We start from the raw sequence: 56041 nt of genomic DNA on the forward strand, positions 1-56041 counted from the left end.
GCGCGGAGGGCGGTCGTCAGGTCGGCGCCGCCGGCCTGGAGCACGGCGAGATGGTTGTCCTTCGCCATGACCGCGTCTGACAGCGAGTGCCGGTGGTTGTGCCCGCCGCCGCAGCGGACGGCATGCCGCTCGAACGCGCGGAGCCCCGGCGTCGTCTTCCGGGTGTCGACGATCCGCGCGCGGGTGCCCGCCACCTCGGCGACGAACCGCGCCGTGAGCGTCGCGACGCCCGACATCCGCTGGGTGAAGTTCAGCCCGACGCGCTCTGCGGTGAGCACCGCGCGGGCCGGCCCGGCGACGGTCGCGAGCACGTCGCCCGCGGCGAAGGGCGCGCCGTCCGCCACGCGGAGGTCGACCTCGGTCGCGCGATCCGTGAGGGCGAACGCTGCCCGGAAGACCTCGCCGCCGCTGAACACGCCGTCCTCGCGCGCGACGAGCGATGCCTGCGCGTGAGCGGATGCGGGAAGGAACGCCTCGCTCGTGAGGTCTCCCCACGGCGCGTCCTCCTCGAGGGCGGCGCGCACGGCGCGCTCGATCGTCGACGCCGTCAGCATGCGGCACCCGCTGAGAGGAGTTCGCGCGCGTGAGCGGACGCGTCGTCGGTGCGGAAATGCGACCCCACCGAGCCCGGCCGGGCGAGGGCGGCGCTCGCCGCGGCGAGGCCCACGCGCACGAGCCCCGCGTCCTCATGCGCGGAGAGCGTCTGCGGACGGGGGAGGGCGTCCTGCCACGCGGCGAGCACGGCCACGGCGTGCGCGAGGCCCGCGCCGTCGCGGAGGAGCCCCACGTGATCCCACATGAGCCGCTGCAGGGCGGCGCGCGAGAAGGGCGGGACGGCGGCGAGCTCCGACGGCGACTCCGGGCCGGGCGCGGAGGGGAGCGCGGGCGCCGCATCGACGTCGCCCGCGAGGATGGCCGCGGCCGCGCGCGCGGCGAAGACCGCGCCCTCGAGAAGGGAGTTGGAAGCGAGGCGGTTGGCGCCGTGCACGCCCGTGCGCGCGCACTCGCCGACGGCGAGGAGGCCGGCCAGGCTCGTGCGCCCGTCGAGGTCGGTCGCGATCCCGCCCATGAGGTAGTGGGCGGCCGGCGCGACGGGGATCGGGTGCGCGGCCCAGTCGAGCCCGCGCCCTGCGAGCGCCCTCGCGATCGTCGGGAAGCGCGCCTCGAGTCGCCGACGGCCGATGCGCGTCGCGTCCAGGAGCACGGGGCGCCCGCCCTGCTCCGCCATCCGCCGGGCGATCGATCGCGCGACGACATCGCGCGGCGCGAGCTCGCCGTCGGGGTGGTCGTCGAGCACGAAGCGCCGCCCGTCGAGATCGATGAGGTCGGCGCCCTCACCGCGCACCGCCTCGGAGACGAGGAACGGCGTGCCCTCGGCGAGCACGGTGGGGTGGAACTGCGCGAACTCGAGATCGACGACCGCGGCCCCCGCCCGCAGGGCGGCCGCGATGCCGTCGCCGGTCACGACGTCGGGGTTGGTGGTGCGCGCCCACAGCCGCCCCGCTCCGCCGGTCGCGAGCACGACGGCATCCGCCCGGAGCGCCTCCCGGCGCCCGTCGGCGAGCAGCTCGACTCCCGCGACGCGTCCGCCCTCCACGAGGAGGTCGGCGAGGAGCGTCCGCTCGCGAAGGCGGACGCCCGCCTCGAGCGCGGCCGCGATGAGCGCGATCTCGATCGCGAGGCCCGTCGCGTCTCCGCCCGCGTGGAGGATGCGCGGATGCGCGTGCGCGGCCTCGAGTCCTCGCGCCAGGGCGCCCGAGGCGTCGCGGTCGAACGCGACGCCGAGGTCCATGAGCTCGCGCACGCGTGCCGGCCCCTCCGTCACGAGCACGTCGACCGCGGCGGGGTCGCACAGGCCGGCGCCCGCGGCGAGCGTGTCGGCCGCGTGGCTCTCGACGCTGTCATCGGGGAAGAGCGCGGCCGCGATGCCGCCCTGCGCGTGCCGCGTGCTGCCGTCGGCCATCCCCGCCTTCGTGACCAGCTGCACATCCGCGCCGCCGCGCGCGAGGTGCAGCGCCGTCGCGAGGCCGGCGACGCCGCTTCCGACGACGATGACCCCGGTCATGCGCGCGCGCCTCCCGTCGACAGGGGCTTGGCCGCGAGCATCCGCTCGAGCGCGACGCGCGCCGGGTCCGCCACCGCGTCGTCGACGCCGATCCGGTTGACCACGCGCCGCGCGACGAGCTCCTCGAGCACCCACGCGAGGTAGCCGGGGTGGATGCGGTACATCGTCGAGCAGGGGCACACGACGGGGTCGAGGCAGAAGATCGTGTGCTGCGGGTGCTCGGCGGCGAGCCGGCGCACGAGGTTGATCTCGGTGCCGATCGCGAACGTGGTCGGCTCGGTCGCCGCCTCAATCGCCTTGCGGATGTAGTCGGTCGATCCTGCCTCGTCGGCGGCGTCGACGACGGGCATGGGGCACTCCGGATGCACGATGACGCGCACGCCCGGATGCTCGGCGCGCGCGGTCTCGATCTGGTCGACCGTGAAGCGGCGGTGCACGGAGCAGAAGCCGTGCCAGAGGATGACCTCGGCGTCGCGCAGCGTCTCCTCGGACGACCCGCCGTACGGCGCGCGAGGGTTCCACAGCGGCATGCGCTCGAGCGGCACGCCCATCGCCTTGGCCGTGTTGCGCCCGAGGTGCTGGTCGGGGAAGAAGAGCACGCGGCGCCCGCGGGCGAACGCCCACTCGAGCACGGTGCGCGCGTTGGACGACGTGCACACGATGCCGCCGTTGCGGCCCACGAAGCCCTTGATCGCCGCGGAGGAGTTCATGTAGGTCACCGGGACGACCGGCACGCGGCCGTCCGCGTCCGGCACGTCGAGCGGGCCGTACACGTCCGCGAGCTGCTCCCAGCACTCCTCGACCTGGTCGATGTCGGCCATGTCGGCCATCGAGCAGCCCGCGGCGAGGTTCGGCAGGATGACGGACTGCTCCGGGCGGGAGAGCATGTCGGCGGTCTCGGCCATGAAGTGCACGCCGCAGAAGACGATCGCCTCGGCCTCGGGGTGCGCCTTCGCCGCGCCCGCGAGCTGGAACGAGTCGCCCACGTAGTCGGCGTGCTGCACAACCTCGTCGCGCTGGTAGAAGTGGCCGAGGACCACGACGCGGTCGCCGAGCGCCGCCTTCGCCGCCCGGATGCGATCGTGCAGCTCGGCTTCCGGGGCCTCGCGGTAGGCGCGGGGGAGCTCGCCCTGCCGTGGGGCGTCGGTCGGGATCACGTCGCCCATCGAGGCGCCGGGGCCGTACCCGGCGACGGCGTCGAAGCTCCAGGGCCCCGCGGCGAGGTCGGTCGAGCACGTCGAGCCCGCGGCGCCGCCCGAGACGATCGCCTGGATCTCGTGGTCGACGCTCGCGTCGCGGGCGGTGAGGGTGATGCTGGTCGCGGCCATGGGGACCCCTGTTCGTGTCGATTCGACTCTAAGTCGTCGACACCACTTTAAGTCAGGTTGACCACAAAGGCGAGCGGGGCTCCTCAGGCCGGTCCGAGCGGTCCGCGATCGGCGAGCTCGACCTCAGAGTTGTAGCGGTACAGGCGCGCCGGGCGATGCTTGCCGGTGCGGAACGACTCGGTCGGGAGGAGCGCCTCGGAGCCCTCGAGGAGGCGGCGGAAGTTCGACGGGTCGAGGCGCCGCCCGAGCACGGCCTCGTAGACCTCCCGCAGCTCGGTCAGCGTGAACTCGTCGGGCAGGAGGCCGTGCGCGATCCGGCTGTAGCCGACCTTGTTGCGCAGCCGCCACACGGCGTAGTCGACGATCCGGTTGTGATCGAAGGCGAGCGCCGGCAGGTCGTCCACGTCGAACCACTCGACGTTCTCCGGCGCGTCCTCCGCGGCGCGCTGCGCATCCACGAGGTCGGAGCGGAGGAGCGCCCAGTAGACGACCGACACGACGCGCGTGGGGGAGCGGTCGACGTCGCCGAAGGCGTAGAGCTGCTCGAGGTAGCTCGGGCTGAGCGCGGTCGTCTCGGCGAGCGTGCGGGCGGCGGCGTCGTCGAGCCCCTCCCGCTCGTCGAGCCATCCGCCCGGGAGCGCCCACGCGCCCTCGAACGGCTCCCGCGTGCGGCGCACGAGCGGGATCATGAGCGCGTCGGCCCCGGGTCGCGAGCGCAGCGAGAAGATCACGGTCGAGACGGCGACGCGGATGCCGGCGCTCTCGGTCGCGGAAGGGGAGGTCACCCTTCGAGCGTAGGCGACCCGGCGCGCGGGCCATCGCGGACCCGCTATGCTCGCTCGCAGTGACACGGGGTGTCCCCATCCGGGACTGAGATCACACCCGTATGCACCTGATCTCGTTAGGACGAGCGGAGGGATGTCGCTGATGAGTGACGCGCACCTGTCGGTATCCGATGGCCCCGGGGCCGTGCTGTCGAGACTGCGCGAGACCGCGCCGCTCGTTCAGTGCATCACCAACGCCGTGGTCGTGAACGTCACGGCCAACGCGCTGCTCGCGGTGGGCGCGGCGCCCGTGATGGCCGACATCCCCGAGGAGGCCGGGGAGTGCGCGGCGTTCGCGTCGGCGCTCCTGGTCAACCTCGGGACGCCGACCGCCGAGCAGCGCGCGGCGATGACCGCCGCGGTCGCCGCGGCACGCGCGTCCGGCACGCCGTGGGTCCTCGACCCCGTGGGCGTGGGCGCCCTCGGCCTGCGCACCGGCGTCGCGCGCGACCTGCTCGCGCACCGGCCGACCGTGATCCRCGGCAACGCCTCGGAGGTGCTCGCGCTCGCGGGCGCCGGCTCGGGCGGGCGCGGGGTCGATGCGGCCGACGAGGTCGATGCGGCGCTCGACGCCGCCCGCGCGCTCGCCGAGCGCACGGGCGCGGTCGTCGCGGTGTCGGGCGCGGTCGACGCGGTCACCGACGGCGCGCGCACGGAGCGCATCGCGGGCGGGAGCGCGCTCCTCACCCGCATGACGGGAGGCGGCTGCTCGCTCGGAGCGGTCGTGGCCGCCTGCGTCGCGGCGGCGGATGGCCCGGATGCCGCGTTCGCGGGCACGATCGCGGCGCATGCCGTCTACGCGGCCGCCTCCGAGCGCGCGGCGGCCGTCGCGACGGGCCCCGGCTCGTTCGCGGTGGCGTTCCTCGACGCGCTCGCGGGGGTCGATGCGGTCGACGTGTCCGCGCCCGAGCGCTTCGCGAAGGAGGTGCCGGCATGACCGCGCGACCTCTCGACCTCTCCCTCTACCTCGTCGCGGACGCCGCGACGATCACCGGCCGCTCGCTCGTCGACGTCGTCGCCCAGGCGGTCGACGGAGGGGCATCGACCGTGCAGATCCGCGGCAAGGACCTGTCCGCCGCAGATCTCCTCGCCCTCGTCGAGTCCGCTGCCGCGCACACGCGCGGCCGTGCGACGCTGCTCGTGAACGACCGCGTCGACGTGTACCTGGCCGCGAAGGCCGCGGGAGCGTCCGTCGACGGCGTCCACATCGGGCAGACCGACCTGCCGGCCGATCGCGTGCGCGGCCTCGTGGGCGACGACGCGATCATCGGCCTGAGCGCGAGCCTGCCGCGCCAGCTCGAGGCGCTGCGGCGCCTCCCCACCGGCACGGTCGACTACCTGGGCGTGGGCGCGGTGCGCGCCACCCCGACGAAGAAGGACCATCCGACCCCGATCGGATGGACCGGATTCGCGGCCTTCGCCGAGCTCGCGCACGAGTTCCCGTGCGTCGCGATCGGCGGCGTCGGCCCGGGCGACGCACGCGACGCGCGGCGCGCGGGCGCCGCCGGGATCGCGGTCGTCCGCGCCATCTGCTCGGCGGAGTTCCCCGCCGCGGCGGCGGCCGCGCTGCGGTTCGAGTGGGCGGACGCCGAGGTCGTCGCATGACCGCCGTGCCGAACATCCTCGCGATCGCCGGCTCCGACCCGTCGGGAGGGGCGGGCATCCAGGCCGACCTCAAGTCGATCGCCGCGTGCGGCGGTTACGGCATGGCCGCGATCACAGCGCTCACCGCCCAGAGCACGCACGGCGTGTCGGGCGTGCACGCGCCGCCCGCGTCGTTCCTGCGCGAGCAGCTCGACGCGCTCGTGGCCGACATCCGCATCGACGCCGTCAAGATCGGCATGCTCGGCACGGCGGAGATCGTCGCTGCGGTGGCGGACTGGCTGCGCGGCCTCGACACGCGCCCGCCGGTGGTCCTGGATCCCGTCATGATCGCCACGAGCGGGGATCGCCTCATCGACGCCGAGGCCGAGCGCGCGCTGCACGATCTCCTGTCGCTCGCCGACGTCGTGACGCCGAACCTCCCGGAGCTGGCCGTGCTCACCGATGTCGCCGCAATTGGATCGTGGACGGACGCGCTCGCGCAGGCGGCCGCGCTCGCGCGTCGCCACGGCGTGCTCGTGCTCGCGAAGGGCGGGCACCTCGACGGCCCGGCGTGCCCGGACGCGCTGGTGGGGCCGGATGGCCTCATCGCCGAGTTCTCGGACGCGCGGATCGAGACGACCGCCACGCACGGCACGGGGTGCTCCCTGTCCGCGGCGCTCGCCACGCTCCGCGCGCGCGAGGGCGGCTGGACCTGGGCGGCGCGCCTCGCCCGCGGATGGCTGCGCGACGCGATCGCGTCGGGCTCCGAGCTCGAGGTGGGCCGCCCGGGCGGGCACGGCCCGCTCCACCATCTCGCGGGCCTGTGGCGGACGGGAGGCCTCCCGCGCCGCGACGCCGAGCTCGACGCCTGGTGGGAGGACATCGCGCCGCTGCGCGTCGGCATCGACGACGTGTGGTTCGTGCGCGCACTCGCGGACGGCTCGCTCGATCGGGACGACTTCGCGCACTACCTCGCGCAGGACTCGCTGTACCTGCGCACGTACGCGCGCGTGCTGAGCCGGGCCGCGGAGCTCGCGCCGACGCTCGAGGAGCAGGCCTTCTGGGCGGCATCCGCGCACAGCTGCCTGGAGACCGAGCTCTCCCTGCACCGCGCCCGGCTGGACGATGCGCCGGCCGACGCCCCGGCGACGCCGTCCGCCGAGACCATGGCGTACCTGGATCATCTGCAGGCGACGGCAGCGGCCGGCGACCACGCGGTGCTCGTCGCCGCGGTGCTCCCGTGCTTCTGGCTCTACCAGGACATCGGCGCGCGCCTCGCGGCCGCGAATCGCCCGGGCCATCCGTATGCCGACTGGCTCGAGATGTACGCATCCGACGCGTTCGACCTCGCCACGCGCGACGCCATCCGCTGGACGCAGGAGCACGCCAGGGCCGCGGACGACGCGCGCCTCGCGCGCATGCGCACGGCCTTCGACGTGTCGGCCCGGCACGAGCTCGCGTTCTTCGCTCAGCGGCGCGATGCCGTCGCGCGGGAGCAGTCGCGGGCGGGTGCGGTCGCCGGGTAGGATCGGCACACACAACTGAACGACCGTCCACCCGTCACGGGAGAATGCCGCGCTCGCGCGGCTGCCGTAGGAGCAACCCCTCCCGGAATCTCTCAGGCCCACGTACCGTGGCGGCAGGTCACTCTGGAAAGCGGCGCACACGCGCCCGCCGACGGGGCAAGCGGAGCTGCGGCGCCGCGGAAACTCTCAGGCCTATGACAGAGCGGGAGGAACTCGGCGCACCCTCACGGCGAGGGTGCCGAAGACGGGAGTTCCTCGATGGTGCACACGACAGACGACGACGTCGGCCGTGCCGGAACCGCCCTCGGCGACCGGGCGCCGTTCGTCGGGGTCTTCGACCTCTTCACGATCGGCATCGGGCCGTCGAGCTCGCACACCGTGGGGCCGATGCGCGCGGCCGCGGCGTTCGCCGACGAGCTCGCCGAGCGGATCCCGCTCGTCGCGGCCCTCGAGGTCGAGCTGTTCGGCTCGCTCGCCGCCACGGGCGCCGGCCACGGGACGCTCACGGCCGTGCTCGTCGGCCTCGAGGGGTGTCGCCCTGACGTCGTGCGGGCCGACGAGGTGTCCGCTCGCGCGGCGCGCATCGAGCGCGACGGCGTCGTCCGCCTGGGCGGCACGGGGTCCGTCCCGCTGCGTGCGCGCGACATCTGCCTCGCGCCGCTCACCGTGCTCGCCCGCCATACGAACGCGCTGCGCTTCACGGCGAGGGATGCCGCGGGTCGCACGCTCGCGCACGGCACGTGGTACTCGGTCGGCGGCGGATTCATCGTCCGCGAGGGCGAGGAGGCCGCGGCGTCCGAGACGCCCGTTCCGCATCCATTCTCGACCGCGTCGGAGCTGCTCGCGATCTGCGCGGCCGAGCAGGCGGGCATCGCCGAGATCGCGCTGCGCAACGAGTGCGCACTGCGGTCCGCGCACGACGTCCGCGAGGGGGTCCTGCGGATCCGCGACGCGATGGACGAGTGCGTGGCGGCCGGCACGCGCGCCGACGGAGAGCTGCCAGGGGGCCTGCGCGTCCGTCGTCGCGCTCCGCAGTGGCACGCACGGCTTCTCCAGGAGGACCCCGACCGCAGCCCCGCGTACGCCCAGGAGTGGGTGAACCTCGTCGCGCTCGCCGTGAACGAGGAGAACGCGGCGGGCGGGCGGGTCGTCACCGCGCCGACGAACGGCGCCGCGGGCATCATCCCCGCCGTGCTGCACTACGCGACGCACTACACGCCCGCGGTCGCCGCGGGGAGGCACCGCGACGATGTGGCCGTCGAGTTCCTGCTGACGGCCGCGGCGATCGGCTCGATCTACAAGGCGCGCGCCTCGATCTCGGGCGCCGAGGTCGGCTGCCAGGGCGAGGTCGGCTCGGCGTCGTCGATGGCGGCGGGCGCTCTCGCCGCCGTGCTCGGCGGCACGCCGGAGCAGGTCGAGAACGCGGCCGAGATCGCGATGGAGCACAACCTCGGTCTCACGTGCGACCCGGTGGGCGGCCTCGTGCAGATCCCGTGCATCGAGCGCAACGCGATCGCCTCCGGAAAGGCGGTCAATGCCGCCAAGATGGCCATGTGGGGCGACGGGACGCACCGCGTCTCGCTCGACGCCGTCATCGAGACCATGCGGCAGACCGGCCGCGACATGAGCGACAAGTACAAGGAGACCGCGAGGGGCGGCCTGGCCGTCAACGTGGTCGAATGCTGAGGAGAACCGCGTGAGCACAGACGAATCGACCGCCTCCGCCTCGGAGGGCCTGCGGCGGTCGCCGCTGCAGGCGGAGCACGAGGCGCAGGGAGCGTCGTTCACCGACTTCGGCGGGTGGTGGATGCCCGTGCGCTACACGTCGGATCTCGCCGAGCATCGCGCCGTGCGCGAGGCGGCAGGGCTGTTCGACATCTCGCACATGGGCGAGATCCTCGTGCGCGGCGCGGGCGCCGGCGCGTTCCTCGACTACGCTCTCGCCGGGCGGCTGTCGGCCGTCGCGGTCGGCCGCGCGAAGTACACGATGATGCTCGCGGAGGACGGCGGCATCATCGACGACCTCGTCGTGTACCGGCTCTCCGACGACGAGTTCCTCATCATCGCCAACGCGGGCAACCGCCGCACCGTCGCCGCCGAGGTGTCGGCGCGCATCGCGGGCTTCGACGCCGACCTCGAGGACGCCTCCGATCGCCTCGCGCTCATCGCCCTGCAGGGGCCGCGCGCCCAGGCCATCCTCGAGAGCGCGCCCGAGGTGGGCGGCTTCGGCCTGCCGCTCGACGAGCTGCGCAACTACGCCTGGACCGACGCGGAGTTCGCGGGCACGCCGCTGCTCGTCGCGCGCACCGGCTACACGGGTGAGGACGGCTTCGAGCTCTGCATCGACGCCGACCGCGCCGTCGACCTGTGGCGCGCGCTGCTCGCGGCCGGAGCGCCCCACGGCCTCGTGCCGGCCGGACTCGCCGCGCGAGACACGCTGCGGCTCGAGGCGGGCATGCCCCTGTACGGGCACGAGCTCGCGCGCGACATCTTCCCGTCGCAGGCCGGGCTCGGCCGCGTCGTCGCCGCCGACAAGGGCGACTTCGTGGGCGCGCGGGCGCTCGACGCGCGGCCGGGCGAGCGCGTGCTCGTCGGCCTCACGATGGAGGGCCGCCGCGCCGGGCGCGCGGGCTACGGCGTGTTCCGCGGCGACCACCAGGTCGGCGAGATCACGAGCGGCGCGCTCAGCCCGACCCTCGGCCATCCGATCGCCCTCGCGTACGTCGACCAGGAGGCCAGGGACGCCGACGACCTGACCGTCGACGTCCGCGGCACCCGCATCCCCGCCACCCCGACCACCCCGCCCTTCTACCGGAGGAAGAAATGACCGACCTCAACGCGCTGCTCTACACCGCCGAGCACGAGTGGATCCGCATCGACGGCGACATCGCCACGATCGGCGTCACCGACTACGCCGCCGAGCAGCTCGGCGACGTCGTCTTCGTTGACCTGCCCGCCGCCGACGCGTCCGTCGCCTCGGGCCAGGTCATGGGCGAGATCGAGTCCACCAAGTCCGTGTCCGAGCTGTACGCGCCCGTCGACGGGACGGTCGTCGAGGTCAACAGCGCGGTCGACGAGAACCCCGGGCTCGTGAACGAGTCGCCGTTCGAGGACGCGTGGCTCGTCCGCGTCCGCGTGACCGGCGACGTCGACGGCCTCCTCGATCGCGCCGCCTACGCCGCGCTCACGGGTGCCGAGGCGTGAGCGCCGCGGGCTTCGGAGCGTACGCCGCGCGCCACATCGGCACGACCGGCGCCGACCAGGAGCGGATGGCGGAGGTCATCGGCTTCGACGGCAGGGTCGACGCCGTCCTGTCGGCCGCCGTGCCCGCGGTCATCCGCGATCTCGGCTCCGCGGGCTCGGCCATCCCGCGCGAGGGCGTGTCGGAGGCGGCGGCGCTCGCCGAGCTCCGCTCGCTCGCCGAGCGCAACCGGGTGCTGGCACCCATGATCGGGCTCGGCTACAGCGACACCCTCACGCCGTCGGTCATCCAGCGGAACGTGCTCGAGAACCCGTCCTGGTACACGGCGTACACGCCCTACCAGCCCGAGATCTCGCAGGGGCGCCTCGAGGCGCTGCTCAACTTCCAGACGATGGTCGCCGACCTCGCGGGGCTCCCGGTCGCGAACGCGTCGATGCTCGATGAGGCGACCGCCGCCGTCGAGGGCATGCTCGTGGCGCGCCGCGCGGTGCGCGGCGGCTCCGACGTGTTCGTCGTCGACGCCGACGCGCTCCCGCAGACGAAGGACGTGCTCCGCGTGCGCGCCGAGGCCGTGGGCATCGAGGTCGTGGAGCTCGACCTCGCGGGCGGCGCGGCGCTGCCCGAGTCGCTCTTCGGCGCGCTCATCCAGTACCCGGGCGCGTCGGGTCGCATCTGGAACCCGCAGGGCGTCATCGACGCCGTGCACGTCGCGGGCGGCCAGGCGGTCGTCGCGGCCGACCTGCTCGCGCTCACCCTCATCGCGTCGCCGGGCTCGCTCGGCGCCGACATCGTCGTGGGGTCGTCGCAGCGCTTCGGCGTGCCGCTCGGGTTCGGCGGCCCGCACGCGGGATTCATGGTCGTGCGCCAGGGCCTCGAGCGCCAGCTCCCGGGCCGGCTCGTGGGCGTCTCGAAGGACGCGGACGGGCAGCTCGCGTACCGTCTCGCCCTCCAGACGCGCGAGCAGCACATCCGCCGTGAGAAGGCGACGAGCAACATCTGCACCGCGCAGGTGCTCCTCGCGGTCATGGCGGCGATGTACGCCGTCTACCACGGGCCCGACGGTCTCCGGGAGATCGCGACCCGCGTGCACGAGAAGGCCGCCCAGCTGCGGGGATGGCTCGAGGACGCGGGCGCCGACGTGGTCGACGGCGCGTTCTTCGACACGCTCCGCGTGCGCGTGCCGGGCCGCGCAGACGCCGTCGTGGCGGCGGCGCACGACGCCGGCGTGCTCCTGCACCGCGTCGACGCCGACACCGTCGGCATCTCTGTGGGCGAGGCGACGACGTCGACGGAGCTCGCCGCGGTCGCTGGCGCCTTCGGAGGCGCGCGCGGCGAGGGGGCGGGCGCCGTCGCGATCCCGCAGGAGCTCGTCCGGACGGAACCCTTCCTCACGCACCCCGTGTTCTCGAGTCACCGCTCCGAGACGGCGATGATGCGCTACCTCAAGCGCCTCGCCGACGAGGACTACGCGCTCGACCGCGGCATGATCCCGCTCGGCTCGTGCACGATGAAGCTCAATGCCGCAACCGCCATGGCCGCGATCACGTGGCCGGAGTTCGGGCGCATCCACCCGTTCGCGCCGCGGGAGGACGTGACCGGCTACCTCGAGCTCATCGATCAGCTCGAGGGCTGGCTCGCCGATCTCACCGGGTACGACGCCGTCTCGCTCCAGCCGAACGCCGGGTCGCAGGGCGAGCTCGCCGGCCTCCTCGCCATCCGCGGGTACCACCGCTCGCGCGGCGATGTGCACCGCGACGTGTGCCTCATCCCGTCCTCCGCGCACGGCACGAACGCGGCGTCCGCCGTGCTCGCGGGCATGCGCGTGGTCGTCGTCGCGTGCGACGAGGCCGGCAACGTCGACCTCGACGACCTGCGCGCGAAGATCGCGCAGCACGCCGATGCGCTCGCCGCGCTCATGATCACCTACCCGTCGACGCACGGGGTGTACGAGCACGACGTGCTCGACATCACCGCGGCCGTCCACGATGCGGGCGGCCAGGTCTACATCGACGGCGCGAACCTGAACGCGCTGCTCGGGCACGCGCGGTTCGGCGACCTTGGCGGCGACGTCTCGCACCTCAACCTGCACAAGACGTTCGCGATCCCGCACGGCGGCGGCGGGCCGGGCGTCGGCCCGGTCGCGGCGAAGGCGCATCTCGCGCCGTTCCTGCCCTCGCACGCCCTCGCGCAGGGCGACGGCGACACCGAGGGGATCGGCCCCGTGTCGGCCGCGCCGTACGGGTCGGCCGGCATCCTGCCGATCTCATGGGCGTACGTGCGCATGATGGGCCTCGAGGGACTCACGCAGGCCACCGACGCGGCGGTCGTGGCGGCGAACTACGTCGCCGCGCGCCTCGCCGACCACTATCCCGTGCTCTACACCGGTGAGCAGGGCCGCGTCGCGCACGAGTGCATCCTCGACCTCCGGCCGCTCAAGGCCGAGACCGGGGTGAGCGTGGACGACGTCGCCAAGCGCCTCATCGACTACGGCTTCCATGCGCCCACCATGTCGTTCCCGGTGGCGGGCACGCTCATGGTCGAGCCGACCGAGTCGGAGGACCTCGCTGAGCTCGACCGCTTCGTCGACGCGATGATCGCGATCCGCGCCGAGGCGCAGCGCGTGGGCGCGGGGGAGTGGCCCGTGGAGGACAACCCGCTCGTGAACGCCCCGCACACCGCCGCGGCCGCGATCGCCGGCGAGTGGGACCATCCGTACACGCGCGAGACCGCGGTCTACCCCGCGGGAGTCGGCCCGGCGAAGTACTGGCCGCCCGTGCGCCGCATCGACCAGGCCTACGGCGACCGCAACCTCGTGTGCGCCTGCCCGCCGATCGAGGCGTTCGCCTAGGAGCGCCGGTCGTCGAGACTAGTGCCCGTCGTCGAGGCTAGCGCTCCCCGCGCCGGTCTCGACGACGGGCGCTAGTTCGACGGATGGACGGGGCGTGACGGGACAGGGCGGGCCAGGGCGGGGCGGGACGGGACGAGATCAGGTCTCGAAGCGCGCGTGGGGATGGCCGGCGGCGGCCATCCGGATCCGCTCGCGCATCTCGGCGTCGACGTCGCCCAGATCGTCGAGTCGGCGCCACATCGCCTCGGTGTTCTCGCCGTCTTCCGGGTGCGGCTCGCCGGCGACGTAGCGGCAGCGGAAGACGAGGTCGAGGTACTGCGCCTGGTCGCCGTTCGCGTACGTCATCGGCCGCGTCGCGTGGACCCACACGAGCGACTCGGCCTCGGCGACGACGGCGGCCTCCTCGAGCACCTCGCGCACGGCCGACACCGCGGGCTCCTCGCCGGGATCGACGATGCCCGTGACCGGCGTGAGGCGCGCGTTGTCCGCGCGCCGGACGAGCAGCACCTCGCGCTCTGCGCCGTCGCCGCGCAGCACGACTGCGGTCACGCCCGTGAGCCACAGGGGGTCGGTCCCGATCCTCTCGCGCAGTCGCAGGATGAAGTCGGGGGTCGCCATGAGGCGATCCTATGCGGGCGGACGTCGCGGCGACCGATAGCGTGGATCGGTGGACTTCGCTGCGAACCCCGTGCTCGAGAACGACATCGTCCGTCTGGAGCCGCTGAGCTCCGCGCATCACGACGACCTGGCGGCGGCCGTCGCGGAGGGCGACCTCTGGCGGACCTGGTACACGCGCATCCCCTCGCCCGACGGGGTCGCCGCGGAGATCGACCGGCGGCTCGGGGAGCAGGCGGCCGGGCGGATGGCGCCCTGGGCCGTCGTGGATGCCCGGACGGGGCGTGCGCTCGGCATGACGACCTACTGCAACATCGACGCGCCGAACCGCCGCGTCGAGATCGGGTACACGTGGCTCGCGCGCTCGGCGCAGGGGACCGGCGTGAATCCGGCCGCGAAGCTGCTGCTGCTCGAGCGCGCGTTCGACGAGCTCGACTGCGTGTGCGTGCAGTTCTGCACCCACTGGCACAACCAGCAGTCGCGCGCCGCCATCGCCCGTCTCGGCGCCCGGCAGGACGGCGTGCTGCGGGCCCACGCGATCTTCCCCGACGGGCACGTGCGCGACACGGTGGTCTTCTCGATCCTGCCGCACGAGTGGGCGGCCGTGCGGCTCGGCCTCGAGGCGCGACTCGAGCGGCACCGGGAGGCGGCTCGCGCATGACCGCTCTCGTCCCGATGGCGGCCGCCGACTCCGGCGACGTCGAGGCGTTCCTGCGCCTGGTCGACCTCACGACGAGCGGCCTCGACGCTCCGTCTGTGCGCATCTGGCTCCGCCGCGACGCTGCCGGCCGCATCGTCGAGACGACCGGCTACGAGGCGAGCGCCGACGGCGGCCACGCGCTCATCCGCAGTGTCGCCGTGCATCCGGATGGCCGCGCGGCCGGCACGGGGACGTCTCTCGCGCGCTTCGCGCTCGCGCGGGCGGCAGAGGCGGGTGCCACGACGGCGTGGCTGTTCTCCCGCCGGTCCGGGCCGTTCTGGCAGAAGCTCGGGTTCGTCCCGGCCGACCGGGCGGAGCTGGCAGCGGCCCTCGCCGACACGCACCAGGTGCGCCTCTTCCGCGAGACGGGGCAGCTCGATCGCGAGGTGGCCTGGTCGCGGTCGCTCGCGGAGCTCGCATCGTGAGCATCGCCATCCGCCCGCTTGTGGATGCGGACGTCGAGCCGGTCGTGGCGCTGTGGACGGCGGCCGGGCTCACTCGGCCCTGGAACGACCCCCACAAGGACATCCGCCGCGCGCGGGAGGTCTGGCCGGAGCTGCTTCTCGTGGCAGACGACGACGGCGCGGTCGTCGGCACGGTGATGGCGGGCTACGACGGGCACCGCGGCTGGCTCTCGTACCTCGCGAGCGCCCGTCGCGGCGAGGGGATCGGCCGCGCGCTCGTGGCGGAGGCCGAGCGACGGCTCCTCGCGCTCGGATGCCCCAAGGTCATGCTGATGGTCCGTGCGGAGAACCGCGGCGTCATGGACTACTACGCGGAGCTCGAGTACGCCCGCGACGACGTCGCCGTCCTCGGCAAGCGCCTGATCCCGGACGTGTAGCGGCGCCCAGCGCGTCCCCTCACTCGTGAGACTAGCTCTCGTCGCCCAGACTGCTGCCCGGAGCACCGGTCTCGACGACCAGCGCTAGTCCCAAGGCGGCAGGGGCGCGGATCGCGGCGACGGCGCGTGCACAGGTCGACCTGTTCCGCGTGTCTGTCCAGAAGACGATCGACGTCGCACGCTCGTGGAACCGCTTCGCGAGGCTGGAGCCATGGCCGACCGCGACGAACTGCACAGGACAGGGCGCGACGCCAGCGTGCGGGCGCTGCGCCGGCAGGTGGGACAGACCGTGCCGATGCGACGCGGGCTGCACGTCGCGGCCGACGACTGGACGCGGCTCGCCCCGTATGAGCGGTATGCGCGGAGGGTCAGCGCGGCCGTCTCGGCGTTGCGCGATCCCGTGCTGTGCTTCGAGTCGGCTGCCGTGCGACATGCCCTCCCTGTGTTCGGCGAGCCGCGCGACATCCATCTGCTGCACATGGGCCGAGGGCATTCGTATCGACGGGGAGACGTTCTCGCCCACACGAGCATGGCGGAGCGGGAGATCGTCCGGGTCGACGGCGTGCGGATGACGTCGAAGCTCGAGACCGCGATCGACCTCGCGCGCGTGCTGCCGCTCGCGTTCGGCGTTGCGGTCGTCGACGCCGCGCTGCGGTCCGGACTGACGTCGGACGACCTCGAGCGGCGCATCCGCGAGCTGCCGAACCGGCGCGGCGCTCGCATCGGCCGCGCTGCCCTGAAGGCGGCCGACGCGAGATCGGAGTCGGTTCTCGAGAGCGTCAGCCGCGTGGTCCTGGAGCTCCTCGGGTTCGAGTCGCCCGAACCGCAGGTCGAGTTCGTCGTCAACGGGAGAGTTCGCCGGGTCGACGCGTGGTGGAGGTCCGTCCGGGTCATCGGCGAAGCCGACGGGCGCGCGAAGTACGCGCAGCCGACGGATTCGTCGACCGCGCTCGTGCTGCGTGAGGAACGGCGCCGGGAGAACGAGCTCCAGATCGCGGCAGGGCGGGTGATCCGATGGGAATGGTCAGACGTCGTGCGCGTCGAGCCGTTCGAGCGGATCCTCGTCGCCGCGGGCGTCCCGCGCGTCAGGCCGCGGTCGCCGGAGGTCTTCGCCGCGGTGCGCAACCCGCGTTCGCGGTGATGAACGGCCCGCAAGACCAGTGCGTCGTTGAGACTAGCTCCCGTCGTCGAAACCGGTGCTCGAAGCGCCAGTCTCGACGACGGGCACTAGTCTCACCGAGGGCGGATGGGCACCTACGGCAGGTACGGTGCGACGAGCGGGTAGCCGACGAACGCGATGACGTCGATGAGCGCGTGCGCGATGACGAGGGGCATGACCCGCCCCCAGCGGCGGTAGCACCAGATGAACACGACGCCCATCGCGAAGTTCCCGACGATCGCGCCGAACCCCTGGTAGGCGTGGTAAGCAGCGCGCAGGCCGGCCACCGCGAGGATGACCGACCAGGGGCGCCAGCCCAGGCGCGCGAGCCGGTCGACGAGATATCCGTTCAGGATGACCTCCTCGAGGAGCCCCGCGCGCACCGCGGACAGCACGAGGATCGGGACGAGCCATCCCTCGACGCCCGACGACGCCTGCACGTCGACGTTGAGGCCGAGCGCGCGGGCGCCGAGATAGAGCGCGAGGCCCGGCACGCCGATGACCACGAGCAGGATGGCCGCACGGCCGAGATCCCGGGGGATGGCGCGCAGATCGAGCCCGATGCGCCGCAGGGCGCTCCGCCCCGGCTCCCAGAGCAGGTACACCACCAGGGTGACGAGGGCGAGGTCGAAGAAGACGTCGAGGATCCGGTAGACCGCGTCCCACAGCGGCTCCTCCGCGCGAGCGGGATTCAGAGCCGCCGACTGGTCGGCGAGCGCGACCGGCCGCAGGAGAGCGCGCACGAGCGAGAGCACCGAGTAGAGGGCCGACTGCCCGAGGGTCAGGGCGAGGACGATCGCGACCTCCCAGGCGAGGCGACGTCGCGAAGGCCGCGCGGCGGGGAGGGGAGCGCTCATACCACGAGACTCGCACAGCGCGGGGATGCGACCGTGCGAAACGCCGTCGATGCATGTGCATGAAGTCGACGGCGTGTTGGCGCAGATTGCCAAATCGAGAGCCGCTCCAGTAAAGGGTCTGTAACGGTTCCGCTGAAGGTTTGTCACAGACCGCATCGGAGCCTAGATTTCACTCATCGCATTCACGGAGACTCCCGAGGCTTCGTGAAGGCACCTACAACCCCTTCCATCGGAGGAAACACTGTGAAGCGCAACAAGATCGCCCTCGCGGGGCTCGCGCTGCTCTCGGTCGGCGGCATCACGCTCGCCGGCTGCAGCTCGAGCGCGCCCACGGGCGAGGAGACGTCGGCGAGCTCGGACCTCGAGTTCGGAATCGCATACAACGCCGACGGCGGCCACCAGGCCTGGGCCGACGCCGTTGCCAACTCCCTGTCGAACACGCTCGGCATCAACGCGGTCGGCGTCCCGTATCCCGACTTCGCCACGCTGCGCGAAGAGGTCACCAACCGCACGATCAAGAGCGCGTTCCGGACGGGCTGGCAGGCCGACTACCCCGGGCTCTACAACTTCCTCGGCCCGCTCTACGCGACGGGCGCCGGCTCCAACGACGGCGACTACTCGAGCGAGGAGTTCGACTCGCTGCTCGCCGAGGGCATCAGCGAGACCGACCCCGAGGCAGCGAACGCCCTCTTCCAGCAGGCGCAGGAGGTTCTCCTCCAGGACCTGCCGGCGATCCCGCTCTGGTACTCGAACGTCGTCGGCGGCTGGAGCGAGAACGTCGAGAACGTCCAGTTCGACTGGCACTCGGTGCCGATCTTCCACGAGATCACGAAGGCCGATGACACGGTCGTCACGGTCAACGGATCCGAGCCTCAGAACCCGCTCATCCCGACGAATACGAACGAGACCGGCGGCGGCAAGATCCTCGACGCGATCTTCGCGGGACTCATCCACTACCAGGCGGATGGCTCGGTCGAGAATGACGTCGCGGAGTCGATCACGGTCGACTCGCCCACGCAGCTGACCGTCAAGATCCGCCCGGGTCTCACGTTCACGAACGGCGAAGAGGTCACCGCCGACAACTTCATCAAGGCGTGGAACTACGGCGCGAAGCTCTCCAACGAGCAGCTCTCCAGCTACTTCTTCGAGGACATCGAGGGCTTCAGCTGGGACGAGGACTCGGAGCTCACCGGCCTCAAGCAGATCGACGACCACACGTTCACGATCACGCTCAACAAGCCGGCCGCCGACTTCGCTCAGCGTCTGGGCTACTCGGCCTACTACCCGCTCCCGGACGTGGCGTTCGAGGACATGGAGGCCTTCGGCGAGAACCCGATCGGCAACGGCCCGTACAAGCTCGCGAGCGAGGGCGCGTGGCAGCACGACGTCCAGATCGACCTCGCGGTGAACGAGGACTACGACGGCCCGCGCACGCCGCAGAACTCCGGACTCTCGATCATCTTCTACGCCACGCAGGACGCGGCGTACTCGGACCTGCTCGCGAACGAGCTCGACGTGCTCGACGCGATCCCGGACTCGGCGTTCGAGACCTACCAGGATGAGCTCGGCGACCGCTGGGTCAACGACCCCGCGGCGATCTTCCAGTCCTTCACGATCGGCCAGTACCAGGAGCACTTCGACGGTGAGGAGGGCGCTCTGCGCCGCGCGGCGATCTCGATGGCGATCAACCGCGAGGAGATCACCGACGTGATCTTCCAGGGGACTCGCACGCCGGCGAGCGACTTCACCTCGCCCGTCATCGACGGCTGGAGTGACTCGCTCGAGGGCGCTGACGTGCTCGAGTACAACCCGGAGCGCGCGGTCGAGCTCTGGGAGCAGGCCAACGAGATCAGCCCCTGGGAGTGATCCTTCACGACTGACCTCTGATCGCGAGGCGGTGGCTCACGTCACCGCCTCGCGACGTGTCCTGCCCCGGGGCTGCTGTCAGCTGCATGCGTGAGAATGCACGGCGGCCCTGTGCGGCGGGCCTCTGCGCGCGTCAACCCGAATCGCGCGCGCTCAGTCTTCGACCTCCTGAAGGGAAGTGAACCGTGGGGAGCTACATCCTCAGACGGATCCTGCAGGTCATCCCGGTGTTCTTCGGCGCCACCCTGCTGATCTACTACATGGTCTTCGCCATGCCCGGCGACCCGATCGCCGCGCTCTTCGGCGATCGACCGCCGAACCCCGCTTTGCTCGAGCAGATCCGGGCGCAGTATCACCTCGACGAGCCGTTCGTCGTGCAGTACTTCCACTACATCGTCGGTGTCCTGCAGTTCGACTTCGGCACGAGCTTCTCCGGGCAGCCGGTCGGCGAGGTGCTCGTCCGCACCTTCCCGGTCACGCTGCGACTGGCGATCCTCGCGATCGCGATGTCCTTCGTCCTCGCGATCGGAATCGGCCTCTTCTCGGCGCTGTTCAAGGGCAAGCTGTTCGACCAGCTGTCCCTCATCGTGTCGCTCATCTTCGTCTCCGTTCCCGTCTTCGTCGTGTGCTTCATCGCGCAGTTCTTCCTGGGCGTGCAGCTCGGATGGTTCAGCCCGACCGTCGGATCCGACAACGACTGGGGTGGGCTCCTCCTGCCAGCGATGACGCTGGCTGTGAGCATCTACGCGACGAGCATGCGTCTCACCCGCTCGTCGACCATCGAGACGCTGGGCCAGGACTGGGTCCGCACGGCGTACGGGAAGGGCCTCTCGCGAGGCCGAGTGATCCCGGTACACGTCCTGCGCAACTCGCTCATCCCGATGGTCACCGACTCGGCGACGAACTTCGGCATCCTCATGGTCGGCGCGACCGTGACGGAGGGCATCTTCAACGTGCCCGGCGTCGGGAACACGCTGTACCAGGCGATCATCCGGCACGAGGCCCCCACCGTGGTCTCGTTCGTGACCGTCTTCGTCGTGGTGTACGTGTTCGTGAACCTGTTCATCGACCTGCTCTACGGTCTGCTCGACCCGAGGATCCGCTATGTCAAGTAATGTCCCGTCGCGCAAGCACTACGTCGCGCCCGTCACGAGCGCCCAGGTCACGGTCGACGCCATCCGGATCGACGAGAAGCCGAGCAACCTGTGGCTGGACGCATGGCGCGATCTCCGTCGTCGTCCGATGTTCTGGATCTCGTCGGCATTCGTCGTGCTGCTGGTCGTCGTAGCGGTGGCGCCGACCCTGTTCTCGTCCTTCCCTCCGGCCGGACCGCAGGCCTGCAACCTGTCGCTCAGCAACGCGGGCCCCCAGCCCGGACACCCGCTCGGCTTCACGCGTCAGGGCTGCGACGTCTGGTCGCGCATCGTGTGGGGAACCCGCACGTCGCTCACCGTCGGCCTGCTCGCGACGGCGATCGGAACCGTGATCGGTGTGATCATGGGCGCTCTCGCCGCCTTCTACGGCGGCTGGCTCGACTCGCTGCTGTCGCGGATCGGCGACATCTTCTTCACGATCCCGTACATCATCGCGGCGGTCGTGGTCATGACGGTGCTCAGCGACTTCCGAAACGAGCTGACACTCGCTTTCGCGATCGGCGGGTTCTCGTGGGCGTCGACCGCGCGCATCATGCGCGCGGAGGTGCTCCGCGTGAAGCAGGCGGACTACGTGATGGGCTCCATCGCGCTCGGCCTGTCGCGGTTCAAGACGCTCGTCGTGCACGTCCTGCCGAACGCGATGGCCCCGGTGATCGTCGTCTCGACCATCGCTCTCGGCCTCGCGATCGTCGCGGAGGCGACGCTGTCGTTCCTGGGCGTCGGGCTCGGCTCGAGCGTCATGTCCTGGGGCAATGACATCAGCCAGGCGCAGACGACGATCCGCACAGCACCGCTCACCCTCATCTATCCGTCGATCGCGCTCACCGTCACGGTGCTCGCGTTCATCACGCTCGGCGAGCTGCTGCGCGACGCGCTCGACCCGAAGGCGAGGGCGCAGCGATGACCGATCTCACGAAGGGCACACCCATGACCGAGCCTCTCCTGCGCGTGCGCGGGCTGAAGGTCGCGTTCGGCACCGGAAAGAAGCAGCGCGAGGTCGTCCACGGCGTGGATCTCGACATCCACCGCGGCGAGACCGTCGCGATCGTGGGCGAGTCGGGGTCGGGCAAGTCGACGACCGCGACGGCGATCATCGACCTCCTCCCCGGCACCGGGAAGGTCACCGCCGGCTCGATCGAGCTGGAGGGCGTCGACCTCGCCAAGATCGGGCGCCGCGAGATGGAGGACATCCGCGGACGCCGCATCGGCTACGTCCCGCAGGACCCGATGTCGAACCTCAACCCGGTCTGGTCGATCGGCTTCCAGGTGAAGGAGGCGATCCGCGCGAACGGCATCGCCACCGGCCGCAAGGAGGTCGAGCAGCGCGCGATCGAGGTGCTGAAGCAGGCGGGACTCGCGGACGCCGAGCGGCGCCTGCACCAGTTCCCGCATCAGTTCTCGGGCGGCATGCGCCAGCGAGCGCTCATCGGAATCGGCCTCGCGGCCGACCCCGCGCTCCTCATCGCCGATGAGCCAACGAGCGCGCTCGACGTCACGGTGCAGCGGGTCATCCTCGACCACCTCGCCTCGCTCACGCGCGAGAAGGGGACCTCGGTCCTCTTCATCACGCACGACCTCGGCCTCGCCGCCGATCGCGCCGACACCATCGTCGTGATGAACCAGGGCGAGATCGTCGAGTCGGGGCCGAGCCGCGAGATCCTCGAGGACCCGCAGCACCCGTACACGCAGCGTCTCGTCGCCGCGGCTCCGAGCCTCGCGTCGCAGCGCATCCAGGCGAGCGTCGAGGACCGGGGCATCGAGACGACGACCCAGGTGCTGCACGCCGCGGCGCCCGTCGTCGAGGTGCGCGATCTCGTGAAGGACTACCGCATCCGGCGCGGCGGCTTCCGCAGCGAGCCGTTCCGGGCCGTCGACAGCGTCTCGTTCCAGATCCCCAAGGGGAAGACGCTCGCCCTCGTCGGCGAGTCGGGATCGGGCAAGTCGACCGTCGCCAAGATGGTGCTCCAGCTCGAGCAGGCGACGAGCGGGCACATCCTCATCGACGGGGTGGACGCGACGACGCTGTCCTCGCGCGAGATCTTCTCGCTGCGCGGCCGGATGCAGCCGGTGTTCCAGGACCCGTACGGGTCGCTCGACCCCCTGCGCTCGATCGGCGCGCTCATCTCCGAGCCGCTGAGCGTGCACAAGGTGGGCGACGCCGCGTCGCGCAGGGACCGCGTGTTCGAGCTGCTCGAGCAGGTCGCCCTGCCGCGCGAGCTCGCATGGCGGTACCCCAACGAGCTGTCCGGCGGCCAGCGTCAGCGTGTCGCGATCGCGCGCGCCCTCGCGCTCAAGCCCGACATCGTCGTGCTCGACGAGGCGGTCTCGGCGCTCGACGTGCTCGTGCAGGATCAGATCCTGAAGCTGCTCGCCGAGTTGCAGTCGGAGCTGGGGCTCACCTACCTGTTCATCACCCACGACCTCGCCGTCGTGCGCGTGGCGGCCGATCTCGTCTGCGTCATGGAGCACGGGCGGGTCGTCGAACAGGGCGCCGTGGACCAGATCTTCGCCGACCCGCAGCAGGAGTACACGCGTCGCCTCCTCGACGCGATCCCCGGCCAGACCGTCGAGCTCGGCGGCCGATGACGCCTCCCGAGCAGAGGAGCCGGACGATCCGCGGCAGCGCCGGGATCGTCTGGCTCCTCGCCACGTCGGCGGTGGTCGTGTTCCTGCTGGGCGACGTCGTCGTCCGCGGGAGCGCGGTCGACGCCGTGCTCATCGCGCCCTGGCTGCTCCTGCCGGTCTGGTTCGTCTGGACGTTCCTCTTCGCGCCGAGCGTCCACGCCGACGAGGACGGCGTCGTCGTGCGCAACCCGCTGCGCACGACGCGCGCGCCCTGGAGCGCCGTGCGCGACATCGTGCTGCGCTGGCAGATCGCGTTCGTCCTCGCGGATGGCCGCGACCTGCAGGCGTGGGCAGCCGCCGCGAAGCGCCCGAGCGGCAGGGCCCACACCCCGCAGCCCGCCGAGCGCGAGCTCGAGATCCTCCGCGAGCTGCGCGAGGCCGCGGCGGATGGCGCGGCGCCGGCCGATGGGGGAGAGGTGCGCACGTCCTGGAACGCGCGCGAGATCGGCCTGCTCGCGGCCATCCTCATCTGGGCGGCCGTGTCGGTCGCGGTGACCCGATGAGCGGCTCGAGCGACTCGGAGTACCGCGTCTCGTTCCGGCGCCCGTCGGGCTGGGTCGCCTTCGCGTGCGCCGCCCTGCTGACGGTGCTCCTCCTCGGCGACGCGGTCCTGCGGGGGCGGCCCTTCGACGCGCTCCTCGTGGCGCCGTGGCTCCTCGCGCTCTGCTGGGGCGTCTTCGTGCTCCTCGCCGCCCCGAGCGTCACCGCGACCGACGATCTCCTTCGCGTGCGCGGCGGCCTGAGGGTGGTCGAGATCCCGTGGTCGCGCGTGCGGGCCATCCGGATGCGCTGGCAGCTCGAGATCGCGCTCGACGACGGAACGGTCGTCGCGGCGACCGGCGCGGCCAGCCGCCACCTGCACATCAACCGCCGCGAGCAGCCCGGCGACGACCAGGCCGCGACGCTCGAGCTCTTCCGGGAGCGGGCGCGGCCGACCGATCTCCCTGTCCGCCGCGGATGGCACATCCCGACGCTGCTGATCCTCGCCGGGATCGCGGCGTGGGCGGCCTGGTCGCTCAGCGTCACGGGCGGGATCGTCACCGGCTGACCGGCCGCCTCCGAGCAGCCTGAGCGCCCGCTCGCGAGCGCGCTATAGGATGGAACGCCCCGCTTTCGGGGCGGAACCCCCACATCAGAAGGATCCCTTCATGGCGCTCGCCCACCGTTCCGATCTCCGCAACGTCGCGATCGTCGCGCACGTCGACCACGGCAAGACGACCCTCGTGGACGCCATGCTGCGCCAGACCGGCTCGTTCGGCGAGCACGCGCACGTGGAAGAGCGCGCGATGGACTCGAACGACCTCGAGCGCGAGAAGGGCATCACGATCCTCGCCAAGAACACGGCGATCACCTACAACGGGGCGCACACCGACGTGCCCGTGACGATCAACGTCATCGACACCCCGGGCCACGCCGACTTCGGCGGCGAGGTCGAGCGCGGCCTGTCGATGGTCGACGGCGTCGTCCTCCTCGTCGACGCGTCGGAGGGTCCCCTTCCGCAGACCCGCTTCGTGCTGCGGAAGGCGCTCGAGGCGAAGCTCCCCGTCATCCTCCTCGTGAACAAGACCGACCGCCCCGACGCGCGCATCGCGGCGGTCGAGGAGGAGGCGCACGACCTCCTGCTCGGGCTCGCGAGCGACCTCCAGGACGACGTCCCCGACCTCGACGTCGACGCGCTCCTCGATGTCCCGGTCGTCTACGCCTCGGGCCGTGCCGGCGCCGCGTCGCGCAACCGCCCGGCCGACGGATCGCTGCCCGACAACGCCGACCTCGAGCCGCTGTTCGAGGCGATCCTCGAGCACGTGCCGGCTCCGTCGTACGACGACGAGGCGCCCCTGCAGGCGTGGGTCACGAACCTCGACTCGTCGGCGTTCCTCGGCCGACTCGCGCTGCTGCGCGTGTTCAACGGCACCCTCAAGAAGGGCCAGACCGTCGCCTGGGTGCGTCAGGACGGCACGACGCAGAACGCGCGCATCACCGAGCTGCTCATGACGAAGGCCCTCGACCGGTACCCAGCCGAGGAGGCCGGCCCCGGCGACATCGCGGTCATCGCGGGCTTCCCCGACATCATGATCGGCGAGACGATCGCCGACCCGGAGGACGTGCGCCCGCTGCCGCAGATCACGGTCGACGAGCCCTCGATCTCGATGACCATCGGCACGAACACCTCGCCGCTCGTCGGCAAGGTCAAGGGCCACAAGCTCACCGCGCGCATGGTCAAGGACCGCCTGGACCGCGAGCTCATCGGCAACGTGTCGATCCGCGTGCTCGACATCGGCAAGCCCGACGCCTGGGAGGTGCAGGGCCGCGGCGAGCTGCAGCTCGCCATCCTCGTCGAGAACATGCGCCGCGAGGGCTTCGAGCTCACGGTCGGCAAGCCCCAGGTCGTCACGCGCAAGGGCGCGGACGGCAAGGTCGAGGAGCCCTACGAGCACCTCACGATCGACGTCCCCGAAGAGCACCTCGGCGCCGTGACGCAGCTCATGGCGAACCGCAAGGGCCGCATGGACAACATGATCAACCACGGCACCGGCTGGATCCGCATGGAGTTCATCGTGCCGTCGCGCGGTCTCATCGGCTTCCGCACCGAGTTCCTCTCGATCACCCGTGGAACCGGCATCGCCAACGCGATCTCGCACGGCTACGGCGAATGGGCCGGGCAGATCGTCGCGCGTCAGAATGGCTCGATCGTGGCCGACCGCGCGGGTGTCGCGACGCCGTTCGCGATGATCGCGCTGCAGGAGCGCATGACGTTCTTCGTCAAGCCGACCGACGAGGTGTACGAGGGCATGGTCGTGGGCGAGAACTCGCGCGCCGACGACATGGACGTGAACATCACCAAGGAGAAGAAGCTCACCAACATGCGCTCCTCCACGGCCGACTCGTTCGAGTCCATGACGCCCCCGCGTCTGCTCTCGCTCGAGGAGTCGCTCGAGTTCGCACGCGAGGACGAGTGCGTCGAGGTGACGCCCGAGGCCGTCCGCATCCGCAAGGTGATCCTCGACGCCACCGAGCGCGCCCGCGCCGCCTCGCGCCTCAAGCGCCAGGGCTGAGTATGAGGGGCGATCGTCTCGCGCACGTCGTCACGTGGCTCGTTGCCCTCTGCGCGGGCGCGGTGTTCGGCGTCGCGAGCACGATCGCCCATTCCTTCACGTGGGGCGCCGTGCCCGTCGGGATGGTGCTGGCCGCGATCGCGTGCGGCGGGCTGCTCACGTCGCTGCGGCTCCTGACGGATGATCGGTGGTCGGCTCTCGCGGCGGGCATCGGCATGCTCGGAGCGCTCACGATCTACTCGGGGCGAGGCCCCGGCGGCTCCGTCGTCGTCCCGATGCCGGCGGAGGGGGAGTTCCCCTTCGGCTATGTGTGGACCTTCCTCCTCGCCGGGATCGTCCTCGTCGCTGTCGCGTGGCCCGACATGGCGAAGCTGCGCCGGATGGCGTCCGGCTCGGCTTAGGCTCGCCTTCCGGGCGACGGGCCTCGCGCGCGCGTAGGATTGAGGGCGTGACTTACGTGATCGCCCTTCCCTGCGTGGACGTCAAGGACCGCGCCTGCATCGATGAGTGCCCGGTCGACTGCATCTACGAGGGCGAGCGGTCGCTGTACATCCATCCGGACGAGTGCGTCGACTGCGGTGCGTGCGAGCCGGTGTGCCCGGTGGAGGCGATCTACTACGAGGACGACCTGCCCGATGAGTGGCAGGACTACTACAAGGCGAACGTGGAGTTCTTCGACGACATCGGGTCGCCCGGTGGCGCGTCGAAGGTCGGCGTGATCGAGAAGGACCACCCCCTCATCGCCGCCCTCCCGCCCCAGGGCGAGTAAGCGGATGGGCGTCCGCGACCTCGACGACTACCCCTGGGACGCCGTGGTCCCGTATCGTGAGCGCGCTGCCGCTCACCCCGACGGGCTCGTCGACCTCTCCATCGGCTCGCCCGTCGACCCGACCCCCGCGATCGTCCGCGACGCGCTCGCGGAGGCCACCGATGCGCACGCGTACCCGCAGACCGTGGGCACCCCCGCGCTGCGCGAGGCGATCGTCGAGTGGTACGCGCGCCGCCGCGGCGTGCCCGACCTCGCACCCCGCAACGTCCTGCCGACGATCGGGTCGAAGGAGCTCGTGGCGCTCCTGCCGACGCTGCTCGGCCTCGGCGAGGGCGACATCGTCGTGCATCCGCGCGCCGCGTACCCGACGTACGAGGTCGGCGCGCGCGTCGCGAACGCGACGCCGGTCGCCGTCGACGACCCCGCCGAATGGCCGGAGGGCGCGAAGCTCATCTGGATCAACACCCCGGGCAACCCCGACGGGCGCACGTGGACCGTGGACGAGCTCGCGGCCGCCGTGCGCCGCGCCCGCGAGATCGGCGCCGTGCTCACGAGCGACGAGTGCTACGCCGAGCTCGGCTGGGACGGCCCGTGGGCGAGCGAGCCCGTGCCGTCGGTCCTCGACCCCCGGGTCACGGGCGGCAGCCGCGCCGGTCTGCTCAGCGTGTACTCGCTGAGCAAGCAGTCGAACCTCGCCGGCTACCGCGCGGCCTTCATCGCCGGGTGCGGGCGCATCGTGGGCGAGCTCCTCACCGCGCGCAAGCACCTCGGGCTGATGCCGCCCGCGCCCGTGCAGCACGCGATGGCCGTCGCGCTCCGCGACGACGCGCACGTCGAGGAGCAGAAGGCGCGCTACCGCTCCCGTCGCGACATCCTCCGCCCCGCCGTCGAGGCGGCCGGCTTCCGGATCGACCGCAGCGAGGCCGGGCTCTACCTCTGGGCGACCGAGGGGCGCGACGCGTGGGAGTCGATCGGCCGGCTCGCGGATCTCGGCATCCTCGCGGGCCCCGGCGTCTTCTACGGCCCGCACTTCCCGCAGCACGTCCGGTTCTCGCTCACGGCGAGCGACGAGCGCATCGCCGCCGCGGCGCGTCGTCTCACCCGCGCGTCTTCGTAGGAATCCTCCACGCATCGCCCGGCCGTTTGGGAGTTTTCACAGGTAGGCGGGACGACCGATAGGCTGTAGAAGCACAGGGCTCGCGCACTCGACCGAGCATGTGCCGTGCCGCCTGACCGGCGGCCGACCGAGATCCAAGGCGACCGAAGAAGTCGCGAAGACGATCCGCCAGGAGGCGCTGTGAGCGACGCGGGAATCCCGGCCGACAAGGCCACCCTCACGATCGGTGACAAGACGGCGGAGTTCCCGGTCCTGCAGGGCAGGTCCGGACTCCCGAGCATCGACATCTCGACGCTCATGCGTCAGACGGGACACACGACCCTCGACTACGGGTTCGTCAACACCGCCTCGACCGCGTCTGCCATCACGTACATCGACGGAGACCAGGGGATCCTGCGCTACCGGGGCTACCCGATCGAGCAGATCGCGAAGAACTCGAGCTTCCTCGAGGTGACCTGGCTGCTCATCTACGGCGAGCTGCCCTCGGCGTCCGAGCTGGCCGACTTCGACGACCGCATCCGCCGTCACACGCTCCTCCACGAGGACCTCAAGCGCTTCTTCTCGGCGCTGCCCGACGGCGCCCACCCGATGGCCGTCCTCTCGTCGGCGGTCTCGGCCCTCTCGACCTACTACGAGCACCAGTCCGACCCGGCGAACCCCGAGCACGTCGAGCTCAACATCATCCGCCTGCTCGCGAAGCTCCCCGTCATCGCGGCCTACGCGCACAAGAAGTCGATCGGGCAGGCGTTCCTGTACCCGGACAACTCGCTGAGCTTCGTCGACAACTTCCTCCGTCTGAACTTCGGCGTCATGAGCGAGCCGTACGAGGTGAACCCGGTCATGTCGCGGGCTCTCGAGCGCCTCCTCATCCTGCACGAGGACCACGAGCAGAACGCGTCGACGTCGACCGTGCGCCTGGTCGGCTCGACGGGCGCCGACCAGTTCGCGTCGGTGTCGGCCGGCATCCACGCCCTCTCGGGGCCGCTCCACGGCGGCGCGAACGAGGCCGTGCTCAAGATGCTCGCGCAGATCCGCGACTCCGGTCAGAGCGTGCAGCGCTTCGTCGAGCGCGTCAAGAACAAGGAAGACGGCGTGAAGCTCATGGGCTTCGGTCACCGCGTCTACAAGAACTACGACCCGCGCGCGAAGCTCGTCAAGGAGTCGGCGGACGAGGTCCTCACGGCGCTGGGCGTGACGGACCCGCTCCTCGACCTCGCGAAGGAGCTCGAGGAGATCGCCCTCAACGACGACTACTTCAAGGAGCGCCGCCTCTACCCGAACGTCGACTTCTACACCGGCGTCATCTACAAGGCGATGGGCTTCCCGACGCGGATGTTCACGGTGCTGTTCGCGATCGGGCGCCTGCCGGGCTGGCTCGCCCACTGGCGCGAGCTCACGCTCGACCCGAAGACGAAGATCGGCCGCCCCCAGCAGCTCTTCACGGGCTCGCCCGAGCGGCAGTACCCGACCGCGTAGCGGAACGCGAAGAGGGCCGGACGTCGTGCGACGTCCGGCCCTCTTCGCGTTCCGGCGAGGCCCCGCTCAGGCGTGCAGGGCCTCGTTGAGCGTCACGCCGACGCCCTTGCGACGTCGGGCCTCGATCGCCCCGGTCGTCGAGTTCCGGAGGAAGAGGATGCCGTCGGCTCCGTGCAGCGTCGCGGCCTTCACGACACGGGGCGTGCCGTCGGCGGCGGGCGGCTCGTCGACGAGCAGCACCTTCGTGCCCGCCGTGACGTAGAGGCCCGCCTCGACGACGCAGTCGTCGCCGAGCGAGATGCCGATGCCGGCGTTCGCGCCGAGCAGGGTGCGCCGGCCGATCGACACGCGGTGCGTGCCTCCGCCCGACAGCGTCCCCATGATCGAGGAGCCGCCGCCGACGTCGCTGCCGTCGCCGACCACGACACCCTGGGAGATGCGGCCCTCCACCATCGAGGCGCCGAGCGTGCCGGCGTTGAAGTTCACGAATCCCTCGTGCATCACCGTCGTCCCCGGCGACAGGTGGGCCCCGAGGCGCACGCGCGAGGTGTCCGCGATGCGCACGCCGGGCGGGAGGACGTAGTCGGTCAGACGCGGGAACTTGTCGAGGGACTGCACCTGGATGGCCGCGCGCTGGAGCGCGGGACGCAGCCGGGTGAGGTCGTCGGGATGCATGGGGCCCGCGGTCGTCCATGCGACGTTCGGGAGGTGCGCGAAGATCCCGTCGAGGTTCAGCTCGTTGGGCTTCACGAGGCGGTGAGAGAGGGCGTGCAGGCGGAGGTACGCGTCCGATGTGGACGCGGGCGCCTCGTCGAGGTCGATCTCGACGCGCACGGCGTCGACGGTCACGTTGCGGCGCTCGTCGGGGCCCGCCGAGGCGGCCACGCGCTCGAGGGCGGTCGCGACCGCGGCCTCGTCGGCCGCGCCCGTGCCCAGCTCGCCGTACCAGGTGTCCAGAACCGTGCCATCGCCGGCGGTGGTCGCGAGGCCGACGCCCCAGACCTTTCGTTCATCGCTCATGCACACCAGGCTATCGGGCGAGCGGGACCGGCCTCCCCGGACCAAGGGCCGCGCGGACGCGCTCGATAGACTCGACGGCATGCCGACGCTCGACCTGTCCCTGTCCGCCGCCGACATCACCCGCGCGATCTGCGACATCCCGAGCGTCTCCGACGACGAGCGCATGCTCGCCGACGCGATCGAGGCGGCCATCCGCCCGCTCCCGCACCTCGAGGTGCATCGCGACGGCGACACGATCGTCGCGCGCACGGCGCTCGGGCGCGCGCAGCGCGTCGTGATCGCGGGGCACATCGACACCGTCCCGCTCAACGGCAACCTCCCCACGCGCGACATCGAGATCGACGGCGAGCCCTTCATCTGGGGGCGGGGGACGGTGGACATGAAGGCGGGCACGGCGGTGCAGCTGAAGCTCGCCGCCGAGCTGTCGGACCCGGTCGTCGACATCACGTGGATCTGGTACGACCACGAGGAGGTGGAGGCGTCGCGCAGCGGGCTCACTCGCCTCGCCGCGACTCGGCCCGATCTCTTCGAGGGCGACTTCGCGATCCTCGGAGAGCCGTCCAACGGGCAGGTGGAGGGCGGCTGCAACGGGACGCTCCGGGCGGTCGTCCGCACGCACGGCCGGCGCTCGCACTCCGCACGCGCGTGGATGGGCGTCAACGCGATCCACGCCGCGGCGCCCGTGCTCGCCCGCCTCGCGGCGTACGAGCCCCAGGAGATCGTCGTCGACGGCCTCGCCTACCGCGAGGGCCTGAACGCGGTGCGCGTCTCGGGCGGAGTCGCGGGCAACGTCATCCCCGATCTGTGCGAGGTCGAGGTCAACTTCCGGTTCGCGCCGAGCCGATCCGGCGCCGAGGCCGCCGATCACGTGCGCGAGGTCTTCGACGGCTTCGAGGTCGAGGTGACCGACCTCGCGCAGGGCGCGCGCCCCGGGCTCGACTCGCCGATCGCCCAGGACTTCGTGCGGGCGGTGGGCGCGGTCCCGCAGCCGAAGTACGGATGGACCGACGTGGCTCGCTTCTCGGCGCTCGGGGTGCCCGCGGTCAACTACGGGCCGGGCGACCCGAGCCTCGCGCACCACGACGAGGAGCGCGTCGCGGTCGCCCAGATCGAGAGCTGCGAGCGGAGCCTGCGCGCATGGCTCACAGCGGGGTGACCGAGACCGCCCCCGCGGCAGGCTGGCGCGCATGGCCCGCACCCGCGCGGGTGGCCGCGGTCTATCTCGCGGCGCGGCTCGTGACGACGGCGCTCATGCTGCTGACGGCGCAGCAGTCTCCGTCCTCCTCGCGGCACGGGCCCGACCCGACGCTCGTCGACTACATCCTCGGATGGGACGCCCAGTGGTACTGGACGGTCGCCGTGAGCGGCTACCCGGCGGAGCTGCCGCTCACCGAGACCGGCGAGGTCGCGCAGAACGCGTGGGCGTTCATGCCGGTCTACGCCCACCTCGCGCGCCTGGCCGGGAACGTCTTCGGGGCGGGAGCCTGGTGGGTGGGTGCACTCCTCGTCTCGCTCGCCGCGGGATACGGCGCGTGCGTCGCGCTCCACGCGCTCCTCAGGGAGCGCCTCGACGAGGACCAGGCGATGTGGGGCGTCGTCCTGCTCGCCTCCGGCCCGCTCGCCGCGCTGTTCCAGGTCGGCTACGCCGAGTCGCTGTTCCTCCTGCTCCTCATCGCCTCGCTGCTGTGCGTCGTCCGGCGGCAGTGGCGCGGCCTGTACCTGCTCGTGCCGCTGATGGGGTTCACGCGCCCCGGCGTCCTCGCCTTCGCGCTGTTCCTCGGCCTCTACGGCCTCTGGCGACTCGCGCCCGAGCGGCGGCGCACGCTCGGGGGACCGACGCGCTGGGAGGTCGTGCACATCATCGCGCTGGGGGCGATCGCGACCGCGGTCGGCTTCTCCTGGCAGCACATCGCGGGCGTCGTGACGGGCGACCCTGGCGCGTACCTCGCGACCGAGCTCGCGTGGCGACGGTCGTGGACGGGGGACTCCGGCGGGTTCATCCCGTTCGAGGGGTGGCCGCAGGCCGCGGCCGTGTGGGCGCGCATCTGGGGGATCCCGGCCTGGGCCGGCTACGCCCTGCTCGTCGTCCTCGTCGTGGGCGCCGTCGCGGCCATCCTGCTCGCGCCGCAGGCGCGCCGCGCGGGCGGCGAGCTGCAGCTGTGGGCGCTCAGCTACCTCGTCTACCTCCTCGCGGTGTTCTTCCCGCAGTCGAGCGTCTTCCGCCTGCTCCTGCCGCTTGCACCGTTCGCCTGCGCGGCGCTGGCGGTTCCGCGCGGCCGCGGGTACCGGTTCGCCTCCCTCGCGCTCTGCCTCGCGGGGCAGTGGGCCTGGATCCACGGCATGTACGGCCTCGGGAACACCTTCTGGCTCATCCCGTGACGCGATCTGCGCGCGACATCGCGCGTCTCGCGTGTCGGTGGGCGTGCAGTCGACCGATAAACTGGACATCTGACCACAACGGAAAGGATGCCGCGATGGCAGCGATGAAGCCGAGAACCGGAGACGGACCCATGGAGGCCGTGAAGGAGGGGCGCCTCATCATCGTGCGCGTGCCGCTCGAGGGGGGCGGGCGCCTGGTCGTCTCCGTCAATGACGAGGAGGCTCGGGAGCTGTACGGCGTCCTGGGCGACGTCGTGAACGCCTAGCGATCACGACCGTCACAGAGCGGATGGTCGGAGTCGGGAACGACTCCGGCCATCCGCTCTTCTCATGTGCGGACGCGTCAGAGGCGCGGCGAGACGTGCAGCTGCAGGAGGCCCTCGTTCACGGTCGAGAGGGCGGCGATCACGGCGTTCGACGCCTGCGTCTCCTGGAGGAGCGTGCGGTACGTGCGCGTGATCTCGTCGCGCTGCACGGGGTCGGCGACCCTGCCGCCGTGGAGCACGCGCGGCACGAGCACGGTCCCGCCCGGTCGGGCGAGGCGCAGGCCGTGCTCGACGTAGTCGATGACGCCCTTCGCGTCGGCGTCGATGAGGACGATGTCGTATGCCGCATCGTTCATACGGGGCAGGACATCGGCCGCCCGCCCCGTGATGAGGCGCGTGCGGGCGATGGGGAGCCGCGCGCTCTGGAAGGCGGTGCGCGCCGCGGAGAGGTGCTCGGGCTCGCTGTCGATCGTGGTCAGGGTCGCGTGCGGGGCGCCGTGCAGGAGCCACAGGGCGGACACGCCGGCCCCCGTGCCGATCTCGATGATCGACCGGGCGCCCGTGGCGGCCGCGATGACGGCGCACTGCGCTCCGATCGAGGGACTGATCGGAGCGGCGCCGAGCTCGAGGGCGTGCTGACGGGCGCGAGCGATGTGATCGGGTTCGACGACGGTCTCTCGGGCGAAGCGCGCGACGGCGTCCAGTTCGCTCATGGGTTCCTCCTGACGATCTCTCCAGCCTAAGCCGCCGCCCCTGCCGGGACCGCACGACGAGGCCCGGTACCCTGAGATCATGTTCTTCGGCCTGACGATCGAGAAGGTGATGCTGATCGGCGTCATCGCGGCGCTCATCATCGGGCCCGAGCGCCTTCCGCGCTACGCCGAGACCCTCGCGCAGTTCACGCGCCGCACCCGCGAGTGGGTGCAGGGGGCGCGCACACGCATGAAGGAGGAGATGGGCGACGAGCTCGACGACGTCGACTGGCGCAAGCTCGACCCGCGGCAGTACGACCCGCGCCGGATCATCCGCGAGGCCCTCCTGGAGGACGCGCCCGTCGCGCCCGCGTCGCCCGCACCATCCGCGTCGTCGGCTGCGCAGGCGCCCGTCCGGCAGCCGCGGACGACGCCGCTCGCGCGCCGCACCTTCACGGCGGAGACGCCGCCCCCGTTCGACTCCGAGGCGACCTGACCCGCGTCAGGCGAGTGAGACCGGGAGCTTGCGCCCTGCGAGGCGGCGCGGTTCGGCCGCGAGGCGGGCAGCGACCTCTGCGATCGCGTGCGCCGCGGGATCCTCGGGGTGCGACACCACGACCGGGTCGCCCGCGTCGCCGCCCGCGCGCAGGGCGGGGCTGAGCGGCACCGACGCGAGCAGCGGCACCTCGTGCCCGTCCGCCGACAGCGCCGCGGCCACCGCGGCGCCGCCGCCTTCGCCGAAGAGCGCGAGCGACGTTCCGTCGGGCAGGGTCAGGGCGGCCATGTTCTCGATCACGCCGATCACCCGCTGCCCGGTCTGCCGTGCGACGAGGCCGCTGCGCACCGCGACGTCGGAGGCCGCAGCCTGCGGAGTGGTCACGACGAGGACGTCGGCGTGGGGGAGCAGCTGGCCCACTGAGATCGCGATGTCGCCCGTGCCGGGCGGCATGTCGATGAGGAGGACGTCGAGGTCGCCGAAGAACACGTCGGTGAGGAACTGCTGCACCGTGCGGTGGAGCATGGGCCCCCGCCACGCGACGACCTCCTCGCCGCTGCGCAGGAACATCCCGATCGAGATCGCCTTCACGCCGTGCGCGACGGGCGGCAGGATGAGGTCGCCGACCTGCGTGGGGGACGGCGCGACGCCGCCCTCGACGAGCCCCAGGAGCGCGGGGATCGAGAAGCCGTGCACGTCGGCATCGATCAGGCCGACCTTGAGCCCGCGGGCGGCGAGAGCCACCGCGAGGTTGGCCGTGACGGTCGACTTGCCGACGCCGCCCTTGCCGCTCGTCACGGCGATCACGCGCGTGAGCGAGTCGGGGCCGAACGGCATGACGCGGGCCGCTCCGCCGCGCAGGCGCTCCGTGAGGGCCTTGCGCTGGGCGGGCGACATCACGCCGATCTCGAGCACGACGGCGGCGCCCTGCGCTGCGCTCTCGGCCGCCCGCCGCACGTCGCGCTCGATGCGGTCGGCCGCGGGGCATCCGACGATCGTGAGGTCGATCTCGACGCGCACGGCATCGCCGTCGGCACGCACATCGCGCACCATGTCGAGGTCGGCGAGCGGTCGTCGCAGCTCGGGGTCGCTGACGGCGCCGACGGCCGAGCGGACCGCGTCGACGACCTCGGCGGGCAGGCCGGTCATGCGTCGCCCGCCGTCGCTCGCGGCTCGCCGTCGCGCTCGGCGTCGCGCTCGTCGAGCCGCTCGAGCAGGGCCCGCAGCTCCTCGCGCAGGGCGTCGCGGGAGACGATCCGCTCCTCGACCTCGGTCAGCGCCATCCGGAGTGCGACGATCTCGCGCGCGAGGTACTCGGTGTCGGCGAGGTTGCGCTCGGCGCGCTGGCGGTCCTGCTCCATCGCGACGCGGTCGCGGTCGTCCTGGCGGTTCTGCGCGAGGAGGATGAGCGGGGCCGCGTACGAGGCCTGCAGCGACAGCATGAGGGTGAGCGCCGTGAACCCGAGGGCGGCGGAGTCGAAGCGCCACTGCTCGGGCATGAGCGAGTTCCACGCCATCCACGCGACGCAGAACAGCGTGAGCCCGATGAGGAACCACGGCGTCCCCATGGCACGGGCGATCCACTCGGTCGCGCGCCCGAACCGGTCGCGATCGCGCGCCCCGCCGGCGGTGTCCATCCGAGGCCGCCGCCCGCGCAGCTCCGACGCGCGGGCCATCATCCGCGCACCGTCCGGATCGCGCCCGTCGTGGGATCGCGCGGGATCTCCTCATCCGCGTCCTGCGATCGCCAGTCCTCGGGGAGCAGGTAGTCGAGCACGTCGTCGATCGTCACGGCGCCGACGAGACGGTGCGCCGCGTCGGTCACGGGCAGGGCGACGAGGTCGTAGCTCGCGAGCCGGCGCGCCACCTCCGACGCCGAGCCCGTCACGGGGACCGGCTCGATGGTCTCGTCGATGATCGCGCCGATCCGCTCGTGGGGCGGGTAGCGCAGCATGCGCTGGAAGTGCACGGCGCCGAGGAAGCGGCCCGTGGGCGTCTCGTAGGGCGGCAGCGTCACGTACACGCTCGCGGCGAGGGCGGGATGCAGCTCGTGCCGGCGGATGAGCGCGAGCGCCTCGGCGATCGTCGCGTCGGCGGGGAGGATGATCGGCTCGGTCGTCATCAGGCCGCCCGCCGTGTCGGCGCCGTAGCGGAGGAGCATGCGGACGTCCTCGGCCTCCTCGGGCTCCATGAGGTCGAGGAGCTCCTCGCTGCGCTGCGGCGCGAGCTCGGCGAGGAGGTCGGCGGCGTCGTCGGGATCCATCGCGTCGAGGACGTCCGCCGCTCGCTCGTCGCCCAGGCGCTCGAGGATGTGGACCTGGTCCTCTTCGGGCATCTCCTCGAGGGCGTCGGCGAGGCGGTCGTCGGAGAGCTCGCCGGCGACCTGGATCATCCGCTCCTCCGGGAGGTCGAGGAGCGTGTTCGCGAGGTCGGCCGCGCGCAGCTCGGCGTAGCTCGCGGCGAGGTGCTCGGCCGACTGCGCCTCGCCCGGAGCGCGGTGCTCGCGCACCTGGCTCCAGGTCGCGAACGTCGTCGGCCCCTTCGCGAAGGGGGAGGCGCTCGTCTTCGGCTTGCGGAGGAACAGCTGCCCGACGGCCCACTCTCCGATGCGGTTCGGCTCGATCGCGACGTCCTCGATCACGGCCGACCCGGAGCCGTCCTTGAAGTCGACGCGGCGCCCGACGAGCTCGGCCATGACGCGCACCTCGTCGGCGCGGGGCTGGAAGCGGCGCACGTTGATGAGCCCGGTCGTGATGACCTGGCCCTGCGCGATCGAGGTGATGCGTCCGATCGCGACGAACACGTGGCGACGGCCCGGGATCTCGCAGACGAGGCCGATGACGCGCGGGGCCGCGGTACTTCGGTACACGACGACGACGTCGCGGACCCTGCCGAGACGGTCGCCCGTGGGGTCGAACACGGGGCAGCCGGCCAGGCGCGCCACGAAAACCCTCTGCGTACTCACCCACCCAGCGTAATGCGCGCGCTCCTCCCGCGACGCGGGCGTCACGCGATGTTCAGGGGAGCCGCGCCCTCACAGGCGGCGCATCGCCAGGGCACAGGCTGAGGCGCGCGGCCGCATGGGAGAATGCCGACATGAGCATGTGGAGCGGGCGGGGCCGAGCCCCCGAGGTCGGCGAGACGGTCGCGAGCTTCCGCGACTACGACGGCGCGCTGAAGGCGGTGTCGAAGCTGATCGCCGCGGAGGTCCCGGCGCGCGACATCGCGATCGTCGGCACGGCGCTGCGCTCGATCGAGAAGGTCACGGGACGCCTCGGCTGGGCGCAGGCCGCGTGGGCCGGCGCCCTCAACGGCGTGCTCCTCGGCCTGCTCCTCGGGGCGATGGTCGTCATCTGGACCCCGGCCCTCCCGATGGGCGCGTTCGTCGGCATGCTCCTGCTCGGCGTCGCGATGGGCATGGTCTTCGGCCTCGTCAACTACATGATCGTGCGCCGCCGCCGCGACTTCGCGAGCGTCATGCAGGTGACCGCCGACCACTACGAGGTCGCGGTCGAGCGCGCGAGCGTCGCGAAGGCGCGCCAGGTGCTCGGCACCGCGCCGACGCGGACCGAGCGGATCGACCCGGTCTCGCTCACGGAGCCGCCGCGGTTCGGCGTCCGCATCGACCCGCGCACGGGCGCGCCGGTCGCGCCGGCGTCCGCCGACACCGCGCCGTCCGCGGAGCCGGCGCCGCCGGCACAGCCGTCCGCGGAGCCGGCGCCGCCGGCTGATGCGGCGTCCTCCGAGCCGCAGAGCGCGGAGTCGGACCGGCCCGCGCATCCCGACGAGCGCGCGTGACCGAGGAGCGCGCCGCCGCCATCCGCGTCGAGCTGCCCGCGGGGGCCGTCGAGCTGCCCGCCGCCGTCGGCGCCCCCGACGGAGCCTGGGCAACGCTCGCGATCGCGCACGGCGCCGGAGCGGGCAAGGACCATCCGTTCCTCGTCGGATTCGCCGCCGCGGTCCGCGACGCCGGCATCGCCACCGTGCGGTTCGACTTCCCGTACATCGTCGCGGGCCGGCGGATGCCAGGGCCCGCCGCTCACGCGATCGCCGCGTGGCGCGCGGTGGCGGGTTTCGCCGCGGCGAGCCTGCCCGCGCCCCTGTGGGCCTGCGGCAAGTCGTACGGCGGGCGGATGGCGTCGATGGCGGCTGCGGAGGGCGCGTTCGACGTCGCGGGGCTCGTGTACCTCGCCTACCCGCTCCACCCGCCGGGCAGGCCCGAGAAGCCGCGCGCGGAGCATCTGCCCGCTGTCGCACCGCCGCAGCTGTTCGTCGAGGGCGAGAACGACCCGTTCATCCAGCCCCGCGCGCAGTTCGACGACGCCGTCGCCTCCTGTCAGGACGCGACCGTGGAGTGGATCGCGGGCGGCACCCACGCCTTCGAGGTCAAGGGCCGGCGGCGGCCCGCCGACGAGATCGGCGCATCGCTCGCCGACCCCGTCGTGCGGTTCATCCGGCAGCGCTCGGGCGGCTGACCGCTCGGCTCAGCCGCGCAGACGCGCGATCCAGGCCTCGACCTCGTCGGCGGTGCGGGGGATGCCCGCCGAGAGGTTGACCGGGCCGTCCTCGGTCATGAGGATGTCGTCCTCGATCCGCACGCCGATCCCGCGGTACTCCTCCGGCACCGTGAGGTCGTCGATCTGGAAGTAGAGCCCGGGCTCGATCGTGAACACCATGCCCGGTGCGAGCTCTCCGTCGTAATACATCTCGCGGCGCGCCTGCGCGCAGTCGTGCACGTCGATGCCCAGGTGGTGGCTCGTGCCGTGCACCATGTAGCGGCGCTGCTGGCCGCCGCGGTCGGCGTCGAGCGCCTCCTCCGCCGACACCGGCAGCAGCCCCCACTCGGCCGTGCGCGCGGCGATGACCTCCATCGCGGCCTCGTGCACGGCGCGGAAGCGGACGCCGGGGCGCGCGGCCGCGAACGCCGCGTCGGCCGCCTCGCGGACGGCCTCGTAGATCTTCCGCTGGATGTCGGTGAACGTCCCGCTCACGGGCAGCGTGCGCGTGATGTCGGCGGTGTAGAGGCTGTCGACCTCGACCCCCGCGTCGATGAGGATGAGGTCTCCCGGCACGACCGCGCCGTCGTTGCGCGTCCAGTGCAGGTAGCAGGCGTGCGGGCCCGACGCCGCGATGGTGTCGTAGCCCTCCCAGTTGCCGTCGCTGCGGGCGCGCTGGTGGAAGACGCCCTCGACCACGCGCTCCCCGCGCGGGTGCTCGACGATGCGGGGCAGCTCCCGGACGATGTCGTCGAATCCCGCGGCCGTCACCTCGACCGCGAGCCGCATCTGCTCGATCTCGTACGCGTCCTTCACGAGGCGCAGCTCGGAGACGAAGCGCGTGAGCTCCTCGTCCTCCTCGAGCACGAGGTCCTCGTCGGAGCGCGCGAACGCGTCGACGTGGGCGGTGCGGATGCCGAGGTCGGCGGACACCTGCGCGAGCGAGGGGCGCGGACCCACCCAGAACTCGCCGATCGTCGCGTCCCGGTAGAACTCGGGCGTCTCCCTCGTGGCGCGATCGCGCAGGTAGAGCGTGACGTCGTGGCCGTCGCCCGCCGGCTCGAACACGAGCACGGAGTCGGGCACGGCGTCCACCGCCCAGCCCGTGAGGTGCGCGAAGGCCGAGTGCGCACGGAACGGGTAGTCGGTGTCGTTGCTGCGCTGCTTGAACGAGCCGGCGGGGATGACGAGGCGCTTCCCGGGGAACGCGGCCGAGACGGCGTCGCGCCGTCGCGCCGCGAACGACGCCTGGGCGCGCGGCTCCGGCAGGGGCTCGGGGCGCTCGGCCCATCCGCTCGAGATCACGTCGAGGAAGCCCTGGGGGTAGGGCTGGCGACGGTTGGTGTTGGAGTCGGCGGCCTTCTGGGCCTCTGCCTGGGTGTTCGTCTCGCCGGTGGTCATGGCACCAGTCTCTCACCGCGGCTCAGCGGAGGAGGCCCGTAGGGTGGATGACCATGGCCCGCTCGACGTCCTCCTCCGCCCCTGCCGCTCTCGCCGCCGACATCGTGATCGTGATCGTGTTCGCGGCGCTCGGGCTGGCCAGCCACGAGGGCGCCGTGGACGCCGCCGGCCTCGTGCGCGTCGCGTGGCCGTTCGCGGTCGCGCTCCTCGCCGGATGGCTCGCGCTGCGCGTCTGGACGGATCCCTCTGCTCCCGTGCGGAAGGGCCTCCCGCTGTGGGCGATGACGGCGCTCGGCGGCCTCGCGCTGCGCGTGATCACGGGCGGCGGCGCGGCGATCCCGTTCGTCGTCGTGACGGCGATCGTGCTGCTCGTCTTCCTCGTCGGCTGGCGCCTCGCCGTGCACGCCCTGCGCTCGGCGCGCGCCCGGAGGCGCCCGTCAGCGCAGTGAGTCAGCCGGCGGGCTCGAGCTGCACGACGAGCGGCCGGTGATCGCTGCCGGCGTCGTCGAGGTTCGTGAGCACGAGGGAGCCGGTCGCCTTCCAGGACGCCGAGTGCATGACGTGGTCGATCGGCGCGGACAGGAGGGCCGGGATGTCGGTCGGCCACGTGCCCACCGCGCCGTTCCCGGTGGTCGCCGCGGCGTCTGAGCAGTAGCCCAGGTCGGCGCCGTCGACCCCGAGCGAGGCCATGTGGTCGATCGTGGCGTTGAAGTCGCCCGCGAGGATGACGTTGCCGTCGACGCACTGGTCAGAGACCCAGCGCAGGTCGTCGGCCCACTCGTCCATGTACTCCGGCTGCGGAGACACGGCGTGCACGGCGACGACGATCGGGCCCTGGCCGTCGACGGGCATCGCGACGACGCTCGGCACGACCTCGGTGTTGCTCGTGAGGTCGCTCGACGCCTCGATCACGGAGTAGTCGCCGAGCTCGGGCGAGATGAGCAGCGTGGTCTGCCACGCCTGCGGACCGTCCTCGACGTCGGGCCGCAGCGCGACGTGATGCACCCACATGGGGCTGCCGAGGTCGCGCATCGCGACGGCGACCTCCTCGCCGACGAAGTCCGCGGTCTCGGGGAGCGCCACGATGTCGACGCCCATGGCAACGGCGGTCTCCGCGATCTCGTCGGCGCCCATGGCGTTGCCCGCCGTGTTCCAGGTCATCACGCGCACGCTCGTGTCGGTCGCCGCGGGGAGGGCGTCCGTGCCGTAGCCGCGCATGCCGAGGACGACGCCGCCCGAGATCGCGCCGATGGCCGAGACGAGCGCCATCGAGAGCGCGAAACCGCGCATCGGGCGGATGAAGGCGACGAGCAGGAAGAGGATCGTGATGATCGCGAGAGCGACGACGACGAGCCCCCGGAGGGCGGCGAGCTGAGCGATCGGGAAGGTCTGCTCGAGGCGGAAGAACCCGGGCCACGTGAGGACGGCCGTCGCGATCGCGAACAGCACGGTCACGAGGATCCCGAGCAAGCGCAGCACGGATCCGACCCTAGGCGCACCCGCTGGGAAAGCGTCGCGAGCACGCGCCGTGGGGGCCGAGAGCGACCTCCGTGCACGCCGTACGATGAGGTCCATGGATGTCTCGGGTGCGCGCCGCGTGGAGGAGCCGGCCGACCTGCACCTCCACTCGAACCGATCGGATGGGACGGAGCCGCCCGCCGAGGTCGTCCGCTCGGCGCACGCGCACGGCGTGCGCACGCTCGCGCTGACCGACCACGACACGACGGCGGGGTGGGCCGAGGCGGCCGACGCCGCGGTGTCGCTCGGGATGACGTTCCTGCCGGGAGCCGAGCTCTCCACGCGCCTCGACTGGCGCAGCGTGCACCTGCTCGCCTACCTCTTCGATCCCGACGACCCGGCGCTGCGGGCGCAGATGGAGGAGGTGCGCGGCGACCGCATGGGCCGTGCCGAGCGGATCGTCGCGAACATCTCGCGCGACTACGACCTCGTCTGGGACGACGTCGTCGCGCAGACCCAGACGGGCGCGACGGTCGGGCGCCCGCACATCGCCGACGCGCTCGTCGCCCGGGGGATCGTGGCCGACCGAGGGGAGGCCTTCGACGGCATCCTCCACCCGCGCGAGGGCTACTACGTTCCGCACTACGCGCCCGACACGTTCCGCGCGATCGAGATCGTGCGCGCGGCCGGCGGCGTCCCCGTGATCGCGCACCCCGCGACATCCGGGCGGTCGGGGATGATCCCCCTGCGCACGCTGCACGATCTCGTCGACGCCGGGCTCGCCGGCTTCGAGGTGGACCACCGCGAGAACACCGCCGACGGCAGGGAGGTGCTGCAGCGGCTCGTGGCCGAGCGCGACCTCATCGCGACGGGCTCGAGTGACTACCACGGGCTCGGCAAGCCCAACCTCCCTGGCGAGAACACGACGCCGGCCGCGATGGTCGAGCGGATCATCGCGGCCGGCGTCGGCTCCCGTCCTGTGCGGGCCTGAGCGCTCAGGCTCCCTGCTGCGGCTGACCTGACGCGCGGCGCCGGCGACGGCGGCGCGCAGGAGCGGGCTTGCCGTCGTGATGCTCCTTGCCGGCTCCGTCGTGCGTGCCGCGCCCCTCGCCGGCCTCGTGCGCCGCGCCCTCGCGCGGTGCGTCGCCCTCGGCGCGCCGGCGGCGACGCGGGCGCGATGCGCCCTCGCCGTCGGCCTTGGCGGTGCGGACGGCGCCCGTGGCGGGCGCCTTCGTCAGGCGGCCCTTCGTGCCGGCGGGGATGTCGAGGTCCGTGTAGAGGTGCGGGCTCGACGAGTACGTCTCGGTGGGCTCGGGCTGCCCGAAGTCGAGTGCCCGGTTGATGAGCGCCCACTTGTGCAGGTCGTCCCAGTCGACGAACGTCACGGCGATGCCCGTGCGGCCGGCGCGGCCCGTGCGCCCCACGCGGTGGAGGTAGGCCTTCTCGTCCTCGGGGATCGTGTGGTTGATGACGTGCGTGACGTCGTCGACGTCGATGCCGCGCGCGGCGACATCCGTCGCGATGAGCACGTCCTTCTTGCCCGTCTTGAACGAGGCCATCGAGCGCTCGCGCTGCTCCTGGCCCATGTCGCCGTGGACGGCCGCGGCGTTGAAGCCGCGGTCGTTCAGCTCGTCGACGAGCTTCTGCGCGGCGCGCTTCGTGCGGGTGAAGATGACGGTCTTGCCGCGCCCTTCGGCCTGCAGGATGCGCGCGACGATCTCGACCTTGTCCAGCGCGTGCGCGCGGTAGACGATGTGGCGGATGTTGGCCTGCGTGAGGCCCTCGTCGGGATCGGTCGCGCGGATGTGGATGGGGTTCACCATGAAGCGGCGCGCGAGCGCGATGATCGGGCCCGGCATCGTCGCGCTGAAGAGCTGCGTGTGGCGCTTGGCCGGCACGCGCTGGAAGATCTTCTCGATGTCGGGGAGGAAGCCGAGGTCGAGCATCTTGTCGGCCTCGTCGAGCACGACCTCGGTCGCGTGCGAGAGGTCGAGCAGGCGCTGCCCCGCGAGGTCGATGAGGCGGCCCGGCGTGCCGACGACGATCTGCGCGCCCGCCTTGAGCTGCTCGATCTGGCCCTCGTAGGCCTTTCCGCCGTAGATCGCGACGACGTTCGTGGAGCGACCGGACGTGAGCAGGTCCATGTCCTCGTAGACCTGCACGGCGAGCTCGCGCGTCGGCACGACGATGAGGGCCTTGACTCCGGGCTCGGGGTCGAGGCCCAGCCGCTGGACGACGGGGATCCCGAAGCCGAAGGTCTTGCCCGTTCCCGTCTTGGCCTGGCCGATCACGTCCTGACCCGGGAGGGACAGGGGGATCGTCTGCTCCTGGATGGGGAAGGTGTCGACGATGCCCTTGGCGGCCAGCGCGTCGACGATGTCCTGGTCGATGCCGAGTTCGGCGAATGACGTCATGGAGTTGTGTGCCTGTCTCGGCGGGCCGGTCGGCGGATGCCGGACGGGGCCGCGCCGCTGGATGCGTCCACGCCCTTCTCAGCCACAGGCGCGGTGCCCCGAGCCGTCGTCGGGGCCGTCTCCACCTTAGCGCCAGCGGCTCCGCGGCGCGTGGAGGCGAGGATGGCGGCGGGGCAGGGGAGCAGGACGTAGGCTTTCGGCGTGGTGAACTGGCAGTTCTGGAAGCGGCCCACGCCCGCGCGGATCCTCCGCCTGCGACCGCGCGGAGAGCTCTCCGACGCGGTGCGCGTCGACTTCCAGGAGCTGGCGCCCGATGTGCGCACGTTCCTCGGCCAGGCGGCCTACCTCCAGCTCGGCTACTTCGAGACGCTCACGCGGCTCATCCGGGCGACGCCCGATCTGCACGAGAAGGAGGCGCTCTCGCTGGCCGCGGGCGCGGCGCTGCGCAAGCACCTCGGCCTCGTCGACATCATCCGAGAGGGCGGCGACGACCCCACCGCGCTCATGGCGCCGTTCCAGGAGCCTCTCGACGCCTTCCGGCGCGAGACGCTCGGGGCCCGGCCTCGCGAGACCATGCTGACCGTGCACATCACCGCCGGCATGCTCGACGACTTCTACCTCGCGCTCGCCTCGAGCTACGGCGAGCGCGGGCGCAGGGTCGCGAAGGTGCTCCGCGCCGACCACGACCGCCAGCAGATCGCCGAGCTCCTCGTGCGCACGATCGAGAGCGACGACGAGTGGCGGGCTCTGCTGTCGTTGTGGGCGCGCCGCCTCGTCGGCGACACGCTGCTCGTGGCCCGCAGCGCGCTGCGGGGCGGGATGGCCGACGCGCAGGCCCGCGGGGGCGAGGACGTCGAGAAGGTCGTCGAGCCCGTCTTCACCGCGCTCATGGCCGCGCACGCGCGGCGCATGGACGCGCTGGGCCTCGCGGCCTGAGCGGGAGTGCCGCGGCGCGCGGTCAGCGGATCCCGGCTGCCGCGGCAGCCGCCGCGTCGGACCGGGCGCGGATGCGCGTGGATGCGAGCGCCGTCGCGACGGCCGCGACCGCCCCGGCCGCGAGCACGGCGATCCACAGCCAGGGGCTGGCCTCGCCGGGCCCGGCCCAGGTCAGGATCGCGTAGAGAGCGGCGGCGACGGCCGTTCCCACCGCCGGGACCAGCGCGACACCGCGCAGCTCCCGGTGCGGGAGCGCGTAGTGCGCCGCGACGCCGATCGCCGCGGCGGCGATGATCGCGAGCAGGATGTACACGGCCGTCCCGCCCGGGCTCAGCCGACGAAGCCGACGCGGCGCGTCTCGCCGGTGCCGATCTCCACGAACGCGAGGTTCGCCGACGGGACGAAGTACGAGTTGCCCTTGACGTCGGTGAAGGAGAGGTGGCTCGCGCCCTCGTCGAGGGCTGCGGCGACGGCCGACTTCACGGCGTCCGCGCTCTCGGTCGTCTCGAAGGTCAGCTCGCGGCCGGAATTCGTGATGCCGATTCGGATCTCCACGGTGACTGCCTTTCGTCTGCGGTTCGTTGCATCGAAAGCCTACGGCACGGCGGGATGCGCCCGGCCGCGCGAACGCTCAGGGCGAACGCCCGCGCCTCCGACCGGGGATGTCGGCGGCGCTGGGTACCGTGGAGTCCATGCCGAGCACGGGATGGGATGACGCGCAGCGCGCTGTCGTGGAGCTGCCCCACGGCGCATCCGGCACGGTCGTCGGGGCGCCCGGGACCGGCAAGACGGCGGTGCTCGTCGGCAGGGTCGCCGCCCTCGTCGCGGCCGGCGTCGCGCCGGACGAGCTCGTCGTCCTGACGCCCACGCGCGCGTCGGCGACGCGTCTGCGGGACGAGCTCGGGCTCCGCGTCGACGTCGCGAGCCCCGGGCCGCTCGCGCGCTCCGTGGGATCGTTCGCGTACCAGGTCGTCAGAGCCGACGCCGTGCGGCGGGGCGGGGAGCCGCCCAAGCTCCTCACCGGCGCCGACCAGGACCGCATCATCGCCGACATCCTGCTCGGCGACGAGGAGGACGAGCGCGACGGAGCATCGCGGTGGCCCGCGCATCTCGGCGCGCCCGTGCGCGCGACGAAGGGGTTCCGCTCGGAGCTGCGCGCGTTCATCGCCGAGATGACCGAACTCGGGACGACGCCCGCCGAGCTGGCGCGGCTCGGCGTCGATGCGTGGACGGCGGTGGCCGGGTTCCTCCGCGACTACCGGGCTGTCCTCGATCGCATGCGCTCTCCGCATCGCGACGTCTCGGAGCTGTACGCGGAGGCCGCGGCCGCCGTGCGCGACGGTGCGCGCGTGCCCGGGCTCGAGCGCCTGCGGGTCGTCCTGGTCGACGACGCGCAGGAGCTCACGCGCGGCGGCGTCGCCCTCGTCGAGGCCCTGCACGCGCAGGGCGCAGCGGTGCTCGCGTTCGGCGATCCCGATATCGGCTCCGGGGCGTTCCGCGGCGCGACGCCCGAGCTGTTCGCGCGCCTCGCGGCGTCGCTGGGCCCGCGTCACGTCCTCGACGAGGCGCATCGGGGCACGACGGCGCTGACGCGGCTCGCGCGCAGCGTGACCCAGGCGATCGGGGCGGCCGGCGTGATCGACCACCGCAGGCCGCCCGGCCCCGAGGAGCCGTCCGACGGGACGGTGGAGACCTGCCATGCGGCGTCGCCGTACGAGGAGGCCGACCGCATCGCGCGTGCGCTGCGGGAGTGGCACCTCGTCGAGGGGATGCCGTGGGAGCGGATGGCCGTCATCGCGCATGACACGCGGCAGATCACGTCGCTCGAGGCCGAGCTCGCGGCGCGCGAGGTGCCCACGCGCGCGGCCGGGGTGCAGCGCCCGCTCGGCGCCGAGGCGGTCGTCCGCGACATCGTCGAGATCGTCCGCCTCGGCCTGCAGGAGGCGCAGGACCGCGACGATGACAAGCTGCTCGAGGCGCTGCGCTCGCCGTTCGGCGGTCTCGACGGCGTGGGGCTGCGTCGGCTGCGCGCGCGTCTGCGTCACGCCGAGCTCTCGGAGGGGGGCAGTCGGCCGGCGCGCGTTCTCCTGCGGGAGGCGCTCGCGCAGCCCGTGCTGCTCGACCTCCTCGACACCCCGGAGGGGCGCACCGCCGCCCGCTTCGCGCGCACGCTCTCGATCGTGCACGACGAGGGCGCGCGCGGCGCGACCGTGCACGAGCTCCTGTGGACCGTGTGGGACCGCGCGCGCACAGGCGACGGACGCCGGCTCGACCGCGCGTGGCGCGACCTCGCGCTCGGACAGGGCCCTCTCGCGGCGGAGGCGGGGCGCGCGCTCGACGGCCTCGTCGCGCTGTTCGACGCGGCCAAGCGGGCGATCGAGCGCAACCCGCAGGAGGGGCCGCTGCCCTTCATCCGCGAGATCCTCGACAGCGACGTCCCGGAGGACACGCTCTCGGCCCCCGAGCGCGACGACGCCGTCACTCTGCTCACGCCCGCGAACGCGCTCGGCGCCGAGTTCGACGCGGTCGTGGTGGCGGGCGTCCAGGACGGGGTGTGGCCGAACGTGCGGCTGCGCGGCGGGCTCCTCGACACGTGGCGGCTGGCGGAGGCGGTCGAGGCGCACCGAGCCGGGCGCGCCCGCGCCGATGCGCTCGGGGTGCTCGACCGGCGGCGCGCGGCGCTGCACGACGAGCTGCGCCTGTTCGTCCGCGCGATCTCGCGCGCTCGGCGTCGTCTGCTCGTGACCGCCGTCGACGACGACGACACGGGGCCGAGCGCCCTGTTCTCGTTCCTCCCTCCGCCGCGCGACGACGACGGTGAGCGTGCGGAGCACCCGCTCACGCTGAGGGGCCTCGTCGCCCGGCATCGGCGGACGCTCACCGACGATGCCGACGAGGCCGCCCGCGCGGCGGCGGCCGGGCAGCTCAGGGTGCTCGCGGAAGCCGGCGTCCCGGGCGCCGACCCGCACGAGTGGTACGGCATGCTCGCCCCCTCGACGGATGCGCCGCTGCGCGATCTCGCGGCCGGCCCCGCGCGGGTCTCGCCCTCGCGCGTCGAGGCGTTCGAGGAGTGCGGTCTCGGCTGGGTGATCTCGGCCCTCGGCGGCGACACCGTCGCGCCCCCGTCGGCGGGCATCGGGACGATCCTGCACGAGGCGATGGAGCGCGCGCCCGACGGCGACCTCGCCGTGCTGCGCGCCGTCGTCGAGGAGCACTGGCCGGAGCTCGACTTCGAGACCCCCTGGATCGCCGCGAAGGAGCGGCGCCGTGCCGACCTCTACGTGGACCGCCTCCACGCCTACCTGCGCGGGGTGCGCGCGGACGGGGGAGACGTCATCGCGTCCGAGGCCCCGTTCCGCTTCGCGGTCGAGACGTCGCCGCGCGCGGCGGACGACGCGCCCGCCGTGCACGTGGGCGAGGACATCGCGGCGCCGCATCGCGCGGTCGTGAGCGGCGTCATCGACCGTGTGGAGTCCTACCCGCCCGGAGCGGGCGAGCATGCCCCGGCGCGCGCCCGGGGCTGGGAGCCCATGCGCGAGGCCGCGTCCGAGCGCCGCGTCGTCGTGGTCGATCTCAAGACCGGCAAGAGCGAGAAGCCGTCGGACTCGGCCGTCGTGGAGCACGCGCAGCTCGCGGCCTACCAGATCGCGGTGCAGGAGGGGCTCGTCGACGGCGCGCCTGCGGACGCCCTCGGCGGAGCACGGCTCGTGATCGTGTCCCAGACGCTCGCGAAGAGCGACTACCGGGTCGCGCATCAGCACGCACTGGGACCCGAGACGCGCGCGGCGTTCCTCCGCCGGGTCGCCGAGGCGGCGCGCGGCATGTCGGCCGCGAGCTTCACCGCCCAGGTCGAGGCGCACTGCGCCGATACCCAGCAGCGCGTGCATCCGTGCCGCATCCACACGATCGAGGCGGTGAGCTCATGACGATGGGCGTCGAGACCCTGCACGCCGACGACACCCGCCGGGCCGGCGGATGGCCGGGCGGGCACGGCATCAGCGCGACCGACATCGCGGCGGCGCTCGGACAGCCCACGCCGACGCCTGCCCAGCAGCGGGTCATCGAGGCGCCGCACACGCCGGCGCTCGTCGTCGCGGGCGCGGGCAGCGGCAAGACCGAGACGATGGCCGCGCGCGTGGTCTGGCTCGTCGCGAACGGCCACGTGCGCCGCGACGAGATCCTCGGGCTCACCTTCACGCGGAAGGCGGCCGGCGAGCTGGCGGAGCGGATCGCGGCGCGCCTGGCCGTGATCGACGAGTTCGGCCGCAGGGGGCTGCTGCCGCACCTGCCGCGCATCGTCGCCGAGGGAGCGCTCGCGCGCGTCGAGACGGCCGTCGCGCCGCGCCAGCGCGAGACCATCCGGCGCCAGGTGCTCGACGAGCTCGCGGCGCGCTTCGCCACCGGCTGGGATCCGTCGGCGCCCCGCACCGCGGACGACCTCATGATCCGGCCCCGGGTCGCGACGTACAACGCGTTCGCCGACTCCATCGTCCGCGAGCACGCCGCGCGCATCGGCCGCGATCCCGACGCCGCGATGCTCAGCCAGTCGGCGTCGTGGCTCATCGCGCGGGCGGTCGTGCTGCGTGCCGACATCGGCGGCCTCGAGGACATCGACAAGGCGCTCTCGACGCTCATCGACGCCGTGCAGCGCCTTGCCGCCGACGTGCTCGACCACCGGGTCGATCTCGACGAGCTCGAGCGCGTGTGCGCGGCGGAGGAGGCGGCGATCGCGCCGTACGTCGACGACGCGAAGGACCGCGACATCGAGAAGGCGTGGCGGCATCTGCACGCCATGCCCGTGCTCGTGCAGCTCGTCAGGGCGTACATGGCCGAGAAGACGCGCCGAGGCGTGCTGGACTTCGCCGACCAGGTGGGCGGTGCGTACGACATCGTCGAGGGAGCGCCCGACGTGCGCGCGCAGCTGCGCGAGCAGTACCGCGTCGTCCTCCTCGACGAGTACCAGGACACCTCGGTCATCCAGACCCGGTTCCTCGCCGAGCTCTTCCGCGACAGCGCGGTGATGGCGGTCGGCGACCCGCACCAGTCGATCTACGGATGGCGCGGCGCGAGCGCCGACAACCTGTACGCGTTCGCGCGCGCGTTCGCGCGCGACAGCGCGGCCACGTCCTACAGCCTCATGACGAGCTGGCGCAACGACCGTCGCATCCTCGACGCGGCGAACCGCGTGCTCCGCCCGCTGCAGGGCGCAGGGGCGTTCGCGGTGCCGGCGCTCGAGGCGCGGCCCGGCGCCGGCGAGGGCCGCGTCGGCGTGCGGTTCGCCCAGACCGTCGACGACGAGGCCGACGAGGTGGCCGCCTGGTTCGACGCGGTGCGCGCCGAGCACGCCGCGTCGGGAGCAGATCGCCCGCACACGGGGGCCATCCTCTTCCGGTCGAAGCGGCACATGCAGACGTTCGCGTCCGCGCTGGGCCGCCGCGGCATCCCGCACCGCATCCTCGGGCTCGGCGGACTGCTGTCCACACCGGAGGTCACCGACGTCGTCTCGGTGCTGCGGGTCATCCACGACCCGACATCGGGCTCCCCGCTCATCCGGCTGCTCGTCGGCCCGCGCTTCGCGGTCGGCGTCGCCGACATGGCGGCGCTCCACGACCTCGCGACCGCGCTCGCGCAGCGGGACGGCTCGCTGAATCCGCTGCCGGACGACGTCCGCGATCGGCTTCGGGCGTCGCGCGGGGCCGACGAGGCGGTGTCGATCGTCGATGCGGTCGAGTTCATCCGCACGGCCCGCGACGACTACCGCCTGCTCGAGGGCATCAGCCCCGAAGGGCGCGCGCGGCTCCGCGCGGCCGGGGAGATGCTCGAGCGACTCCGTCGCGCCGCGGGCCAGCCGATCCCGGAGCTCATCCGCCTCATCGAGCTCGAGCTGCGTCTCGACATCGAGCTCGCCGCGAACGAGTCGCGCGGACCGGCGCGCGTCGCGGCCACCCAGCTGCGCGCCTTCGGCGACGAGGTGCGCGCGTTCCTCTCCGCCGACGAGCGGGGGACGATCGGGAGCCTTCTCGCCTGGCTCGACAAGGCCGAGCGCACGGACGAGCTCGTGCCGCGGCCGGAGCCGCCAGAACCCGGGGTCGTGCAGCTGCTGACGATCCACGGCTCGAAGGGTCTCGAGTGGGACGCGGTGGCCGTCGTGCGCCTCGTGAAGGACGAGCTGCCCAGCCGCGTGACCGACGCCTCCGGATGGCTCGGCTTCGGCGTGCTGCCGTTCGCCCTGCGCGGCGACCGGACGGCGCTTCCGCAGCTCGCCTGGGATCCTCAGGCCGCGATGGAGTCAGCGGGCGACGACCCCGCCAAGCGGTTCAGGGCCGCCGAGAAGGCGCTCGCGACGGCGATCACCGCGTTCAAGGGAGCCAACGGCGACTATCAGCGCGAGGAGGAGCGGCGCCTGGCGTACGTGGCGATCACGCGCGCACGCGGCGACCTGCTGCTGACCGGCTCGCACTGGGCGGGTCAGAAGACGCCGCGGACGCCGAGTGACTACCTGCTCGAGATCATCGACGAGCAGGGCCTCGACCCGATCGGCGACGTCGATCCGGACGACAACCCGTACGAGGGCGCGTCGATGACCAGGACCTGGCCCATGGATCCGCTCGGCTCGCGGAGGGGACGGGTCGCGGCGGCCGCGGCGGCCGTGGCCGCGGCGACGAGCGCCGAGCCCTCGGACGACCTCGCCCTGCTGCTGGCCGAGCGCGCCGAGCGGGAGCGCGGGCGCCGGTTCGGCGTGCCCACGCGCGTGCCGGCGTCGCGGTTCAAGGACTACGTGTCCGATTTCTCGGGGACGGTGTCGCAGATCGCGCGGCCCATGCCCGAGCGGCCGTACCAGCAGACCCGTATCGGGACGCTGTTCCATCAGTGGGTCGAGGCGCGCTCCGGTGCGGCCGGCGCCGGATCGTCCGTCGACGACGCCCTCTGGGAGAGCGACGAGGAGATGTGGAGCGATCACGACGCGGCGGGCACCGAGGTGTCAGCCGAGGACGAGGCGGCGCTCGAGCGACTCCGGGAGACGTTCCTGCGCAGCGAGTGGGCGTCGCTGCGCCCCCTCGAGGTCGAGACGGAGATCGACTTCCCCCTTCCCGCCCTCGGCGGCGCGCCGCAGCACATCGTGATCTGCAAGCTCGACGCGGTCTACCGCCGGGAGGATCGCGGGGGGCGGATCGAGATCGTCGACTGGAAGACCGGACGAGCCCCGCAGACGGCGGCCGAGCGCGACGAGCGGATGCTGCAGCTCGCGCTCTACCGGCTCGCCTACCACCGGCGGCACGGGGTGCCCCTGGAGGAGATCGACGTGGCCCTGTACTACGTCGCCGACGACCTCGTCCTGCGGGGCGACCGCGTGTACACCGCCGAGGAGCTCGCCGCCCGCTGGCAGGAGACCCAGGGGCGCACGGCGGCGCGCGTCGGCTAGCGCTGGTCAGTCGCCGCGCTGCTCGCGCTCCTGGGCGATATACGCCTCCATGTCGAGCGGCACCGTCGCGCCCGACGGATCGTCCGCCGGCTGCGCCGTCGGAAGGCGCACCTCGGGGACGGTGTCGGTCGTGATCCGGGCGTCGGCGGCGTCCGCGTCGTCCCACCGCTCGCCCCAGTGGCCGTCTCCGTCGAGGGAGAGCTGAGCGGGGTCGTACGCGTCGGTCTGCATCGAGGTGTCGACCGCCGCCGGCGTCGTCTCGGGCACTCGGCCGATCGCCGCGAGGGCGTCGTCGACGTCCGACGAGGCGGCGCCGAGGCCCGCGAGCAGGCGGTCGTCGCGCACGCCGTCCGACAGCGACTCGAGCAGGGCCGCCGCGTCGTCGACGACGTCCGGACGGTGCGCCTCGAGGCCGTGCACGAGCCATCGGGCGAACTCGAGCTCGGCGTGCAGTCGGGCGCGCACCCGCAGCGCGGCGTCGGGCGCGCGGTGCGCGGCCGCCGCGTACGCCTCGTGGATGTCCTCGGAGGCGTCGGGCGCGGACGCCACCCAGCGCAGGTCGACGGCGGGGTCGTCGATCGACAGGCCGTGCCAGTCGAGCACGCCTGCGACGCGCGGGACGCCCGCGACGTCATCGGTCAGCACGAACGAGGTGGACTGCGTTCCGCCGAGGCACACGGACGACTCGAACGCCCAGAGCCGGTCGTCCTCGAATGCCTCGCGCCAGCGCACCATGAGCCGGACGGGGACGCGCCCGCTCGCGCCGGCGGCGTCGAGCACCCGCTCGATGTCGGCGCGCGACTGGTCCGGCGTGCGCACCGGCAGCCCGGCCGACCGGACGACCGAGCCGGGCAGCGCGTGCAGCACGGCCATCGCGCGGCCGAGCGACTCCGCGACTCCGCGCCCGGGCGGGATCTCGCTCGCCTCGACCTGGTAGCCGCGCACGTAGCCCGTGACCACCGCGCTCGTCCCGTCGAACGGCACGGCGCCGTGGAACTCGGGGGCGTCGAAGCCGAGGAGCTCGCGCACGCCCGACGTGAGCGCGCGCAGCGCCACGATCTCGGCCGAGATCTCGCGCTCGGCCGCCTCGTCGACGGGCACGCGGACGACGAGCTCGCGCCCGTCGGCGAGCGTCGCGACCGCCGCGTCGAAGCGGCCGGCGCCACCGGCCGTGAGGGACCTGACGCCCGTGACCTCCGCACCGGGCACGGCGGCCGTCGCGGCCGCGGCTAGAGTGAGGAGTGAGCGTGGCATGGGTACCAGGTTAGGTCGCCGCCGTGCTCGTCCCACCGCGCCACGCCCGCGAGAGAGGTACCGGATGCCCGTCCATTCCGCCCCTGCGAGGATCGACAGGAGCGCGGAGGAGCGCGACGCGCCCGGCCTGCTCGAGACGGCGATCGCCGATCCCGCGACGCGCGTCCTCGCCGTCCGCGGCGACGCGGCCCCGGTCGCCGCGGATCCCGCGCCTGCGCTCGCGCTCGTCGAGCCGGGCGACGTCCGCGACGGCGCGACCTGGGCCTTCCTCGGGCGCGATGCGTCGGGCGCGGCGGTGCTCCTGGCCGCGTTCCCGCAGGATGCCGACGCCCTGCTCGTGGACGCGGAGTGGAGCACCATCCGGACGTCCGGCGCGCTCCTTCCCGCCGGGCAGCTCGACGTCCTCGTCGTCGCGGTCGCCCTCGGCCGCTGGCTCGTGGACGCGCCGTTCTGCCCGGCCTGCGGCTCGCGCACGGAGGTGCGTCAGGCCGGATGGTCGCGGCTGTGCCCCGGCTGCGGCCGCGAGCACTTTCCACGCACCGACCCCGCGGTGATCGTCGCGATCACGAGCGCCGACGGAGAGCGCCTCCTGCTCGGCGCGAACGCCTCCTGGCAGGGGCGGATGTACTCCTGCTTCGCGGGATTCGTCGAGGCGGGGGAGTCGCTCGAGACGACGATCCACCGCGAGATCCGCGAGGAGGCCGGCGTCCGCGTCGACGGCATCCGCTACCTCGGCTCGCAGCCGTGGCCGTATCCGCGCTCCCTCATGCTCGGGTTCCACGCGGCCGCCGTCGACGACGCCGAGGCGCGCGCCGACGGCACCGAGATCCTCGATGTCCGCTGGTTCACCCGCGAGGAGATCGGCGAGGGCCTCGCCGGGCGCGGCCCCGTCGCCCTGCCCGGCGCGGTCTCGATCGCGCACCGCCTCATCCGGGCCTGGTACGAGGCCGCGTGAGCGCACTCGACGCCCTCGACGAGCAGCAGCGCAGGGCAGCGTCGATCCTGCGCGGCCCCGTCGCCGTGCTCGCAGGAGCCGGCGCCGGGAAGACGCGCGTCATCACGCACCGGATCGCGCACGGAGTCGACACGGGCGCGTACACGCCGCAGCGCGTCATGGCGCTCACCTTCACGGCCAAGGCTGCCGGCGAGCTGCGCGGGCGGCTGCGGGCGCTCGGCGTCGAGGGCGTGCAGGCCAAGACCTTCCACGCGGCGGCGCTCGCGCAGCTGAACTTCTTCTGGCCGACCGTGACGGGCGACGTCGCCCCGACCATCGTGGACAACAAGGTGCGCCTGCTCGCGCACGCCGCCGACGAGCTGCGCCTGCGTCCGGACAAGGCGACGCTGCGCGACATCGCGGCGCAGATCGAGTGGCGCAAGGTCACGATGCGCTCGATCGAGCAGTACGCGACCCTGCAGCGCTCGGTCGGCAGCATCCGCCCGTCGGCGCTCGTCGACCTCATGCGCGCGTATGAGAAGCTCAAGGACTCGCGGCGGCAGCTCGACTTCGAGGACGTCCTGCTCGCGTGCGCGGGCATGCTCGAGGCGGAGCCGCAGGTGACGCGGGCCGTGCGGGAGCAGTACCGCCACTTCACGGTCGACGAGTACCAGGACGTCTCGCCGCTGCAGAACCGGCTCCTCGAGCTGTGGCTCGGCGATCGCCGCGACATCTGCGTCGTGGGCGACGCGAGCCAGACGATCTACTCGTTCACGGGCGCCGAGGCGCGCTTCCTGCTCGACTTCGAGCGCCGGTACCCGGATGCGACGGTCGTGCGTCTCGAGCGCAACTACCGCTCGACGCCGGCGATCGTCGATGTCGCGAACGCGCTCATGCGCGGTCGTCCCGGTGCGCTCCGGCTCGAGGCGTCCGCCGCGGCGACATCCGGTGAGACGCCGGTCGTCACGGGCTACCACGACGAGCACTTCGAGGCCGAGGGCGTGGCCGACGCCATCGCCCGTCAGCTCGAGTCGGTGCCGCCGTCCGACATCGCCGTGCTCTACCGCTCGCACGCCCAGTCCGCCGAGATCCAGGACGCGCTCGCGCGGCGGGGGATCCCGACGACCGTCCTCGGCGGGCGGCGCTTCTTCGACATGCCCGAGGTGCGCCAGGCGCTGCTCGCCCTCCGCGGGGCGTCGGTCGCGCCGACCGACCAGGGCTTCGCCGACCTCGTGCGCGACGTGCTGCGCAGCCTCGGTCACG

General features: G+C 72.7%; 52 protein-coding genes and 3 riboswitches (2 of these 55 running past the window's edge). Of the genes, 35 read left to right on the top strand and 17 right to left on the bottom strand.

Translation table 11 applies throughout. The features are described 5' to 3' along the window. From nadC to ACOWU6_RS01720, 4 genes are all read right to left on the bottom strand, one after another. On the bottom strand, window positions 1-554 hold the 5' portion of the coding sequence (gene nadC, locus ACOWU6_RS01705) for a carboxylating nicotinate-nucleotide diphosphorylase (protein WP_421074492.1). The gene continues 298 nt to the left of window position 1, outside the view; only the first 554 of its 852 coding nucleotides appear in the window; its start codon is at window positions 552-554; its stop codon lies off the left edge, out of view. Continuing rightward, window positions 548-2065, bottom strand: coding sequence for an L-aspartate oxidase (gene nadB, locus ACOWU6_RS01710; RefSeq protein ID WP_421074493.1), 1518 nt, complete (start codon window positions 2063-2065; stop codon window positions 548-550). The genes nadC and nadB overlap by 7 nt, the downstream gene beginning before the upstream one ends. Next, window positions 2062-3393 carry a quinolinate synthase NadA gene (nadA, locus tag ACOWU6_RS01715; RefSeq protein ID WP_421074494.1) on the bottom strand — a complete coding sequence of 444 codons (1332 nt, stop codon included), beginning with the start codon at window positions 3391-3393 and terminating at the stop codon, window positions 2062-2064. The genes nadB and nadA overlap by 4 nt, the downstream gene beginning before the upstream one ends. A gap of 83 nt (window positions 3394-3476) precedes the next feature. Further along, entirely contained in the window at window positions 3477-4178 is a 702-nt protein-coding gene (locus ACOWU6_RS01720; RefSeq protein WP_271173695.1) for an NUDIX hydrolase, read from the bottom strand. Between the two features lie 55 nt (window positions 4179-4233). Then, a riboswitch (TPP riboswitch) is annotated at window positions 4234-4329 on the top strand. Here ACOWU6_RS01720 and thiM point away from each other — a divergent pair. The 7 genes from thiM (at window position 4321) to gcvP (ending at window position 13377) form a co-directional block, all read left to right on the top strand. Then, window positions 4321-5154 carry a hydroxyethylthiazole kinase gene (gene thiM / locus ACOWU6_RS01725; protein WP_421074495.1) on the top strand — a complete coding sequence of 278 codons (834 nt, stop codon included), beginning with the start codon at window positions 4321-4323 and terminating at the stop codon, window positions 5152-5154. Its footprint overlaps the riboswitch before it by 9 nt. Next, window positions 5151-5822: a thiamine phosphate synthase gene (gene thiE / locus ACOWU6_RS01730; protein WP_421074496.1), complete on the top strand. Its 672-nt coding sequence runs from the start codon at window positions 5151-5153 to the stop codon at window positions 5820-5822. The genes thiM and thiE overlap by 4 nt, the downstream gene beginning before the upstream one ends. Then, window positions 5819-7327 (top strand): bifunctional hydroxymethylpyrimidine kinase/phosphomethylpyrimidine kinase, encoded by a 1509-nt coding sequence (gene thiD / locus ACOWU6_RS01735; RefSeq protein WP_421074497.1) that lies wholly within the window; start codon window positions 5819-5821, stop codon window positions 7325-7327. The genes thiE and thiD overlap by 4 nt, the downstream gene beginning before the upstream one ends. A 27-nt stretch (window positions 7328-7354) precedes the next feature. Beyond that, a riboswitch (glycine riboswitch) is annotated at window positions 7355-7445 on the top strand. Next, window positions 7446-7535: riboswitch (glycine riboswitch) on the top strand. It begins immediately after the preceding riboswitch. A 50-nt stretch (window positions 7536-7585) separates the two neighbouring features. Continuing rightward, entirely contained in the window at window positions 7586-9013 is a 1428-nt protein-coding gene (locus ACOWU6_RS01740) for an L-serine ammonia-lyase (protein WP_421074498.1), read from the top strand. Window positions 9014-9023: 10 nt separating this feature from the next. Continuing rightward, window positions 9024-10154 (top strand): glycine cleavage system aminomethyltransferase GcvT, encoded by a 1131-nt coding sequence (gene gcvT, locus ACOWU6_RS01745; RefSeq protein WP_421074499.1) that lies wholly within the window; start codon window positions 9024-9026, stop codon window positions 10152-10154. Continuing rightward, window positions 10151-10531, top strand: coding sequence for a glycine cleavage system protein GcvH (gene gcvH / locus ACOWU6_RS01750; protein ID WP_271173689.1), 381 nt, complete (start codon window positions 10151-10153; stop codon window positions 10529-10531). Before gcvT ends, gcvH begins: the two co-directional genes overlap by 4 nt. Further along, window positions 10528-13377, top strand: a complete 2850-nt coding sequence (gene gcvP, locus ACOWU6_RS01755) for an aminomethyl-transferring glycine dehydrogenase (RefSeq protein WP_421074500.1) — start codon at window positions 10528-10530, stop codon at window positions 13375-13377. Before gcvH ends, gcvP begins: the two co-directional genes overlap by 4 nt. Before the next feature lie 138 nt (window positions 13378-13515). On the opposite strand, the gene ACOWU6_RS01760 is transcribed toward gcvP, so the two are convergent. After that, window positions 13516-13995, bottom strand: a complete 480-nt coding sequence (locus ACOWU6_RS01760; protein WP_421074501.1) for an NUDIX hydrolase — start codon at window positions 13993-13995, stop codon at window positions 13516-13518. A gap of 49 nt (window positions 13996-14044) precedes the next feature. Between ACOWU6_RS01760 and ACOWU6_RS01765 the strand changes: the two genes are divergently transcribed. The 4 genes from ACOWU6_RS01765 to ACOWU6_RS01780 all read left to right on the top strand — a co-directional run bounded on the left by ACOWU6_RS01765 (window position 14045) and on the right by ACOWU6_RS01780 (window position 16674). Further along, a complete protein-coding gene (locus tag ACOWU6_RS01765) occupies window positions 14045-14653 on the top strand; it encodes a GNAT family N-acetyltransferase (RefSeq protein ID WP_271172170.1) in 609 nt (202 codons plus the stop codon). Next, a complete protein-coding gene (locus ACOWU6_RS01770) occupies window positions 14650-15117 on the top strand; it encodes a GNAT family N-acetyltransferase (RefSeq protein ID WP_271172169.1) in 468 nt (155 codons plus the stop codon). Before ACOWU6_RS01765 ends, ACOWU6_RS01770 begins: the two co-directional genes overlap by 4 nt. Beyond that, window positions 15114-15533 (top strand): GNAT family acetyltransferase, encoded by a 420-nt coding sequence (locus tag ACOWU6_RS01775; protein ID WP_271172168.1) that lies wholly within the window; start codon window positions 15114-15116, stop codon window positions 15531-15533. The genes ACOWU6_RS01770 and ACOWU6_RS01775 overlap by 4 nt, the downstream gene beginning before the upstream one ends. 211 nt (window positions 15534-15744) lie before the next feature. After that, on the top strand, window positions 15745-16674 hold the full coding sequence (locus tag ACOWU6_RS01780; protein ID WP_421074502.1) for a hypothetical protein: 930 nt from the start codon (window positions 15745-15747) through the stop codon (window positions 16672-16674). A 113-nt stretch (window positions 16675-16787) separates the two neighbouring features. Here ACOWU6_RS01780 and ACOWU6_RS01785 read toward each other — a convergent pair whose 3' ends face one another. Beyond that, the gene (locus tag ACOWU6_RS01785; protein WP_421074503.1) at window positions 16788-17549 is read right to left on the bottom strand and encodes a CPBP family intramembrane glutamic endopeptidase; all 762 of its coding nucleotides are present in this window, start codon (window positions 17547-17549) and stop codon (window positions 16788-16790) included. A gap of 243 nt (window positions 17550-17792) precedes the next feature. Here ACOWU6_RS01785 and ACOWU6_RS01790 point away from each other — a divergent pair, with 243 nt between their 5' ends. The 11 genes from ACOWU6_RS01790 to ACOWU6_RS01840 all read left to right on the top strand — a co-directional run bounded on the left by ACOWU6_RS01790 (window position 17793) and on the right by ACOWU6_RS01840 (window position 29609). Continuing rightward, window positions 17793-19415, top strand: coding sequence for an ABC transporter substrate-binding protein (locus ACOWU6_RS01790; protein ID WP_421074504.1), 1623 nt, complete (start codon window positions 17793-17795; stop codon window positions 19413-19415). A 185-nt stretch (window positions 19416-19600) separates the two neighbouring features. Further along, on the top strand, window positions 19601-20530 hold the full coding sequence (locus tag ACOWU6_RS01795) for an ABC transporter permease (protein ID WP_421074505.1): 930 nt from the start codon (window positions 19601-19603) through the stop codon (window positions 20528-20530). Further along, a complete protein-coding gene (locus tag ACOWU6_RS01800; protein ID WP_421074506.1) occupies window positions 20520-21473 on the top strand; it encodes an ABC transporter permease in 954 nt (317 codons plus the stop codon). Before ACOWU6_RS01795 ends, ACOWU6_RS01800 begins: the two co-directional genes overlap by 11 nt. Before the next feature lie 23 nt (window positions 21474-21496). After that, the gene (locus tag ACOWU6_RS01805; protein ID WP_324014479.1) at window positions 21497-23155 is read left to right on the top strand and encodes an ABC transporter ATP-binding protein; all 1659 of its coding nucleotides are present in this window, start codon (window positions 21497-21499) and stop codon (window positions 23153-23155) included. Then, window positions 23152-23697 (top strand): PH domain-containing protein, encoded by a 546-nt coding sequence (locus ACOWU6_RS01810; RefSeq protein ID WP_271172161.1) that lies wholly within the window; start codon window positions 23152-23154, stop codon window positions 23695-23697. Before ACOWU6_RS01805 ends, ACOWU6_RS01810 begins: the two co-directional genes overlap by 4 nt. Next, a complete protein-coding gene (locus tag ACOWU6_RS01815; protein ID WP_421074507.1) occupies window positions 23694-24242 on the top strand; it encodes a PH domain-containing protein in 549 nt (182 codons plus the stop codon). The genes ACOWU6_RS01810 and ACOWU6_RS01815 overlap by 4 nt, the downstream gene beginning before the upstream one ends. Window positions 24243-24342: 100 nt before the next feature. Beyond that, window positions 24343-26247 (top strand): translational GTPase TypA, encoded by a 1905-nt coding sequence (gene typA / locus ACOWU6_RS01820; protein WP_282978040.1) that lies wholly within the window; start codon window positions 24343-24345, stop codon window positions 26245-26247. 2 nt (window positions 26248-26249) lie between these two features. Beyond that, on the top strand, window positions 26250-26648 hold the full coding sequence (locus ACOWU6_RS01825) for a histidinol dehydrogenase (protein WP_282978038.1): 399 nt from the start codon (window positions 26250-26252) through the stop codon (window positions 26646-26648). 47 nt (window positions 26649-26695) lie between these two features. Beyond that, window positions 26696-27016 (top strand): ferredoxin, encoded by a 321-nt coding sequence (fdxA, locus tag ACOWU6_RS01830; protein ID WP_271172157.1) that lies wholly within the window; start codon window positions 26696-26698, stop codon window positions 27014-27016. A 4-nt stretch (window positions 27017-27020) separates the two neighbouring features. Beyond that, a complete protein-coding gene (gene dapC, locus ACOWU6_RS01835; RefSeq protein WP_421074508.1) occupies window positions 27021-28133 on the top strand; it encodes a succinyldiaminopimelate transaminase in 1113 nt (370 codons plus the stop codon). A 180-nt stretch (window positions 28134-28313) separates the two neighbouring features. Continuing rightward, on the top strand, window positions 28314-29609 hold the full coding sequence (locus tag ACOWU6_RS01840; RefSeq protein ID WP_421074509.1) for a citrate synthase: 1296 nt from the start codon (window positions 28314-28316) through the stop codon (window positions 29607-29609). 66 nt (window positions 29610-29675) lie between these two features. On the opposite strand, the gene dapD is transcribed toward ACOWU6_RS01840, so the two are convergent. Then, the gene (gene dapD / locus ACOWU6_RS01845) at window positions 29676-30629 is read right to left on the bottom strand and encodes a 2,3,4,5-tetrahydropyridine-2,6-dicarboxylate N-succinyltransferase (RefSeq protein ID WP_421074510.1); all 954 of its coding nucleotides are present in this window, start codon (window positions 30627-30629) and stop codon (window positions 29676-29678) included. A 79-nt stretch (window positions 30630-30708) separates the two neighbouring features. Here dapD and dapE point away from each other — a divergent pair, with 79 nt between their 5' ends. From dapE to ACOWU6_RS01860, 3 genes are all read left to right on the top strand, one after another. Beyond that, complete coding sequence (dapE, locus tag ACOWU6_RS01850; protein WP_271172153.1) at window positions 30709-31785, top strand: succinyl-diaminopimelate desuccinylase; 1077 nt, start codon at window positions 30709-30711, stop codon at window positions 31783-31785. Further along, window positions 31767-33008: a hypothetical protein gene (locus ACOWU6_RS01855; RefSeq protein ID WP_421074511.1), complete on the top strand. Its 1242-nt coding sequence runs from the start codon at window positions 31767-31769 to the stop codon at window positions 33006-33008. Before dapE ends, ACOWU6_RS01855 begins: the two co-directional genes overlap by 19 nt. A 95-nt stretch (window positions 33009-33103) precedes the next feature. After that, entirely contained in the window at window positions 33104-33274 is a 171-nt protein-coding gene (locus ACOWU6_RS01860; RefSeq protein WP_156240919.1) for a DUF3117 domain-containing protein, read from the top strand. Window positions 33275-33351: 77 nt separating this feature from the next. On the opposite strand, the gene ACOWU6_RS01865 is transcribed toward ACOWU6_RS01860, so the two are convergent. Then, window positions 33352-33987, bottom strand: coding sequence for an O-methyltransferase (locus ACOWU6_RS01865; RefSeq protein ID WP_421074512.1), 636 nt, complete (start codon window positions 33985-33987; stop codon window positions 33352-33354). A 79-nt stretch (window positions 33988-34066) separates the two neighbouring features. Here ACOWU6_RS01865 and ACOWU6_RS01870 point away from each other — a divergent pair, with 79 nt between their 5' ends. Further along, entirely contained in the window at window positions 34067-34462 is a 396-nt protein-coding gene (locus ACOWU6_RS01870; RefSeq protein WP_282978032.1) for a Sec-independent protein translocase TatB, read from the top strand. 6 nt (window positions 34463-34468) lie between these two features. On the opposite strand, the gene ACOWU6_RS01875 is transcribed toward ACOWU6_RS01870, so the two are convergent. Genes ACOWU6_RS01875 through ACOWU6_RS01885 form a run of 3 tightly spaced genes read right to left on the bottom strand, consistent with a single transcriptional unit; the run spans window position 34469 to window position 37427 of the window. Further along, the gene (locus tag ACOWU6_RS01875) at window positions 34469-35611 is read right to left on the bottom strand and encodes a P-loop NTPase (protein WP_421074513.1); all 1143 of its coding nucleotides are present in this window, start codon (window positions 35609-35611) and stop codon (window positions 34469-34471) included. Further along, a complete protein-coding gene (locus ACOWU6_RS01880) occupies window positions 35608-36138 on the bottom strand; it encodes a DUF1003 domain-containing protein (protein ID WP_421074548.1) in 531 nt (176 codons plus the stop codon). The genes ACOWU6_RS01875 and ACOWU6_RS01880 overlap by 4 nt, the downstream gene beginning before the upstream one ends. Beyond that, window positions 36138-37427, bottom strand: a complete 1290-nt coding sequence (locus tag ACOWU6_RS01885; RefSeq protein WP_271172148.1) for a magnesium transporter — start codon at window positions 37425-37427, stop codon at window positions 36138-36140. Before ACOWU6_RS01885 ends, ACOWU6_RS01880 begins: the two co-directional genes overlap by 1 nt. Window positions 37428-37558: 131 nt before the next feature. On the opposite strand from ACOWU6_RS01885, the gene ACOWU6_RS01890 reads away from it, so the two are divergent. Together ACOWU6_RS01890 and ACOWU6_RS01895 are read left to right on the top strand one after the other, a co-directional pair. Further along, window positions 37559-38260 carry a general stress protein gene (locus ACOWU6_RS01890; RefSeq protein ID WP_421074514.1) on the top strand — a complete coding sequence of 234 codons (702 nt, stop codon included), beginning with the start codon at window positions 37559-37561 and terminating at the stop codon, window positions 38258-38260. Continuing rightward, window positions 38257-38937 carry an alpha/beta family hydrolase gene (locus ACOWU6_RS01895; RefSeq protein ID WP_271172146.1) on the top strand — a complete coding sequence of 227 codons (681 nt, stop codon included), beginning with the start codon at window positions 38257-38259 and terminating at the stop codon, window positions 38935-38937. The genes ACOWU6_RS01890 and ACOWU6_RS01895 overlap by 4 nt, the downstream gene beginning before the upstream one ends. 9 nt (window positions 38938-38946) lie before the next feature. Here ACOWU6_RS01895 and ACOWU6_RS01900 read toward each other — a convergent pair whose 3' ends face one another. Next, window positions 38947-40359 (bottom strand): aminopeptidase P family protein, encoded by a 1413-nt coding sequence (locus ACOWU6_RS01900; RefSeq protein WP_282978025.1) that lies wholly within the window; start codon window positions 40357-40359, stop codon window positions 38947-38949. 53 nt (window positions 40360-40412) lie between these two features. Here ACOWU6_RS01900 and ACOWU6_RS01905 point away from each other — a divergent pair, with 53 nt between their 5' ends. After that, window positions 40413-40808: a DUF3054 domain-containing protein gene (locus ACOWU6_RS01905; RefSeq protein WP_421074515.1), complete on the top strand. Its 396-nt coding sequence runs from the start codon at window positions 40413-40415 to the stop codon at window positions 40806-40808. Window position 40809: 1 nt separating this feature from the next. On the opposite strand, the gene ACOWU6_RS01910 is transcribed toward ACOWU6_RS01905, so the two are convergent. Beyond that, window positions 40810-41838, bottom strand: coding sequence for an endonuclease/exonuclease/phosphatase family protein (locus tag ACOWU6_RS01910; protein ID WP_271172143.1), 1029 nt, complete (start codon window positions 41836-41838; stop codon window positions 40810-40812). 94 nt (window positions 41839-41932) lie between these two features. On the opposite strand from ACOWU6_RS01910, the gene ACOWU6_RS01915 reads away from it, so the two are divergent. Next, window positions 41933-42808, top strand: coding sequence for a PHP domain-containing protein (locus ACOWU6_RS01915; RefSeq protein WP_324014501.1), 876 nt, complete (start codon window positions 41933-41935; stop codon window positions 42806-42808). Between the two features lie 4 nt (window positions 42809-42812). Here ACOWU6_RS01915 and ACOWU6_RS01920 read toward each other — a convergent pair whose 3' ends face one another. After that, window positions 42813-44231, bottom strand: coding sequence for a DEAD/DEAH box helicase (locus ACOWU6_RS01920; protein WP_324014503.1), 1419 nt, complete (start codon window positions 44229-44231; stop codon window positions 42813-42815). Between the two features lie 201 nt (window positions 44232-44432). Between ACOWU6_RS01920 and ACOWU6_RS01925 the strand changes: the two genes are divergently transcribed. Then, complete coding sequence (locus ACOWU6_RS01925) at window positions 44433-45167, top strand: ferritin-like fold-containing protein (RefSeq protein ID WP_421074516.1); 735 nt, start codon at window positions 44433-44435, stop codon at window positions 45165-45167. Window positions 45168-45189: 22 nt separating this feature from the next. On the opposite strand, the gene ACOWU6_RS01930 is transcribed toward ACOWU6_RS01925, so the two are convergent. Together ACOWU6_RS01930 and ACOWU6_RS01935 are read right to left on the bottom strand one after the other, a co-directional pair. Continuing rightward, entirely contained in the window at window positions 45190-45480 is a 291-nt protein-coding gene (locus tag ACOWU6_RS01930; RefSeq protein WP_271172139.1) for a hypothetical protein, read from the bottom strand. Window positions 45481-45497: 17 nt separating this feature from the next. After that, window positions 45498-45722, bottom strand: a complete 225-nt coding sequence (locus tag ACOWU6_RS01935; RefSeq protein WP_271172138.1) for a DUF3107 domain-containing protein — start codon at window positions 45720-45722, stop codon at window positions 45498-45500. A 137-nt stretch (window positions 45723-45859) separates the two neighbouring features. Between ACOWU6_RS01935 and ACOWU6_RS01940 the strand changes: the two genes are divergently transcribed. Both ACOWU6_RS01940 and ACOWU6_RS01945 read left to right on the top strand, forming a co-directional pair. Then, entirely contained in the window at window positions 45860-49093 is a 3234-nt protein-coding gene (locus ACOWU6_RS01940) for an ATP-dependent helicase (RefSeq protein WP_421074517.1), read from the top strand. A gap of 2 nt (window positions 49094-49095) precedes the next feature. Next, window positions 49096-52590, top strand: a complete 3495-nt coding sequence (locus tag ACOWU6_RS01945; protein ID WP_421074549.1) for a UvrD-helicase domain-containing protein — start codon at window positions 49096-49098, stop codon at window positions 52588-52590. A 6-nt stretch (window positions 52591-52596) separates the two neighbouring features. Here the strand turns inward: ACOWU6_RS01945 and ACOWU6_RS01950 are convergent, their stop codons facing one another. Beyond that, the gene (locus tag ACOWU6_RS01950) at window positions 52597-53844 is read right to left on the bottom strand and encodes a phosphotransferase (RefSeq protein ID WP_421074518.1); all 1248 of its coding nucleotides are present in this window, start codon (window positions 53842-53844) and stop codon (window positions 52597-52599) included. 64 nt (window positions 53845-53908) lie between these two features. Here ACOWU6_RS01950 and nudC point away from each other — a divergent pair, with 64 nt between their 5' ends. Together nudC and ACOWU6_RS01960 are read left to right on the top strand one after the other, a co-directional pair. Further along, window positions 53909-54799 carry an NAD(+) diphosphatase gene (nudC, locus tag ACOWU6_RS01955; protein ID WP_282978012.1) on the top strand — a complete coding sequence of 297 codons (891 nt, stop codon included), beginning with the start codon at window positions 53909-53911 and terminating at the stop codon, window positions 54797-54799. Beyond that, on the top strand, window positions 54796-56041 hold the 5' portion of the coding sequence (locus ACOWU6_RS01960) for an ATP-dependent helicase (RefSeq protein WP_421074519.1). Its footprint extends 464 nt past the window's final position; only the first 1246 of its 1710 coding nucleotides appear in the window; it begins with the start codon at window positions 54796-54798; its stop codon lies beyond the right edge, outside the window. The genes nudC and ACOWU6_RS01960 overlap by 4 nt, the downstream gene beginning before the upstream one ends.

The organism is Microbacterium sp. SA156, from assembly GCF_049065455.1.
GTDB classification, from domain to species: domain Bacteria; phylum Actinomycetota; class Actinomycetes; order Actinomycetales; family Microbacteriaceae; genus Microbacterium; species Microbacterium barkeri.

What these genes read in the sequence shown, in the direction of transcription:
- ACOWU6_RS01950 (WP_421074518.1), bottom strand. Translation starts at nt 53,844, where the DNA reads ATGCCACGCTCACTCCTCACTCTAGCCGCGGCCGCGACGGCCGCCGTG.
- dapE (WP_271172153.1), top strand. Translation starts at nt 30,709, where the DNA reads ATGCCGACGCTCGACCTGTCCCTGTCCGCCGCCGACATCACCCGCGCG.
- ACOWU6_RS01920 (WP_324014503.1), bottom strand. Translation starts at nt 44,231, where the DNA reads ATGACGTCATTCGCCGAACTCGGCATCGACCAGGACATCGTCGACGCG.
- ACOWU6_RS01785 (WP_421074503.1), bottom strand. Translation starts at nt 17,549, where the DNA reads ATGAGCGCTCCCCTCCCCGCCGCGCGGCCTTCGCGACGTCGCCTCGCC.
- thiD (WP_421074497.1), top strand. Translation starts at nt 5,819, where the DNA reads ATGACCGCCGTGCCGAACATCCTCGCGATCGCCGGCTCCGACCCGTCG.
- ACOWU6_RS01890 (WP_421074514.1), top strand. Translation starts at nt 37,559, where the DNA reads ATGAGCATGTGGAGCGGGCGGGGCCGAGCCCCCGAGGTCGGCGAGACG.
- ACOWU6_RS01915 (WP_324014501.1), top strand. Translation starts at nt 41,933, where the DNA reads ATGGATGTCTCGGGTGCGCGCCGCGTGGAGGAGCCGGCCGACCTGCAC.
- ACOWU6_RS01880 (WP_421074548.1), bottom strand. Translation starts at nt 36,138, where the DNA reads ATGGCCCGCGCGTCGGAGCTGCGCGGGCGGCGGCCTCGGATGGACACC.
- ACOWU6_RS01805 (WP_324014479.1), top strand. Translation starts at nt 21,497, where the DNA reads ATGACCGAGCCTCTCCTGCGCGTGCGCGGGCTGAAGGTCGCGTTCGGC.
- gcvH (WP_271173689.1), top strand. Translation starts at nt 10,151, where the DNA reads ATGACCGACCTCAACGCGCTGCTCTACACCGCCGAGCACGAGTGGATC.
- ACOWU6_RS01875 (WP_421074513.1), bottom strand. Translation starts at nt 35,611, where the DNA reads ATGACCGGCCTGCCCGCCGAGGTCGTCGACGCGGTCCGCTCGGCCGTC.
- ACOWU6_RS01770 (WP_271172169.1), top strand. Translation starts at nt 14,650, where the DNA reads ATGACCGCTCTCGTCCCGATGGCGGCCGCCGACTCCGGCGACGTCGAG.
- ACOWU6_RS01780 (WP_421074502.1), top strand. Translation starts at nt 15,745, where the DNA reads ATGGCCGACCGCGACGAACTGCACAGGACAGGGCGCGACGCCAGCGTG.
- dapC (WP_421074508.1), top strand. Translation starts at nt 27,021, where the DNA reads ATGGGCGTCCGCGACCTCGACGACTACCCCTGGGACGCCGTGGTCCCG.
- ACOWU6_RS01740 (WP_421074498.1), top strand. Translation starts at nt 7,586, where the DNA reads ATGGTGCACACGACAGACGACGACGTCGGCCGTGCCGGAACCGCCCTC.
- ACOWU6_RS01870 (WP_282978032.1), top strand. Translation starts at nt 34,067, where the DNA reads ATGTTCTTCGGCCTGACGATCGAGAAGGTGATGCTGATCGGCGTCATC.
- ACOWU6_RS01940 (WP_421074517.1), top strand. Translation starts at nt 45,860, where the DNA reads ATGCCGAGCACGGGATGGGATGACGCGCAGCGCGCTGTCGTGGAGCTG.
- ACOWU6_RS01900 (WP_282978025.1), bottom strand. Translation starts at nt 40,359, where the DNA reads ATGACCACCGGCGAGACGAACACCCAGGCAGAGGCCCAGAAGGCCGCC.
- ACOWU6_RS01760 (WP_421074501.1), bottom strand. Translation starts at nt 13,995, where the DNA reads ATGGCGACCCCCGACTTCATCCTGCGACTGCGCGAGAGGATCGGGACC.
- ACOWU6_RS01865 (WP_421074512.1), bottom strand. Translation starts at nt 33,987, where the DNA reads ATGAGCGAACTGGACGCCGTCGCGCGCTTCGCCCGAGAGACCGTCGTC.
- nadA (WP_421074494.1), bottom strand. Translation starts at nt 3,393, where the DNA reads ATGGCCGCGACCAGCATCACCCTCACCGCCCGCGACGCGAGCGTCGAC.
- ACOWU6_RS01810 (WP_271172161.1), top strand. Translation starts at nt 23,152, where the DNA reads ATGACGCCTCCCGAGCAGAGGAGCCGGACGATCCGCGGCAGCGCCGGG.
- nudC (WP_282978012.1), top strand. Translation starts at nt 53,909, where the DNA reads ATGCCCGTCCATTCCGCCCCTGCGAGGATCGACAGGAGCGCGGAGGAG.
- ACOWU6_RS01860 (WP_156240919.1), top strand. Translation starts at nt 33,104, where the DNA reads ATGGCAGCGATGAAGCCGAGAACCGGAGACGGACCCATGGAGGCCGTG.
- ACOWU6_RS01905 (WP_421074515.1), top strand. Translation starts at nt 40,413, where the DNA reads ATGGCCCGCTCGACGTCCTCCTCCGCCCCTGCCGCTCTCGCCGCCGAC.
- thiE (WP_421074496.1), top strand. Translation starts at nt 5,151, where the DNA reads ATGACCGCGCGACCTCTCGACCTCTCCCTCTACCTCGTCGCGGACGCC.
- ACOWU6_RS01800 (WP_421074506.1), top strand. Translation starts at nt 20,520, where the DNA reads ATGTCAAGTAATGTCCCGTCGCGCAAGCACTACGTCGCGCCCGTCACG.
- dapD (WP_421074510.1), bottom strand. Translation starts at nt 30,629, where the DNA reads ATGAGCGATGAACGAAAGGTCTGGGGCGTCGGCCTCGCGACCACCGCC.
- typA (WP_282978040.1), top strand. Translation starts at nt 24,343, where the DNA reads ATGGCGCTCGCCCACCGTTCCGATCTCCGCAACGTCGCGATCGTCGCG.
- nadB (WP_421074493.1), bottom strand. Translation starts at nt 2,065, where the DNA reads ATGACCGGGGTCATCGTCGTCGGAAGCGGCGTCGCCGGCCTCGCGACG.
- ACOWU6_RS01855 (WP_421074511.1), top strand. Translation starts at nt 31,767, where the DNA reads ATGGCTCACAGCGGGGTGACCGAGACCGCCCCCGCGGCAGGCTGGCGC.
- ACOWU6_RS01815 (WP_421074507.1), top strand. Translation starts at nt 23,694, where the DNA reads ATGAGCGGCTCGAGCGACTCGGAGTACCGCGTCTCGTTCCGGCGCCCG.
- ACOWU6_RS01825 (WP_282978038.1), top strand. Translation starts at nt 26,250, where the DNA reads ATGAGGGGCGATCGTCTCGCGCACGTCGTCACGTGGCTCGTTGCCCTC.
- ACOWU6_RS01945 (WP_421074549.1), top strand. Translation starts at nt 49,096, where the DNA reads ATGGGCGTCGAGACCCTGCACGCCGACGACACCCGCCGGGCCGGCGGA.